The 57,007-nt window shown below is 63.0% G+C and carries 53 protein-coding genes (2 of these 53 only partly in view); 31 read left to right on the forward strand and 22 right to left on the reverse strand.

The genetic code is table 11. The features are described 5' to 3' along the window. The 9 genes in view from KQI12_RS09060 to KQI12_RS09100 are tightly spaced (at most 54 nt apart) and all read right to left on the reverse strand, a layout consistent with a single transcriptional unit that may run on beyond the window. Positions 1–254 carry the 5' portion of a V-type ATP synthase subunit D gene (locus KQI12_RS09060; RefSeq protein ID WP_216572658.1) on the reverse strand. Its footprint begins 373 nt before the window's first position, so only the first 254 of its 627 coding nucleotides appear in the window; it begins with the start codon at positions 252–254; its stop codon lies off the left edge, out of view. A gap of 29 nt (positions 255–283) precedes the next feature. Further along, positions 284–1,687 carry a V-type ATP synthase subunit B gene (locus KQI12_RS09065; protein ID WP_216572663.1) on the reverse strand — a complete coding sequence of 468 codons (1,404 nt, stop codon included), beginning with the start codon at positions 1,685–1,687 and terminating at the stop codon, positions 284–286. A gap of 47 nt (positions 1,688–1,734) precedes the next feature. Beyond that, positions 1,735–3,495: a V-type ATP synthase subunit A gene (locus KQI12_RS09070; protein WP_216572664.1), complete on the reverse strand. Its 1,761-nt coding sequence runs from the start codon at positions 3,493–3,495 to the stop codon at positions 1,735–1,737. Continuing rightward, on the reverse strand, positions 3,492–4,133 hold the full coding sequence (locus KQI12_RS09075) for a V-type ATP synthase subunit E (RefSeq protein ID WP_216572665.1): 642 nt from the start codon (positions 4,131–4,133) through the stop codon (positions 3,492–3,494). The genes KQI12_RS09070 and KQI12_RS09075 overlap by 4 nt, the downstream gene beginning before the upstream one ends. Positions 4,134–4,168: 35 nt before the next feature. Next, entirely contained in the window at positions 4,169–4,477 is a 309-nt protein-coding gene (locus KQI12_RS09080; RefSeq protein ID WP_216572666.1) for a V-type ATP synthase subunit F, read from the reverse strand. 17 nt (positions 4,478–4,494) lie between these two features. Then, the gene (locus KQI12_RS09085) at positions 4,495–4,926 is read right to left on the reverse strand and encodes an ATP synthase subunit C (protein ID WP_216572667.1); all 432 of its coding nucleotides are present in this window, start codon (positions 4,924–4,926) and stop codon (positions 4,495–4,497) included. 19 nt (positions 4,927–4,945) lie between these two features. Continuing rightward, on the reverse strand, positions 4,946–6,862 hold the full coding sequence (locus KQI12_RS09090) for a V-type ATP synthase subunit I (protein WP_253290949.1): 1,917 nt from the start codon (positions 6,860–6,862) through the stop codon (positions 4,946–4,948). Positions 6,863–6,916: 54 nt separating this feature from the next. Beyond that, on the reverse strand, positions 6,917–7,957 hold the full coding sequence (locus KQI12_RS09095; protein ID WP_216572671.1) for a V-type ATPase subunit: 1,041 nt from the start codon (positions 7,955–7,957) through the stop codon (positions 6,917–6,919). Continuing rightward, a complete protein-coding gene (locus KQI12_RS09100; protein ID WP_216572673.1) occupies positions 7,954–8,277 on the reverse strand; it encodes a hypothetical protein in 324 nt (107 codons plus the stop codon). The genes KQI12_RS09095 and KQI12_RS09100 overlap by 4 nt, the downstream gene beginning before the upstream one ends. Positions 8,278–8,590: 313 nt before the next feature. On the opposite strand from KQI12_RS09100, the gene KQI12_RS09105 reads away from it, so the two are divergent. The 4 genes from KQI12_RS09105 to ispE are packed head-to-tail and all read left to right on the forward strand — an operon-like array spanning position 8,591 to position 12,437. Then, positions 8,591–9,070, forward strand: coding sequence for an Lrp/AsnC family transcriptional regulator (locus KQI12_RS09105; protein ID WP_216572675.1), 480 nt, complete (start codon positions 8,591–8,593; stop codon positions 9,068–9,070). Then, entirely contained in the window at positions 9,067–10,257 is a 1,191-nt protein-coding gene (locus tag KQI12_RS09110) for an aminotransferase class I/II-fold pyridoxal phosphate-dependent enzyme (protein ID WP_216572677.1), read from the forward strand. The genes KQI12_RS09105 and KQI12_RS09110 overlap by 4 nt, the downstream gene beginning before the upstream one ends. A 27-nt stretch (positions 10,258–10,284) precedes the next feature. Then, positions 10,285–11,559 carry a DUF1015 domain-containing protein gene (locus KQI12_RS09115; RefSeq protein ID WP_216572679.1) on the forward strand — a complete coding sequence of 425 codons (1,275 nt, stop codon included), beginning with the start codon at positions 10,285–10,287 and terminating at the stop codon, positions 11,557–11,559. A gap of 14 nt (positions 11,560–11,573) precedes the next feature. Further along, a complete protein-coding gene (gene ispE, locus KQI12_RS09120) occupies positions 11,574–12,437 on the forward strand; it encodes a 4-(cytidine 5'-diphospho)-2-C-methyl-D-erythritol kinase (protein WP_216572686.1) in 864 nt (287 codons plus the stop codon). Between the two features lie 57 nt (positions 12,438–12,494). Here the strand turns inward: ispE and KQI12_RS09125 are convergent, their stop codons facing one another. After that, entirely contained in the window at positions 12,495–13,928 is a 1,434-nt protein-coding gene (locus KQI12_RS09125) for a D-alanyl-D-alanine carboxypeptidase family protein (RefSeq protein WP_216572687.1), read from the reverse strand. Between the two features lie 132 nt (positions 13,929–14,060). Between KQI12_RS09125 and KQI12_RS09130 the strand changes: the two genes are divergently transcribed. From KQI12_RS09130 to KQI12_RS09150, 5 genes are all read left to right on the forward strand, one after another. Continuing rightward, the gene (locus KQI12_RS09130) at positions 14,061–14,486 is read left to right on the forward strand and encodes a helix-hairpin-helix domain-containing protein (protein ID WP_216572690.1); all 426 of its coding nucleotides are present in this window, start codon (positions 14,061–14,063) and stop codon (positions 14,484–14,486) included. Next, positions 14,483–15,166 (forward strand): response regulator transcription factor, encoded by a 684-nt coding sequence (locus KQI12_RS09135; protein ID WP_216572692.1) that lies wholly within the window; start codon positions 14,483–14,485, stop codon positions 15,164–15,166. Before KQI12_RS09130 ends, KQI12_RS09135 begins: the two co-directional genes overlap by 4 nt. 40 nt (positions 15,167–15,206) lie before the next feature. Next, positions 15,207–16,649: a HAMP domain-containing sensor histidine kinase gene (locus KQI12_RS12805; RefSeq protein ID WP_216572694.1), complete on the forward strand. Its 1,443-nt coding sequence runs from the start codon at positions 15,207–15,209 to the stop codon at positions 16,647–16,649. Beyond that, positions 16,646–17,566, forward strand: a complete 921-nt coding sequence (locus KQI12_RS09145; protein ID WP_216572700.1) for a GerMN domain-containing protein — start codon at positions 16,646–16,648, stop codon at positions 17,564–17,566. The genes KQI12_RS12805 and KQI12_RS09145 overlap by 4 nt, the downstream gene beginning before the upstream one ends. A gap of 85 nt (positions 17,567–17,651) precedes the next feature. Then, entirely contained in the window at positions 17,652–18,935 is a 1,284-nt protein-coding gene (locus KQI12_RS09150; protein WP_216572702.1) for an O-acetylhomoserine aminocarboxypropyltransferase/cysteine synthase family protein, read from the forward strand. An 83-nt stretch (positions 18,936–19,018) separates the two neighbouring features. Here KQI12_RS09150 and KQI12_RS09155 read toward each other — a convergent pair whose 3' ends face one another. The 4 genes from KQI12_RS09155 to KQI12_RS09170 all read right to left on the reverse strand — a co-directional run bounded on the left by KQI12_RS09155 (position 19,019) and on the right by KQI12_RS09170 (position 24,104). Continuing rightward, on the reverse strand, positions 19,019–20,620 hold the full coding sequence (locus KQI12_RS09155) for a CTP synthase (protein ID WP_216572704.1): 1,602 nt from the start codon (positions 20,618–20,620) through the stop codon (positions 19,019–19,021). Between the two features lie 138 nt (positions 20,621–20,758). Further along, entirely contained in the window at positions 20,759–21,481 is a 723-nt protein-coding gene (locus tag KQI12_RS09160; RefSeq protein WP_216572707.1) for a glutamate synthase, read from the reverse strand. A gap of 14 nt (positions 21,482–21,495) precedes the next feature. Then, positions 21,496–23,001, reverse strand: coding sequence for a glutamate synthase-related protein (locus KQI12_RS09165; RefSeq protein ID WP_216572709.1), 1,506 nt, complete (start codon positions 22,999–23,001; stop codon positions 21,496–21,498). Then, the gene (locus tag KQI12_RS09170; protein ID WP_216572711.1) at positions 22,998–24,104 is read right to left on the reverse strand and encodes a glutamine amidotransferase family protein; all 1,107 of its coding nucleotides are present in this window, start codon (positions 24,102–24,104) and stop codon (positions 22,998–23,000) included. Before KQI12_RS09170 ends, KQI12_RS09165 begins: the two co-directional genes overlap by 4 nt. A 398-nt stretch (positions 24,105–24,502) precedes the next feature. Between KQI12_RS09170 and KQI12_RS09175 the strand changes: the two genes are divergently transcribed. The 4 genes from KQI12_RS09175 to KQI12_RS09190 all read left to right on the forward strand — a co-directional run bounded on the left by KQI12_RS09175 (position 24,503) and on the right by KQI12_RS09190 (position 34,204). Continuing rightward, complete coding sequence (locus KQI12_RS09175; RefSeq protein WP_216572712.1) at positions 24,503–26,578, forward strand: glutamine synthetase III; 2,076 nt, start codon at positions 24,503–24,505, stop codon at positions 26,576–26,578. Between the two features lie 43 nt (positions 26,579–26,621). Next, a complete protein-coding gene (gene purF, locus KQI12_RS09180) occupies positions 26,622–27,989 on the forward strand; it encodes an amidophosphoribosyltransferase (RefSeq protein WP_216572714.1) in 1,368 nt (455 codons plus the stop codon). A gap of 407 nt (positions 27,990–28,396) precedes the next feature. Beyond that, positions 28,397–29,983, forward strand: coding sequence for an asparagine synthase B (gene asnB / locus KQI12_RS09185; protein ID WP_216572717.1), 1,587 nt, complete (start codon positions 28,397–28,399; stop codon positions 29,981–29,983). Positions 29,984–30,430: 447 nt separating this feature from the next. Then, the gene (locus tag KQI12_RS09190; protein WP_216572718.1) at positions 30,431–34,204 is read left to right on the forward strand and encodes an S-layer homology domain-containing protein; all 3,774 of its coding nucleotides are present in this window, start codon (positions 30,431–30,433) and stop codon (positions 34,202–34,204) included. A gap of 71 nt (positions 34,205–34,275) precedes the next feature. On the opposite strand, the gene KQI12_RS09195 is transcribed toward KQI12_RS09190, so the two are convergent. From KQI12_RS09195 to KQI12_RS09220, 6 genes are read right to left on the reverse strand one after another with little or no spacing between them, the layout of a single operon-like run. Further along, positions 34,276–34,980: a GntR family transcriptional regulator gene (locus tag KQI12_RS09195; protein ID WP_216572719.1), complete on the reverse strand. Its 705-nt coding sequence runs from the start codon at positions 34,978–34,980 to the stop codon at positions 34,276–34,278. A 40-nt stretch (positions 34,981–35,020) separates the two neighbouring features. Then, the gene (locus KQI12_RS09200; RefSeq protein ID WP_216572722.1) at positions 35,021–36,172 is read right to left on the reverse strand and encodes an FAD-binding oxidoreductase; all 1,152 of its coding nucleotides are present in this window, start codon (positions 36,170–36,172) and stop codon (positions 35,021–35,023) included. Continuing rightward, entirely contained in the window at positions 36,165–36,440 is a 276-nt protein-coding gene (locus KQI12_RS09205) for a (2Fe-2S)-binding protein (RefSeq protein WP_216572724.1), read from the reverse strand. Before KQI12_RS09205 ends, KQI12_RS09200 begins: the two co-directional genes overlap by 8 nt. A gap of 1 nt (position 36,441) precedes the next feature. Then, a complete protein-coding gene (locus KQI12_RS09210; protein WP_216572726.1) occupies positions 36,442–36,885 on the reverse strand; it encodes a 4Fe-4S dicluster domain-containing protein in 444 nt (147 codons plus the stop codon). Further along, entirely contained in the window at positions 36,872–37,978 is a 1,107-nt protein-coding gene (locus KQI12_RS09215) for an FAD-dependent oxidoreductase (protein ID WP_216572729.1), read from the reverse strand. Before KQI12_RS09215 ends, KQI12_RS09210 begins: the two co-directional genes overlap by 14 nt. Further along, positions 37,975–38,292 (reverse strand): (2Fe-2S)-binding protein, encoded by a 318-nt coding sequence (locus KQI12_RS09220; RefSeq protein ID WP_216572730.1) that lies wholly within the window; start codon positions 38,290–38,292, stop codon positions 37,975–37,977. The genes KQI12_RS09215 and KQI12_RS09220 overlap by 4 nt, the downstream gene beginning before the upstream one ends. A 235-nt stretch (positions 38,293–38,527) precedes the next feature. Here KQI12_RS09220 and KQI12_RS09225 point away from each other — a divergent pair, with 235 nt between their 5' ends. The 14 genes from KQI12_RS09225 (at position 38,528) to KQI12_RS09290 (ending at position 53,212) form a co-directional block, all read left to right on the forward strand. Continuing rightward, the gene (locus tag KQI12_RS09225) at positions 38,528–38,896 is read left to right on the forward strand and encodes a RidA family protein (protein WP_216572732.1); all 369 of its coding nucleotides are present in this window, start codon (positions 38,528–38,530) and stop codon (positions 38,894–38,896) included. Positions 38,897–39,066: 170 nt separating this feature from the next. Then, positions 39,067–40,080: a LacI family DNA-binding transcriptional regulator gene (locus KQI12_RS09230; protein WP_216572734.1), complete on the forward strand. Its 1,014-nt coding sequence runs from the start codon at positions 39,067–39,069 to the stop codon at positions 40,078–40,080. A 255-nt stretch (positions 40,081–40,335) separates the two neighbouring features. After that, positions 40,336–41,151 (forward strand): class I fructose-bisphosphate aldolase, encoded by an 816-nt coding sequence (locus KQI12_RS09235; protein ID WP_216572736.1) that lies wholly within the window; start codon positions 40,336–40,338, stop codon positions 41,149–41,151. Positions 41,152–41,191: 40 nt separating this feature from the next. Further along, positions 41,192–42,670 carry an FGGY-family carbohydrate kinase gene (locus KQI12_RS09240; protein WP_216572738.1) on the forward strand — a complete coding sequence of 493 codons (1,479 nt, stop codon included), beginning with the start codon at positions 41,192–41,194 and terminating at the stop codon, positions 42,668–42,670. Beyond that, complete coding sequence (locus KQI12_RS09245; RefSeq protein WP_216572740.1) at positions 42,667–43,323, forward strand: flavodoxin family protein; 657 nt, start codon at positions 42,667–42,669, stop codon at positions 43,321–43,323. The genes KQI12_RS09240 and KQI12_RS09245 overlap by 4 nt, the downstream gene beginning before the upstream one ends. 27 nt (positions 43,324–43,350) lie before the next feature. Beyond that, positions 43,351–44,376: a zinc-binding dehydrogenase gene (locus KQI12_RS09250; protein WP_216572741.1), complete on the forward strand. Its 1,026-nt coding sequence runs from the start codon at positions 43,351–43,353 to the stop codon at positions 44,374–44,376. Between the two features lie 62 nt (positions 44,377–44,438). Next, a complete protein-coding gene (locus tag KQI12_RS09255; protein WP_216572742.1) occupies positions 44,439–45,389 on the forward strand; it encodes a zinc-binding dehydrogenase in 951 nt (316 codons plus the stop codon). A gap of 3 nt (positions 45,390–45,392) precedes the next feature. Then, complete coding sequence (locus KQI12_RS09260) at positions 45,393–46,424, forward strand: zinc-binding dehydrogenase (protein ID WP_216572744.1); 1,032 nt, start codon at positions 45,393–45,395, stop codon at positions 46,422–46,424. A 97-nt stretch (positions 46,425–46,521) separates the two neighbouring features. After that, complete coding sequence (locus KQI12_RS09265) at positions 46,522–47,496, forward strand: methenyltetrahydromethanopterin cyclohydrolase (protein ID WP_216572746.1); 975 nt, start codon at positions 46,522–46,524, stop codon at positions 47,494–47,496. A gap of 2 nt (positions 47,497–47,498) precedes the next feature. Continuing rightward, a complete protein-coding gene (locus KQI12_RS09270) occupies positions 47,499–48,188 on the forward strand; it encodes a methenyltetrahydromethanopterin cyclohydrolase (protein ID WP_216572747.1) in 690 nt (229 codons plus the stop codon). 227 nt (positions 48,189–48,415) lie between these two features. Continuing rightward, positions 48,416–49,450, forward strand: coding sequence for a BMP family protein (locus tag KQI12_RS09275; RefSeq protein WP_216572748.1), 1,035 nt, complete (start codon positions 48,416–48,418; stop codon positions 49,448–49,450). A gap of 153 nt (positions 49,451–49,603) precedes the next feature. Then, positions 49,604–50,692 (forward strand): ABC transporter permease, encoded by a 1,089-nt coding sequence (locus tag KQI12_RS09280; protein WP_216572752.1) that lies wholly within the window; start codon positions 49,604–49,606, stop codon positions 50,690–50,692. Next, positions 50,692–51,678, forward strand: a complete 987-nt coding sequence (locus KQI12_RS09285) for an ABC transporter permease (RefSeq protein ID WP_216572753.1) — start codon at positions 50,692–50,694, stop codon at positions 51,676–51,678. Before KQI12_RS09280 ends, KQI12_RS09285 begins: the two co-directional genes overlap by 1 nt. Before the next feature lies 1 nt (position 51,679). After that, positions 51,680–53,212 carry an ABC transporter ATP-binding protein gene (locus tag KQI12_RS09290; RefSeq protein ID WP_216572755.1) on the forward strand — a complete coding sequence of 511 codons (1,533 nt, stop codon included), beginning with the start codon at positions 51,680–51,682 and terminating at the stop codon, positions 53,210–53,212. A gap of 107 nt (positions 53,213–53,319) precedes the next feature. On the opposite strand, the gene KQI12_RS09295 is transcribed toward KQI12_RS09290, so the two are convergent. Continuing rightward, complete coding sequence (locus KQI12_RS09295) at positions 53,320–54,240, reverse strand: sugar phosphate nucleotidyltransferase (protein WP_216572757.1); 921 nt, start codon at positions 54,238–54,240, stop codon at positions 53,320–53,322. A gap of 151 nt (positions 54,241–54,391) precedes the next feature. Here KQI12_RS09295 and KQI12_RS09300 point away from each other — a divergent pair, with 151 nt between their 5' ends. The 4 genes from KQI12_RS09300 (at position 54,392) to KQI12_RS09315 (ending at position 56,876) form a co-directional block, all read left to right on the forward strand. Beyond that, positions 54,392–54,922 carry an RNA polymerase sigma factor gene (locus tag KQI12_RS09300; RefSeq protein ID WP_216572759.1) on the forward strand — a complete coding sequence of 177 codons (531 nt, stop codon included), beginning with the start codon at positions 54,392–54,394 and terminating at the stop codon, positions 54,920–54,922. Between the two features lie 3 nt (positions 54,923–54,925). Continuing rightward, positions 54,926–55,612, forward strand: a complete 687-nt coding sequence (locus KQI12_RS12650) for a DUF4367 domain-containing protein (RefSeq protein ID WP_216572762.1) — start codon at positions 54,926–54,928, stop codon at positions 55,610–55,612. 209 nt (positions 55,613–55,821) lie between these two features. Further along, on the forward strand, positions 55,822–56,313 hold the full coding sequence (locus KQI12_RS09310) for a PF20097 family protein (protein ID WP_216572763.1): 492 nt from the start codon (positions 55,822–55,824) through the stop codon (positions 56,311–56,313). Positions 56,314–56,327: 14 nt separating this feature from the next. After that, positions 56,328–56,876: a hypothetical protein gene (locus KQI12_RS09315; protein ID WP_216572764.1), complete on the forward strand. Its 549-nt coding sequence runs from the start codon at positions 56,328–56,330 to the stop codon at positions 56,874–56,876. 101 nt (positions 56,877–56,977) lie between these two features. Here the strand turns inward: KQI12_RS09315 and KQI12_RS09320 are convergent, their stop codons facing one another. Beyond that, positions 56,978–57,007 carry the 3' end of an HpcH/HpaI aldolase/citrate lyase family protein gene (locus KQI12_RS09320; RefSeq protein WP_216572766.1) on the reverse strand. Its footprint extends 738 nt past the window's final position, so only the last 30 of its 768 coding nucleotides appear in the window; its start codon lies off the right edge, out of view — the gene reads right to left on this strand; it ends in the stop codon at positions 56,978–56,980.

The raw sequence follows: 57,007 nt of genomic DNA on the forward strand, positions 1-57,007 counted from the left end.
TCATCCACATCCACGGCCTCGGCCACCTGACCGCAGATGCCCAGCCGGATGTTGGCGTGCTGGAGGGCGGCATAGGCCTCGGTGAACACCCGGTCGATCTGGGACTGGACCTCCTTGGCGGTGTCCATCAGAGACATCATCTCCCGGATCAGGATGTTCCGCTTGCGGTCCATCAGGTCGTAGCCGGTGACGGCCAGGGCCCGGGAACGCTTCGCGGCCATCAGGTTGCCCTTGGTGGGCAGGATCGCGGCCATGGGACGTCACTTCCTTTCTTGGGGGTCCATCACGGGGCTATGCCGGGGAGAGACTTCCACGCGCCCTCCACATAGTGGGCGTCGATCACGGCGTCATCGATTCGGTCCAGCTCGCTCTTAGGCAGGAGGGTGAGGAGCTTCCAGCCCAGATCCAGAGTCTCGTCCATGCTCCGGCGCTGGAAGGCGTCCTGACGGATGAACTGCTGCTCGAAGGCTTTGCCGAAGGCCAGATACTGCCGGTCGGTGTCGGAGAGCTCGTCCTCACCGATGACAGAGGCCAGGCTCCGGGCGTCCTGCACTTTGGAGTAGGAGGCGAAGAGCTGGTTGGACAAAGCCGGGTGGTCCGCCCTGGTGAAGCCCTCGCCGATGCCGTCCTTCATCAGACGGGACAGGGAGGGGAGGATCGCGATGGGGGGATAGAGGCCCTTCTGGTCCATGTCCCGGTCCAGCACGATCTGTCCCTCGGTGATGTAGCCGGTCAGGTCGGGGATCGGGTGGGTGATGTCATCGTTGGGCATGGTGAGGATCGGCACCTGGGTCACAGAGCCGGGGCGGCCCCGGATCATGCCCGCCCGCTCATAGAGGGAGGCCAGATCGGAGTACAGATAGGCGGGGAAGCCCTTCCGGGAGGGGATCTCGCCCTTGGAGGAGGAGAACTCCCGGACCGCCTCACAGTAGGAGGTCATGTCCGTGAGGATGACCAGCACATGATAGCCTTTGTCGAAGGCCAGATACTCCGCCGCCGTCAGGGCACAGCGGGGGGTCAGGATCCGCTCGATGATCGGGTCGGAGGCCAGGTTCCGGAACATGACCACCCGCTGGAGCACACCGGCCTCCTCGAAGCTCCGCCGGAAAAAGTCGGCGGTGTCGTTCTTGACGCCCATGGCGGCGAATACGATGGCGAAATTGCCCTCGCTCCCGCCCAGCTTGGCCTGACGGACGATCTGAGCGGCCAGCTCGTTGTGCTTCATGCCCGAGCCGGAGAAGATAGGGAGCTTCTGGCCACGGATCAGGGTCATGCTGCAGTCGATGGCGGAGATGCCGGTCTCGATGTAGTCCCGGGGATAGTGGCGGGACACCGGATCGATCGCGGAGCCGTCCACGTTCCGGCGCTCCTCGGGGCAGAGCTCGCCCAGACCGTCGATGGGCCGGCCGGTGCCGTCGAACACCCGGCCCAGCATCTCGGTGGACAGAGACAAGCGAACGGGCTCGCCGGTGAAGTGGGTGCGGGCGTTTTGCAGGGAGATGCCCTGGGTGCCCTCGAACACCTGGAGGACCACCCGGTCCCCCTCGATGAGGATGACCCGGCCCAGACGGCGCTGGCCGTTGGAGAGGGTGATCTCGGCGGTCTCGTCATAGGCAGCGCCCTCCACGCCTTCCAGCGCGATCAGGGAGCCGGAGAGCTCCGAAAGGCCGATATGTTCCAGTCTCATGTTCCATCAGCTCCTTATGTTTGCGGCGGAAGGGGGGAAAAGGCGGGTCAGCGGTTGGCCTCGTCTACCTGACGCAGGGCTTCCGCCACGTCCTGCTCATAGCCCTGGAAGCGGTCCAGACTGTCGTTGGGCACCTCGTACTTGATCTTGCACAGCCGGTCGAAGATGCCGGTGGCCCGGAGCTGGGACAGGGGGATCGAGCGGGCCAGCAGGGCTTTGGATCCATCGTAGAGGGCCAGGATGACCTCCATCATCCGGAACTGCTTCTCCAGCGGCACATAGGTGTCGATGGCGTTGTAGGCGTTCTGCTGGAGGAAGCCCACCCGGATCAGCCGGGCGGTCTCCAGCGTCAGCTTCTGGTCCTCCGGGAGCACGTCCGCGCCGATCAGCTTCACGATCTCCAGAAGCTGGGACTCCTCCTGGAGGAGGGTGAAGATCCGCTGGCGGTCCTCCATGAACTTGGGGCTCACGTGCGCGTCGTACCAGGGCTTCAGGTCGGCGATGTACTCCGAGTAGGAGGTGAGCCAGTTGATGGACGGAAAGTGCCGCCCATAGGCCAGGGCCCGGTCCAGGCCCCAGAAGGTGCGGACATAGCGCTTGGTGTTCTGAGTGACCGGCTCGGAAAAGTCGCCGCCCTGGGGGGAGACGGCGCCGATCACAGTGACGCTGCCCTCTCTGCCCTCCAGGGTGCGGACATAGCCCGCCCGCTCGTAGAACTCCGCCAGCCGGGAGGCCAGATAGGCGGGGAAGCCCTCCTCGGCGGGCATCTCCTCCAGACGGCCGGAGATCTCCCGCAGGGCCTCCGCCCAGCGGGAGGTGGAGTCGGCCATCAGGGCCACGTGATAGCCCATGTCCCGGTAGTACTCGGCGATGGTCATGCCGGTGTACACAGATGCCTCCCGGGCGGCCACCGGCATATTGGAGGTATTGGCGATCAGGATGGTGCGGCACATGAGGGGTTGCTGGCTCTTGGGGTCCAGCAGCTCGGAGAACTCCTCCAGGGCCTGGGTCATCTCATTGCCCCGCTCGCCGCAGCCCAGATAGACGATGATGTCGGCGTCGGACCACTTGGCCAGCTGGTGCTGGGTCATGGTCTTGCCCGCGCCGAAGGGGCCGGGGATGGCGGCGGCACCGCCCTTGCCGATGGGGAAGAGGGTGTCGATGATCCGCTGTCCGGTGATCAGGGGCCGGTGGATCGGCAGACGCTCCGCTATAGGGCGGGGGGTGCGGATCGGCCAGCGCTGGGACAGCTTCAAAGGATAGGTCCGGCCCCGCTCGTCCGTGAGCTCCATCAGCACGTCCTCCACGGTGCAGGCCCCGTCGGGGCGGACCCTGGAGACGGTGCCGGAGAGACCGGCGGGCACCAGACAGCGGTGGAGGATCAGAGGCGTCTCCTGACATTGGGCATAGCAGTCTCCGGGCTGGAGGATATCGCCCTCATGGACCAGGATCTGGGTGTCCCAGAGGCGCTTCGGGTCCAGCGTGGGGATGGCTAGGCCGCGGCCGATGAAGGGGCCGCTCTCCGCCTCGACCACCTTCAAAGGACGGGCGATGCCGTCGAAGATGTCGTCCAGCAGGCCGGGGCCCAGCGTGATGGACATGGGGGCGCCCTGTCCCACCACCTTCTCTCCGGCGGTGAGGCCGGAGGTGTCCTCATAGACCTGGACGGTGGCGGTGTCGCCCTCCACGCCCACCACCTCGCCGATGAGGGCCAGTTCGCCCACATTGACCATGTCCATCATGGCCAGCTCCGGGGCGTCCTTCACTGTGACCACCGGGCCGTTGATGCCGTAGATATGACCGCTCATGCCTGCGCGCCTCCTTCCACAGTGTCCGCGTCAGGGCCGTCCGCCAGAGACAGGCCCACCAGACTGGCGAAGTGCCCCCGGAGCTCCTCGGCGGCGGTATCGTAGGAGGCGTCCAGACGGCGGCGGAGGGACTGGGATCCCAGGATCAGTCCGCCCAGCCGGAGCTCGCCCTCCCGGACCTGGAGGCTCCGGCTGGGGAGCGCCTCCCGGAGCCGGTCCGCCAGAGGAAGGTCCTCCGGCCGCAGATAGAGGATCAGATCCTCCGCGCCGGGGAGCTGGTCGGCGGCCTCGGTCAGAAGGGCGGCCAGCTGGCGGGGATACTCCGGGGACGCGGTGAAGGCCGCCACCCGTTCCCGCACCAGGGCGAACACCTCGCCGGCGATCGCCTCCCGGCGGCGGTAGAGGGCCTGCTTGTTTTCCAGCAGGCGGCGGGAGACCTTCCGGCCCTGCTCCGTGCGGATCCGGGCGACCTCCCGATGGATGTATCCATAGGCCTCCAGCAGGACCTGGTCCTCAGCGGCGGACAGGGCCGCGTCGTGCTTGGCCTTCAGGGCCTCCATGGTCTGCTCTGTCTCGGCCGAGGCCTGAGAGAGCAGGAGGGAGGTGAAACGGTCCAGTTTTTTGGAAAGTTCAGGCATGGCAGTATCCTCCGTGGATCGGGATGACGGCGGGGTCACAGCTTCACGCCGATGGCCTCCCGGATATAGCGGGTGATGGAATCATGGGAGCGGCCGGTGCTGTGGCGGTCAGGGATCTCTACCACCAGCGGCCGGTGTCCCGACAGCTTCATGGGACCGATCAGGTCAGCGCATCGGGCGGCCAGTCCCTCGCTGATCAGGAGGATGCCGGTGTCCGGGTCCTCCGCGGCGGCCTGGATGGCCCGTCGGGCGGGGCCGTCCTCCCGGACCACCACACCTTCGATCCCGGCCAGCCGGAGGCCCACCAGTGTATCGGTGCTGTCGGTGATGACGAAATATCGCATAGGGACGCTCCTGCGGCTCAGGAGAACAGGAGCAGGAGGGCCACGATCAGGCCGTACAGGGCCACGCCCTCCGCCAGACCTACGAAGATCAGCGCCTTGCCGAAGGCCTTGTCGTTCTCCGAGATGGCGCCCAGCGCGGCAGAGGCGGAGGCGGCTACGGCGATGCCGCCGCCGATGCCGGACAGGCCCACGGCCAGCGCCGCGCCGATGTACTTCAGGCCCTCAGCGATGCCAGCCGCCGCGGCTTCCGCGGTCTCGGCGGGGACAGCGGCGGCGGAGGCGCTGCCCCCGATGCCCAGGGCGGCGGCCAGAGCCAGACAGAGGAAGAAGGAGGCGATGTTGGTCCCCAGGGCCCGCTTGGCCCGGCGGCCGGTGTACCGGCGGATGCCGGCCAGGAACAGGGGGGAGAACATCGCCAGACTGGCGAACAGGACGATCAGATACTTCATGGAAGGATACCTCCGATTCTCAGTTTCCGCTGTGCGCGTCGTAGTGGATCGTTTTGGGCTGGAAGGGCACGCCGCCGTCGGCATAGAAGCGGCCGAAGAGCTCGTAGAACTCCAGACGGAGCACCTGGATGCCCACCAGGAGCCCCTCGAAGCCCATGACGAAGAGATTGCCCAGGATGATGACGATGGGATCTGATCCCGACCCGGCCAGCATCCGCACCACCATCATCAGGCCCACATGGGTGATGGCATAGGCGCCCACCCGCATGAAGGACAGCGTGTTGGTCAGATAAGAGAGCAGGGTCTCGAAAAGTTCGAAGAAGCCGGTGCCCAGCACCTCAGAGAGCTTGACCTTCTTCCAGCCGGGATCTCCGGCGGCCAGAAGGGACAGGGGCTCCCGCAGAAGGATGCACAGCAGGGGGAACACCAGCACCGGGATCACATAGGCGGGGACGAAGAGGTCGACCTTCAGGACCAGTGTGGACACTGCCGCCGTGATGATCCCACCGTAGAACAGGATCCCGGCCGCGCCGTTGGGGCCGAAGAGGATCTTCTCGAAGTCATGCTGACGGACGCCGTTGATGATGTTCAGCACCATGGCCAGCAGGAGCATGGCCACGCCAAGCGCCACCGACAGGAGCAGGAGGAGCAGGACGTTGCTGGAGCCGGGGAGGAGCGTGCTCTCCTCCATGATCTTGAAGCCGGGCAGGATGTCCTCAAAGCCGAACACGCTTCCGTAGACGCACCCGAACAGAGCGCCGGAGAGGCCGCAGAGGGTGATGATGCCGCCCAGCCACATCTTTTTCCACTTGGTCAGCACCAGACCGATCAGGGCCAGGCCCAGACCCTGACCAAGATCGCCGAACATGATGCCGAAGAAGAGACAGTAGGTCAAAGCCATGAACGAGGAAGGGTCCAGCTCGTGGTAGTCGGGCAGACCGTACATCTCCAGAAAGGGCCGAAACACCCGGCCAAGGAAGGAGTTCTTCAGCTTGGTGGGCGGCTTGACGCCGACGGGCAGGTCCTGGGGGGCGTCGGCCACGAAGGAGCAGTCCGGAAACTGGGCCAGCCGCTGTTCCAGCTCGGGCACAGCGTCCTCCGGCATCCAACCAGTCAGGTAGAAGCTCTCTTTGGAGCAGGCGGCATACCGGCGCAGATCCCGCAGTCCGCTGTGATAACGGAGGGAGGAGCATACCGACTGGAGCTTTGGCTCTTCCTTGACGGCCAGGGCAGCCCGCTCGTCCTCGATGGACTGGAGGGCGTCCTCGGCTTTGGCGGCCAGAGAGGTGAACTCATCGATCGCCTGCCCGGGGGTGCCGTGGACCGTATGGTCCAGCCGGACCGCGGTGAAGTGGAGGGAGTTGAAGAGGGCGTCAGCCTTCTCCAGACCGTTCCGAGTGGTGAAGTAGATGCCGTATGCCCGGCGGGGACCCAGATCTGTGGGGACGAAGAAGAGGTCAGGCGCCTCCTCCAGAGAGGCCCGAAAGCTGTCATAGGTCTCCCGTGGGAGCCAGCCGTAGCGGAACCGGACGTACTCCAGATTCCAGAGCTGGCTCAGTTCGGTGGATAGGCTCCGCAGGTTCTCCAGCTCTCCGGCGATGGTCCGGTCTCCATCCATGAGCGCCTGCTGGCGGTCCCGGCGGGCATCCAGGTCGGATAGGGACTGGGCGAGGCTGTCCAGATAGGCGGTGACGGCCTCCAGATTCGGCTTGCCCTCGAAGGGGGCATAGGCCGGGGACAGGTGCAGGGCGTCCAGCAGATCCTCCGCCCGGCGCAGGAGGGGGGCATAGGGGTCGGACCAGACGAAGGGGCGCAGACGGCCCGCCCGATCCAGGATGGAGAGCGCGTGCTCCGGGTGGAACTCCCGGTCCAGGACACAGGCGGCGGCCAGCGGGTCGAACTGACCGATCGGGCCGGTCAGTGTGACCAGCTTCATAGGGACGACAGACATCCGATCATCTCCTTTCGGGTGGACAGAGCCATCACGAGATCACTCACCGAAGCACTCGGCGAGGGAAATATCATATGGGACGCCATATTTCACGGATTCGATCAGGCTCACCAGCGCGTGGAGCTCCAGCTCCTTCAGGCACAGATAAGCCACTGCGGAACAGACGGATGGAGGGCCGGACATCAGGATCCGCCGCTCCAGCTGGCAGAAGGACCGGCGGCCGGCATCCTCCAGAGCCTCCACATCGGAGACGCCGGCCGCCGCGGGATAGGGGCCGTCCCGGAGGAGGGCCAGAGCGGCGGACAGGTCAGGAGCGGCCCACAGAGCCCGCATCCACTCCGGACGGAGCTTGTACCGCAGCGGGAAGAGCACCGACATCGGGTCGATCTCTCCCGGGAAATAGGCCTTGAGCCGCAGGAGGGCGGTCAGATCGATCCAGTCGATCTGCTCGCCATAGGTGCGCAGGAGAGAGGAACGGACCTGGCCGCGGCTGAGCTTGTCGATGGTCCGGTAGATGTGAGAGAAGCACACCGTCCGCAGGAGGTGCTCCGCCGCAGTGTAGCTGGGAAGGGCGCCGGCCTCCCGGGGCTGGATCTGCCGGAGGGCGTCGGCATAGATGGTGTACGCCGCCGCCGCGGCCAGATCCTCGAAGCGGTCACAGCGGGCCAGCGCCTCGAGGTCCAGACGGCTCCCGGTGATGGAGGGAGGGAGGCCGGCCGGGGCGGACCGCCCGGACTTGAGCCTCCGGAGAGCGGAGAGGATGGCCCTCTGTTCCCGGAGCAGGATGGGGAAGGACAGGAGGGGCTCGTCCGCCCGGGGGACGAAGTGGAGGAGCTTCTGATAGTCGGTCCGGAGCTGGCTCCAGAGGGCCTGCTCCAGCTCCACCCGGCCGATGTAGATGCCGCCGGAGAGCTGAGCGGCGCTGGCCTGCCAGGCGGGATGGCTCTTGAGGTAGTCCAGCAGTTCCGCCTCGCTGTGGAGAGCGGCCATCCGCCGGAAGTCGGAGAGGCGCAGACGCCGGCCGTACATGGCCTTGGCTTTGGCGGACAGTGCGCCGTAGTCCATCAGGGCCCGGATCATGGCGTACCGCCTGTGATCTTGGTGAAGAGGGCCTCGACCCAGGCGTCCCGGTCGGTCTCATAGGCACGCTCCAGAGCGGCCATGGACCGGGAGAGCCGCTGGTCCAGAGCGGCGATGGCCTTCTCGGCCCGCTGGGCTTCCTCGGCCTCCACCAGAGAGATCCGGCGGCGGGCCCGCTCCATGTAGCGGTCGTGGAGCTCCGCGCTCTCCCGGGCCAGGTCGGTCTCCAGAGAGGCCTCCTTCTCCTTCGCCTCTCTAGCCAGAGCGCTGGCCTGATGCTCGGCGGCCACGATACGCTCCACGAGATCGATGTATTCCATCCGGATCCCTCCGTCCTGTGTCAGTATCGTCCGCCGGAGCGGACGGATGCTATCCAATGATAGCACCCGCCGGAGGGGGTTTCTATTGGTATCTTGACGAAAAAGATGGGAATTTTTTCAACAGGATGCCTAAAAACAGACGAGCGTAACGGCACAGATCTGCGGACACGCTGGTCTGATCGGGAAAAGTTTGGCGAATGGCTCTTGCGGTCATATGGTGGAACCGTTATAATGAACGAATAGCCAACAGAAGACCGTCCGCCTGTCTGGGACAGGGGACGTGAGATCCAAGACAAGAATGGAGGAGAACAGCATGAAAAAATTGCTTCAGCTCCTGGAAGAGGACTGCACCCTCACGCACGAGCAGCTCGCCTCGCTGGCCGGCATGACGAACGAGGAAGTGGATAAGGCCATCAAGGAATATGAGGAGGACAAGACGATCCTGGGCTATCAGGCCATCATCGACTGGGACCGGGTGAAGCGGGAGGCCGTGACCGCCCTGATCGAGGTCAAGGTCATGCCCCAGCGCAACGACGGCTTCGACCGGATCGCCGAGCGGATCTATCAGTATGATGAGGTGGAGAGCATGTACCTCATGTCCGGCTCCTTCGACCTGACCGTCATCATCTCCGGCCGCAGTCTCCAGGATGTGGCCCAGTTCGTGGGCCAGCGTCTGGCCACCATCGACGGCGTCACCGGCACCGCCACCCATTTCATCCTGAAGAAATACAAAGAAAAACACCTGATCTTCGAGAAACCCGAGAAGCAGGAGAGGGAGCTGATCTTCTCATGAATTATGATGATATCCTCTGTCAACGGATCCAGGGCGTGAAGCCCTCCGGTATCCGCAAGTTCTTCGACATCCTGGAGGAGATGAAGGACGCCATCTCTCTGGGCATCGGCGAGCCCGATTTCCAGACCCCCTGGCACATTCGTGACGCGGGCATCTACTCTCTGGAGAAGGGCTATACCAAGTATACCGCCAACGCCGGCATGGCCGAGCTCCGCCGGGAGATCGCCGCCTATCTGGAGCGGCGCTTCGACCTGCACTACCGTTTCTCTGACCAGCTCCTGGTCACCGTGGGCGGCAGTGAGGGCATCGACCTGGCCATCCGCTGTCTGACGGACCCCGGCGACGAGATCGTCGTGCCTGTGCCCTCCTTCGTGTGCTACGGCCCTCTAATCGAGATGGCCGGCGGCAAGCCCGTCTATCTGGAGCTGAAGGCAGACAATGAGTTCCGGATCAGCCCGGAGCAGCTCAAGAGCGTCATCACCGACAGGACCAAGGCGGTGGTCCTGCCCTTCCCCTCCAACCCCACTGGCGGCATCATGGAGCGTGCGGACCTGGAGGCCCTAGTGCCGGTCCTGAAGGACACCAACATCATGCTCCTCTCCGATGAGATCTACGCGGAGCTCACCTATGGCCAGCACCATGTGTCCCCGGCCAACATCCCAGAGCTCCACGACCGGACCATCGTGATCAACGGCTTCTCCAAGGCCTACTCCATGACGGGCTGGCGTCTGGGCTATGCCGCGGGTCCCAAGGAGATCATCGCCCAGATGACCAAGCTCCACCAGTTCGGCATCATGTCCGCCCCCACGATGAGCCAGTATGCTGCCATCGAGGCCATGCGAAACGGCGATGAGGACATCGAGAAGATGCGGGACGAGTACGACGGCCGCCGACGCTATCTGGTGGAGGGCCTGCGTCGGATCGGCCTGGAATGCTTCGAGCCCAAGGGCGCCTTCTATGTGTTCCCCTGCATCAGATCCACCGGCCTGTCCTCCGATGAGTTCTGCGAGCGTTTCCTGCTGGAGGAGAAGGTGGCGGTGATCTCCGGCGCGGCCTTCGGACCCGGCGGCGAGGGCTTCGTGCGCTGCTGCTACGCCGCGTCCATGAAGGACCTGGCCGAGGCCCTGACCCGTATGGACAATTTCCTCACCAACCTGCGCAAGAAGCAGGGCAAGGCCGGGGACTGAGCGAACAAGGATCGGGAGGGATGCCCCATGACAGCCGACTTCAGTGGACTCGTATTCACCCCTGCGGATATCCTGCTCCCCCGGGAGTGCGACTATCAGAAGTGGGCCGTGGTGGCCTGCGATCAATATACCTCTCAGCCGGAGTACTGGCAGAGGGTGTCGGACTTCGTGGGGGGCGCGCCCTCCACGCTCCGGCTCATCCTGCCGGAGAGCTGTCTGGACGGCCCCAGCGTGGAGACCGATATCGTGGAGGTCAACAACACCATGACCCACTATCTGCGGGAGGACCGCTTCCGTACGCTGGAGGGGGCCATGGTCTATGTGGAGCGGGGCCTGAGCAATGGCAGGACCCGCCGGGGCCTGATCGGCAAGGTGGACCTGGAGGCCTATGACTATGAGCCAGGATCCTCCGCTCCGGTGCGGGCCACGGAGGGCGTGGTGCTCTCCCGGATCCCGCCCCGGGTGGCGGTGCGGAAGAACGCGCCGCTGGAGCTCCCTCACGCCATGCTCCTGATGGACGACCCGGAGGACCGCCTCATGGGCTTCCTGGCGGGCCGGACCGGGGAGATGGAGCTCCTGTACGATTTCGACCTGATGGAGGGCGGCGGTCGGATTCGGGGCTGGCGTCTGGGAGAGGCGGAGCTGGCGGAGACCGCCCGGCTCCTGCGGGCCATCACCGCTCCGGAGACCTTCCGGGCCCGCTATGGCGGCGAAGACGATATCGCCCTGGCGGTGGGGGACGGCAACCACTCTCTGGCCACGGCCAAGGAGTGCTATGAGCGGCAGAAGCGTCATCTGCCGCCGGAGCAGTGGGACCATATCCTCTCCCGGTACGCGCTGGTGGAGCTGACCAGCCTCCAGGACGAGAGCCTGGAGTTCGAGCCGGTCCACCGGGTGCTCTTCGGCGTGGAGCCCAGCGAGGTGCTGGCCGCGCTGGCGCGCTATTATCCCGGAGCCCACTACGGCGAGGGGGAGGGCCATGTGCTCCGCTATGTCCACGCCGGAGGCGAGGGCTGCGTCACCGTGCCCCATCCCGCCTCTGAACTGGAGGCGGGGACCCTCCAGCCCTTCCTGGACGACTATGTCCAGCACGCAGGCGGTCGGATCGACTATATCCACGGCACCGAGGTGGCCCGGCGTCTGGCCGCCCGTCCGGGGGATCTGGCGTTCCTCATGCCGGCGCTGGACAAGACGAGGCTCCTCCCGGCGGTGCTCCATGACGGAGCTCTGCCCCGCAAGACCTTCTCTATGGGAGAGGCCCAGGACAAGCGCTTCTATCTGGAAGCGCGGAAGATCCGCTGAGAGGAGGCGTCTGGATGACACCGATCGTGACGGAAGCCAGGGCCAAGCTGAACCTGACTTTGGATGTACTGGGCCGGCGGGAGGACGGCTACCATGACCTGTGCATGGTCATGCAGTCCGTGGCCCTGTGCGATACTGTGACCATCGAGCGGGAGGAGGGCGGCAAGGGCATCAAGGTCCGCTCGGATCTGGATTTCCTGCCATCCGGCAGGAACAATCTGGCCGCCGCCGCCGCCATCCGCCTCTGCGACGAGGCGTGGCGGGACAGCGACGGTCTGCGGATCCGGCTGGACAAGGCCATCCCGGTCTGCGCCGGCATGGGCGGCGGGAGCTCGGATGCCGCCGCCGTCCTGCGTGCCCTGAACGAGGCGTGGAAGCTGGGGTATCCCCGGGAGAGGCTGGCCGAGATCGGGGCCGATGTGGGCTCCGATGTGCCCTACTGCGTGCTGGGCGGCACCGCGCTGGCCGAGGGCCGGGGCGAGCGCCTGACCCCTCTGCCTGCTCTGCCCTGGTGCTTCGTGGTGATCTGCAAGCCCCATTTCAGCATCTCCACCCCGGAGCTCTTCGAGCGGATCGACGGGATGAAGATCAGCTGTCACCCCGACACCAAGGGGATGCTCAAGGCCCTGGAGCGGGGGGATGTGCTGGGCGTGGCCCGACGGATGTACAACGTGTTCGAGGACGTCCTGCCCCGGAACCAGGGGAGCACGGTGGCGGAGATCAAAGATATCCTGCTCCAGCACGGGGCGCTGGGCGCCTGCATGAGCGGCACCGGTCCCACTGTGTTCGGCCTCTATGATGACATCGTGAAGGCGTGGAGGGCCTGCCACGCCCTGCGGAAGAGCTATGAGCAGACGTTCCTGACCGTGACCGTATAAAAATATCCACCGTTTCGACCGAAACGGTGGATATTTTTTGCGCCTATCAGGCTGTGGTCAGCGTCTGCGGCGGCCGGAATATCGGGTGCGGCGGGCTCCGCCGGAGCGCCGGCCATAGCGGCCTCCGCCCGCCAGACGGCGGATCAGCAGGACCACCAGAAGGACCGCGAGGGCGGCCAGGACCAGCTTCACCCAAAGCTGGTCGAAGAACTTCTGGATCTGGTCCAGCCGGTAGAGGAGCTCAGAGCGTTCCACACTGTGGGTGGCCAGCAGGTCGGTCTGACCGTAACTCTGCCCGTTGTAGGTGAGGGTGACGGTGCCCAGCTTCTGGCCCTGCTCCACCGGAGCCTCTACAGTCTCAGGCAGGTCGATCTCCCGCTGGAAGGCGCTCACATCGATGTCGGTGGGGAGCGTGGCCTCGATGGACCCGGCGGGCTGGACCGTCACATGATCCATATCAGAGGACAGGGAGACGCCCACCTCGGGGAAGTCCATGCTGCTCCCCTCCAGGATGGTCTGCCGGGAGAAGTTGTTGAAGCCGAATTCCAGCAAACGCTTGCTCTCGGTGAAATAGTTGGTGTCCTTGTTCTCCGTATAATTGGCGGCGCCCATGACCACGGCGATGAGGTTCCGGTCGTTCTTGGAGGCGGCAGAGACCAGACAGTGGCCGGCCTCCGGGGTGGAGCCGGTCTTGATGCCGGTGGCGTACTGATACCAGTAGTCCCGGACCCGCCAGGTGGACACCAGCGCGTTGGTGGAGTGGAGGGTGCGGGCGTCGTTCAGGTTGGTGGCGGGGATCTGGTAGGACACGGAACTGACCAGCTCCCGGAAAGTGGGATCCTTCATGGCCTCATGAGCCATCCGATAGATGTCGTGGGCGGAGGTGTAGTGCTCCGGATCGTGGTAGCCGTGGGGGTTTGCGAAGTGGGTGTCCTCCATGCCCAACTCCTTGGCGCGCTGGTCCATGAGGTCCACGAAGGAGGGCACGTCGCCGGCGATGATCTGGGCCATGGCATTGCAGGCCTCGTTGGCGGAGGGGATCAGAGCGGCAGCCAGCAGGTCGTGGATGGTGAGCTGTTCCCCGGCCTTGATCCCGGCGGTGGAACCGCCCTCGCCGATGCCGTAGTCGACCTGGTCGCCTACGGTGATGGTCTCGTCCAGCTTGTGCTCCCCTTTGGCGATGGACTCCAGCATCAGCAGAGAGGTCATCACCTTGGTGATGGAGGCGGGGTAGACCTTGGCGTGGGAGTCCTGGTCATAGAGGATCTCGCCAGTGTCGTCATCCACAAGGATAGCGGAAGTGGCCTCGATGTGCATGGAGGCCAGGAGCGCGCTCTGCTGCTGCGTCTGGGGCGCGGCCGCAGGCTCCTCCACGGCGGGGGAGGCGGAGGGAGCGGCGCTCTCCCCGGTGGCGGCAGCGGAGAAGGGAAGGACGGTGGAGGCCAGCAGGGAAGCGGTCAGCAGGAAGGAAGGGATATGTCGTTTTTTCATTAGGAAACTCCCCATATTTGTGATATACTGTCTCTGTATCGCGGTCCGGCCCAGCCGGACGACCGATGTAAATGCCATTATAGCAAAGAAACGCGCCCCATGCAACCGCAATGGAAAGGAGCAGATCGGAACATGAAGATCTCCCGCTTCGAGCTGGCGGCCCTGGTCCTGACGGCCGCCTTCCTGGCCTTCTCTGTGGGCTGGCTGGCACGGGGCCGGCAGGACGACGGCCCGGTCCGCATCCAGGTGGAGCGGGCGGCGGAACAGGAGCTCCTGCTCCCGGAGCCTTCTTCGTCCCCGCCGGCAGAGACGCCGTGCCCTGCGGAGAGCGGCGCGCCCGCCGGAACGGACCGCACCGACATCAACACCGCAGACGCGGAGGAGCTCCAGAGGCTGCCTGGGATCGGGGCGGCCAGAGCCGAGGCCATCGTGGAGGACCGGGAGAAGAACGGGCCTTTCCGCATCCCGGAGGATCTGACGCGGGTGCCCGGCATCGGGGAGGGCATCCTGGAGCAGTGCATCAGCCATATCACAGTAGGAGAAGAGGACACACCATGAAGATATTAGTGGTAGACGACGAGAAGGTGCTGGTCAAGGGCATCAAGTTCAACCTCCAGAGCGAGGGTTATCAGGTGGAGACTGCCTATGACGGCGAGGCCGCCGTGGAGCTGGCCCGGAGCGGAGCCTTCGATCTGATCATCCTGGACCTGATGATGCCCAAGATCGACGGGCTCCAGGCCTGTATGCGGATCCGGGAGTTCTCCAATGTGCCCATCATCATGCTCACGGCCCGCAGTGAGGATGCGGACAAGATCGTGGGCTTCGAGTGCGGGGCGGACGACTATATCACCAAGCCCTTCAATATCCTGGAGCTGAAGGCCCGGGTCCGGGCCCTCCTGCGCCGGGCCGGCATGGCGGCCCGGAAAGAGGAGAACGGCCGGCTCACCGTGGGGCACATCACCCTGGATCCCAACGAGCGCTCCGTGTGGAAGGGCGAGGAGCCGGTGGACCTGACCGCCAAGGAGTTCGACCTGATGGAGCTGCTCATGCGCAACCCGGGCCGGGTGTACAGCCGGGAGAACCTGCTCAACGTGGTCTGGGGCTATGAGTACGCCGGGGACTACCGGACGGTGGACGTCCATGTCCGCCGCCTGCGGGAGAAGCTGGAGCTGGACCCGGCCCATCCGGTGTACATCCTCACCAAGTGGGGCGTGGGCTACTATCTGAAGAACGCCTGACCGGGATCCGGGCGGGCAGGACAGGAAAGGGGGGAGCCGGGTGTCCGGAGCCTCTGAGACGGAGAAGTGGGTGCCCTTCTGGCGCTCCCTCCAGAGCCGGTTCATCCTGAGCTTCGGGGCGCTGATCGCGGCCCTGCTGCTCTTTTTGAACATCTATCCGATCGTCACCTCCGAGGATCTGGTGTTCCAGTCCAAGCAGGACGCCCTCTGGCGGCAGGCGGACATCATCACCTCCACGCTGGCCGGGGGCGAGGGCCTCACCGCCGAGGGGGTGGAGGCCAATCTGACCAAACTGGGCGTCACCAGTCTGGACCGGGTCCTGGTCACTGACCCCAGCGGGAAGGTCCTCTACGACACCAGTGAGGTGGACAACGCCAGGGACCGTTATGCCCTCCTGTGGGAGGTGGTCAGCGCCCTGAAGGGAAACGACGTGTTCCGCTCCGAGTATCGGGACGGGGCCTTCCGCTCTAGGGCCGCCGCGCCGATCCTCTACCGGGGGATGACGCAGGGGGCGGTATACCTCTATGAATACGACCGCCAGCAGGCGGAGATGCTCCGGGACCTCCAGAGCAACCTGCGCAACATCTCCATCGTGGTGTGCGTGGCGGCCTTGGCGTTCAGCGTGCTGATCTCCAAGGCCGTCACCCGGCGGATCGCCGTCCTGCTCCGGGGCATCCGCTCCGTGCGGGAGGGCGAGTACAGCCACCGGGTCACCATGGCCGGCGGGGACGAGCTGGCCCTGCTGGCGGGGGAGTTCAATGAGCTCACCGACCGGCTCCAGACCACGGAGGAGGTCCGGCGGCGCTTCGTCTCCGACGCCTCCCATGAGCTCAAGACCCCGCTGGCGTCGATCCGGCTCCTGACCGACTCCATCCTCCAGAACGGGGACATGGACCCGGACACGGCCCGGGAGTTCGTCTCCGACATCGGGGACGAGGCCGAGCGCCTGACCCGGATCACCGAAAAGCTCCTGACCCTCACCCGCATGGACACCGCCCCGCCTCGGAACGTGGCCCCGGTGGATGTGGCCCGGGTCATCCGCAAGGTGGAGCATATGCTGGCACCGCTGGCGGCGGCGGTGGACGTGACGGTGGAGCTGGAGCTGGGGACGGACTGTGTGGTCCGCTCCACGGAGGACGACCTGTATCAGATCGCGTTCAACCTGATGGAGAACGCGGTGAAGTATGACCTGCCCGGCGGCCGGGTGCGGGTGGAGCTCTCCACCGAGGGGGACCAGGTGGTCCTGCGGGTGGAGGACACCGGCGTCGGCATCCCGGAGGAGGATCTGCCCAAGATCTTCGACCGGTTCTACCGGGTGGACAAGGCCCGCTCCCGAGAGGCCGGCGGCACCGGACTGGGTCTGTCGATCGTGCGGGACGCGGTGTGCCAGAACGGCGGCACCGTGGAGGCCCGCCGCCGGGAGCCGGAGGGGACCTGCTTCGAGGTCCGCTTCCCCCGGTGCGGGAAGGAGGAGACGCCATGAGGAGACGACGCGCAGGGCCCCTCCTGCTGGCGCTGCTGTCCCTGGCCGGGACCGCCGGGTGCGTGATGAAGAACACCATGGACCAGCAGAGGCGGGCAGAGAGCTATGAGGTCTATTTCGCGGCGCGGGACGATGAGACCGGCACCGCCGTGGCCGGGGAGCTGTGGGTCCCGGAGGCGGGCAGCGAACCGGTCCAGGGCCTGCTGGACCAGCTCCTGGCGGGGCCCGCGGAGCCGGGACTGGTGTCCCCCTTCCCGGAGGACCTGTCCCTGCGAAGCTGGAAGCTGGAGGAGGGGTGCCTCTCTCTGGACTTCTCCGAGGCCTATGAGGCCCTGTCCGGCATCGACCTGACGATCGCCAACTCCTGTCTGGCCCTGACGCTGTGCCAGGCGGAGGGGGTGGATGCGGTGTCCATCACCGTGGCGGGAGAGGCGCTCCCCCAGGCCGCCGAGCAGCTCCGGGCGGAGGACGTGGTGCTCACCGGCTCCGAGGGGGAGCCGGTGGCCGTCACCGCCACGCTCTGGTTCCCGCGGGCTGCCGGGAAGGGGCTTGGAGTGGAGTACCGCCGCCTGCTCCTGTCGGAGGAGGACACCCTGAGCCGGGCCGTCATGGAGGCCCTGCTGTCCGGTCCCCAGTACGATAGCCTCCAGGCAGTCCTGCCGGCGGACACCCAGCTCCTGGACGTGGTGGTGGAGGACCGCGTGTGCTATGTGAGCCTGCCCACCGACGCCCTGACCGCGCTGGAGGGGGACCGGAGCCGGCTCCGTCTGGTGGTCTACGCCATCGTGAACACCCTGGCCGGGAGCATCGACACCGTGGACGCGGTCCAGCTCCGGGCGGACGGCCAGCCCATCGACCTGCCCGACGGACTGGGCCAGCCTCTGGCCCCGGACCTGACGCTGGAGCAGGAGGACTAGACCCGCTTTGTACGGCTGGGCCCCTTCCCGGGACCGGGCCTGCAAATAGATCAGAATGAAAGATAAGATAAGGGAGAGAACTGATATGAACGACCAGAGCTTCGATACTCAGTGCATCCACGGGGGCTACCGCCCCGGCAATGGCGAGCCCCGGAACATCCCCATCATCCAGTCCACCACCTTCCGCTATGAGAGCAGCGAGGCCATGGGCCGCCTCTTCGACCTGGAGGAGAGCGGGTACTTCTATACCCGGCTCCAGAATCCCACCAACGACAGTGTGGCCGCCAAGATCTGCGGTCTGGAGGGCGGGACCGCCGCCATGCTGACCTCCTCCGGTCAGGCGGCCTCCTTCTACTCCATCTTCAACATCTGCTCCTGCGGGGACCATGTGGTCTCCTCCTCTACGATCTACGGCGGCACCTATAACCTCTTCGCCGTGACCATGAAGCGGATGGGCATCGAGTTCACCTTCGTGGACCCGGACTGCACACCGGAGGAGCTGGACGCCGCCTTCCGGCCCAACACCAAGGCGGTGTTCGGCGAGACCATCGCCAACCCGGCGCTGGCGGTGCTGGATTTCGACAAGTTCTCCAAGGCGGCCCACGCCCACGGCGTGCCCCTGATCGTGGACAACACCTTCGCCACTCCTGTGAACTGCCGCCCCTTCGAGCACGGCGCGGACATCGTGATCCACTCCACCACCAAGTATATGGACGGCCACGCCAACGCTGTGGGCGGCGCGATCGTGGACTCCGGCAAGTTCGACTGGACCCAGTATCCTGACAAGTTCCCCGGCCTCTGCACCCCGGACGAGAGCTACCATGGCGTGACCTACACGGAGCGCTTCGGCCTGGGCGGTGCCTATATCACCAAGGCCACGGCCCAGCTCATGCGGGACTTCGGCTCCATCCCCGCCCCCATGAATTCCTACCTGCTGAACGTGGGGCTGGAGACTCTGCATCTGCGGATGCCTCGTCACTGTGCCAACGCTCTGGCGGCGGCCAAGTTCCTCCAGAGCCATGAGAAGGTGGCCTGGGTCAGCTATCCTGGCCTCCCCGGCGACAAGTACTACGAGCGGGCCAGGAAGTATATGCCCAACGGCACCTGCGGTGTGGTCTCCTTCGGTGTGAAGGGCGGCCGCAAGGCGGCGGAGGCCTTCATGGGCGGTCTGGAACTGGCCTCCATCGCCACCCATGTGGCGGATGCCAAGACCTGCGTGCTCCATCCCGCCTCCTCCACCCACCGCCAGATGAACGACGAGGAGCTCCGGGCCGCCGGCGTAGCCCCCGACCTGGTCCGCCTCTCCGTGGGCATCGAGGACATCGGCGACATCCTGGCCGACCTGGAGAAGGCCCTCCAGCGGGTGTGATGACGAGAGGAAGATCATGAACACGTGAAAAAGGAGCGGCTCCCGATCGGCGGGAGCCGCTCCTTTTGCGGAATGGATCGTTTTTATCCGCGCGATCCCAGTGCGGCGGCGATGAAGGCCCGGAACAGAGGATGGGGGCGGTTGGGACGGCTCTTGAATTCCGGGTGGTACTGGACGCCCACATAGAAGGGACGGTCGGTCAGCTCCACCGTCTCCACCAGCCGCCCGTCGGGGGACAGGCCGGAGAGGGTCAGGCCGGCGGCGGTCAGGGCCTCCCGGTACTCGTTGTTGAACTCATAGCGGTGGCGGTGACGTTCGGAGATCTGGCTCTGGCCGTAGCACCGCTCCAGTGTGGTGCCGGGCTGGACGGCGCAGGGATAAGCCCCCAGCCGAAGGGTGCCGCCCTTGTCGATCTCATCGCTCTGGCCGGGCATGAAGTCGATGACCTTGTGCTTGCAGATCTCATTGAACTCACCGGAATCGGCGTCGGCGATGCCGGCCACATGGCGGGCGAACTCGATGACGGCGATCTGCATCCCCAGACAGATGCCGAAGTAGGGCACCTGGTGCTCCCGGGCGTACTTGGCCGCCAGGATCATGCCGTCGATGCCCCGCTGGCCGAAGCCGCCGGGGACGATGATGCCGTCCAGGCCGCCCAGAAGCGCGTCGGCGGAGTCGGCGGTGATGCCCTCGGAGTCGATCCACTGGATCTCCACCTGGGCCCCCTGGGCGAAGCCCGCATGACGCAGAGCCTCGGCTACAGAGAGATAGGCATCGTGGAGCTGGACGTACTTGCCCACCAGGCCGATGGTCACAGAACGCTGGGCGTTCTTGATCTGGTCCACCATGGCGGCCCACTCGGTCAGATCGGGCTTGGGGGCGTCCAGGCCCAGCTCCCGGCACACCAGGTCGGAGAAGTGGGACTCCTCCAGCATCAGGGGGGCCTCATACAGACAGGGGAGCGTGATGTTCTCGATGACGCAGTCGGGCTTCACGTTGCAGAACAGCGCGATCTTCTGGAAGATGGAGGGCTCCAGCGGCTCATCGCACCGAAGGACCACGAAGTTGGGATTGATGCCCATGCCCTGGAGTTCCTTGACGGAGTGCTGGGTGGGCTTGGACTTGTGTTCATCGGAGCCCCGCAGGAAGGGGACCAGAGTCACATGGATGAAGAGGCTGTTCTCCCGGCCCACCTCCAGCGAGATCTGGCGGACGGCCTCGATGAAGGGCTGAGACTCGATGTCGCCGATGGTGCCGCCGATCTCGGTGATCACCACGTCGGCATCGGTCTGCTTGCCCACCCGGTAGACGAAATCCTTGATCTCATTGGTGATGTGGGGGATCACCTGGACGGTGGAGCCCAGATACTCGCCCCGGCGCTCCTTGTTCAGCACGTTCCAGTAGACCTTTCCGGTGGTCAGATTGGAGTACTTGTTCAGATCCTCGTCGATGAAGCGCTCATAATGGCCCAGGTCCAGATCGGTCTCGGCGCCGTCCTCCGTGACGTAGACCTCTCCGTGCTGGTAGGGACTCATGGTACCGGGGTCCACATTGATATAGGGATCCAGCTTCTGTGCCGCCACCTTCAGGCCGCGGGCCTTCAGCAGACGCCCCAGGGAGGCGGCGGTGATCCCCTTGCCCAAGCCGGACACCACGCCGCCGGTCACGAAAATATACTTTGCCATAAGAACCTCCTCTGCATCCACGTCTCCGGGGATATCCCGGAGCGCTTGTCCAATGCTTCCATATCTGAAACACATGTCGGATCGGATCGACATGCAAACCATCCGGTGGGGAAGCTCCCACGCCGGATGGTGCTGAGGTCAGACGATATTCGTCACATAGAGCTGGCGGTAAGGATTGGCGCTGTCGGGGGTGAGGACATGGAAGGGAGCGTCCTCTACCTTCGCCTGATCCAAGCCGAATCGGTCGCAGAACTGGGCCAGGATGGGGGAGAGCTCCGCCCGGTCGGCCGCGTCGGCCTCCCGGACCAGGAGCCGGTCGGGCAGGGCGGGGAGACGATCTCCCCGGAGGAAGATCTTGCCGCCGTACATGCCCATGCCGCAGAAGTTGCCCACGGGGGTGCCGGTGCCATCCAGATCCAGGACCACGATGGTGCCACCGGCCTGGTATTCGCCCAGGAAGGAGCCGGCTGTGCCGCCCACCACCAGCAGGGGCGCCTTGTCCAGATAGGACTTCATATGGATGCCCGCCCGGTAGCCCACATTGCCTTCGATGAAGATCGAACCGCCCCGCATGGCATAGCCGCAGGCATCGCCGCAGCTGCCGTGGATGACGATGGTGCCCTCGTTCATCGTGTCGCCAACGGCCTCCTGACAGTTGCCGTAGACCTCCACCGTGGAGCCGTTGAGGTATTGCCCCAGGCCGTTGCCGGGGGTGCCACGGAGGATGAAATGCCGTCCGGAGGAGCCGCAGGCCAGATACCGCTGGCCGAAGAGGGCGTCCACCTCGATATCCCTATCCGCGCTGGCCCGGATGTATTCGTTGAGCTGTGGGCTGAGCAGGTTTTTCGCTTGGATGACCATGTGCTTCCTCTCCTTTACTCGCCGGCGTGGCGCACGCCCAGGATGTCCAGCTCCTTCTGGGTGAGTCCGACGCCCCGGAGCATGAGACGGTTGCCCCGCAGGGCCTCGATGGAGTTGATGCCCATGCCGCCCATCATCTCCTTGAGTTCGTGGTCCCAGGCGGTGAGCAGATGGACCAGACGGCGGCGGGCCTCCTGAGGATCCAGACGGGCCACCAGATCCTCCCGCTGGGTGGCGATGCCCCAGCTGCACAGGCCGCTCTGGCAGGTGCGGCACAGGTGGCAGCCCATGGCCAGCAGGGCGGCGGTGCCGATGTACACCGCGTCCGCGCCCAGAGCGATGGCCTTCACCAGATCGGCGGAGGAACGGATGGAGCCGCCGGCGATGATGGACACCTGGTCCCGGATGCCCTCGTCCCGGAGCCGCTGGTCCACGGCGGCCAGAGCCAGCTCGATGGGGATGCCCACGTTGTCCCGGATCCGGGTGGGGGCGGCGCCAGTGCCGCCCCGCATGCCGTCGATGGCGATGATGTCCGCGCCGGAGCGGGCGATGCCGGAAGCGATGGCCGCGATGTTGTGGACGGCGGCCACCTTCACGATCACCGGCTTCTGATAGTTGGTGGCCACCTTCAGAGAGTCCACCAGCTGGCGCAGATCCTCGATGGAGTAGATGTCGTGATGGGGGGCGGGGGAGATCGCGTCGGCCCCCTCCGGGATCATGCGGGTGCGGGAGATGTCTCCGTTGACCTTCTTGCCGGGGAGATGGCCGCCGATGCCGGGCTTGGCGCCCTGGCCCATCTTGATCTCGATGGCGGCACCGGCGTTCAGGTAGTCCGTATGGACGCCGAAGCGGCCGGAGGCCACCTGCACGATGGTGTTGGGGCCATAGGCATAGAAGTCCTCATGGAGACCGCCCTCGCCAGTGTTGTAGCAGGTGCCGAGATCCCGGGCGGCCTGGGCCAGCGCCGCGTGGGCATTGTAGGAGATGGAGCCGTAGCTCATGGCCGAGAAGAGGATGGGGAGCTTCAGCTCCAGCTGGGGCGGCAGGTCGCAGATCAGCTTCCCCTCCGCGTCCCGGCGGACGTCCGTGGGCTTCTTGCCCAGGAACACCCGGGTCTCCATGGGTTCCCGCAGAGGATCGATGGGCGGGTTGGTCACCTGAGAGGCGTTGATCAGCAGCTTGTCCCAATAGATGGGGTAGTCCTTGGAAGAGCCCATAGAGGACAGGAGCACGCCGCCGGAGGCCGCCTGCCGGTAGATCTCGGTGATGGTCCGGGCGGGCCAGTTGCCGTTGTTCCGGAACGCATTGTCCGTGGGGACGATCTTCAGGGCATGCGTGGGGCAGAAGCACACACAGCGCTGACAGTCCACGCATTTGGACTCGTCCGCCCGGAGGGCTCCGGTCTTTTTGTCCCGGAAGTGGACGCCGGTGGCGCACTGGCCGATGCAGATGCCGCAGTCCACACAGCGCTGGGCGTTCCGCACCACCTCATAGGGGGGATAAATGTAGTCCAGGCTCACGCCGGAGCACCTCCTTTCACATCCTTGTCCAGCGTCACGATCATGGGTTCGCCGCCCTTGGGGGACCAGACCCGGTCCAGCTCCGGCTGGATCACCCGGATCGCGGCCTCCTCAGAGGCGATGTATACCATGTCGTCCCGCTCACCCACTACCATGGAGCGGAGCTTGAGACGGTCGTTGAGGGCCATGAGGCCGCCCTCGAAGCCTACCAGGATGGAGAAAGGCCCCGTCACCAGGAAGCTGGAGAAGGCGCTACGGAGATAGGTCATCCGGGCCTTCTCCTCTGCCGGGAGCCGTTCGATGGTGTCCCAGAAGGGGGCGGCCATCACATGGGCGGCCTCCTCCATGGTCATGCCCTTCCGGCGGACCAGATAGTCCAGGATATAGGTGATGACCTCGGTGTCGGTCTGGAGGGTACAGCGGTAGCCGTGCATCTCGATGGCCCGGCGGTTGGCATCATAGCTGGAGATCTCACCGTTGTGGACCACGGAGCAGTCCAGCAGGGCGAAGGGATGGGCGCCGCCCCACCAGCCGGGCGTATTGGTGGGATAGCGGCCATGGGCGGTCCAGCAGTAGCCCTCGTAGTCCTCCAGACGGTAGAAGCGGCCCACGTCCTCGGGATAGCCCACCGCCTTGAACACGCCCATGTTCTTCCCGGAGGAGAAGATGTAGGCGCCGTCGATGGAGCTGTTCACCCGGATGACCCGGCGGGCCACGAACTCCCGCTCGTCCAGCTGGCTGTCAGAGAGCCGATGGGGCAGGGGGGCCACGAAGTAGCGCCAGATCAGCGGCTCATCGGTGATGGCGGCCATCTTCCGAGTGGGGATCTTGGACAGGTTGATGATGTCGAAATAGCGCTCCAGATACCGTTCGCACTCCTCGCGGGCGGTCTGGGAGTCATAAAAGATGTGGAGCGCATAGTGGTCCTTATGATCCGGATAGATGCCGTAGCCGGCAAAACCGCCGCCCAGACCGTTGGAACGGTCGTGCATCACGGCGATGGAGCGGACGATCCGGTCGCCGGAGACGGGCGTCCCCTTTTTGGAGAACAGACCGGAGATCGCGCAGCCGGATGGGATCCGAACGTTTCCCTCTCGCACCATGAAATTTCTCCTCCCTCGAATTGCAAAAAAGGCGTCCACAGTCTTACCGCCGGCCCAGACAGGGGAGACCGGCGGATGTTCCGTGAACGCCTTTGTTCATAGACGGTATCATAGCACGCTCTGGGCGCTTCGACAAGATATTTTTTTGATTTTTCTGGACTGAAATGGCAAGTTTTGAATGATGACTTGCAAAACGACGAAAAAACGGCTCCATTTTAGACAGCCTTCACAAGACGCGGAAGTTCAGCGAAAGAAGGGGTTGACAAGGGCGGATGGCGATCCTATAATGACCGCATCGACAGCAAGGGCGCTGTGGCTGAAAAGGCCGCAGTGCCCATTTTTCATTTCATCTCCGTCTATCCGGCGGGGAGCTGGAGAAAGCGAAGGAGTGTATCGACATGAGCAAGGTCCCTGAGCTGTTTGGCAGCATGGTCTTCAACGACGCCGTCATGAAGGAGCGTCTCCCCAAAGACGTGTACCGTTCCCTCCGCCGTACCATCCGGGAGGGCACCGCTCTGGCCCCTGAGGTGGCCGATGTGGTGGCCTCCGCCATGAAGGATTGGGCGGTGGCCAAGGGCGTCACCCATTTCACCCACTGGTTCCAGCCGATGACCGGCATCACCGCTGAGAAGCACGATTCCTTCATCTCCCCCTGTGAGGACGGCGGTGTGATCATGGAGTTCTCCGGCAAGGAGCTGATCAAGGGCGAGCCTGACGCCTCTTCCTTCCCCTCCGGCGGTCTGCGGGCAACCTTCGAGGCCCGGGGCTATACCGCCTGGGATCCCACCTCCTATGCCTTCATCAAGGATGATACCCTGTGCATCCCCACTGCCTTCTGTTCCTATCACGGCGAGATCCTGGACAAAAAGACCCCGCTCCTCCGCTCCATGGACGCGGTGAGCCGGGAGGCCATCCGGGTGCTGAAGCTCTTCGGCAAAGACGTGTGCCGCGTCACCGCCACGGTGGGTCCTGAGCAGGAATACTTCCTGATCGACAAGAAGGACTACGCCAAGCGCCCGGACCTGATCCTCACCGGCCGGACCCTGTTCGGCGCCTCCTCTCCCAAGGGACAGGAGCTGGAGGACCACTATTTCGGCTCCATCCGTCCCCGCGTGAAGGCCTATATGGCCGACCTGGACGAGGAGCTGTGGAAGCTGGGCATCTACTCCAAGACCGAGCACAACGAGGTGGCCCCCTGCCAGCATGAGATGGCCCCCATCTTCACCACCGCCAACCTGGCCACCGATCAGAACCAGCTCACCATGGAGGTCATGAAGAAGGTGGCCGACAGGCACGGCTTCGTGTGCCTGCTCCACGAGAAGCCCTTCGAGGGGGTCAACGGCTCCGGCAAGCACAACAACTGGGCCCTGTCCACCGACACCGGCGAGAACCTGCTGGATCCCGGCCGCACGCCCGCCGACAACGCCCAGTTCCTGCTGTTCCTCACCGCCGTGATCAAGGCGGTGGACGAGTATCAGGACCTGCTGCGGATCTCCGTGGCCAGCGCCGGCAACGACCACCGCCTGGGCGCCAACGAGGCCCCTCCCGCCATCGTCTCCGTCTACGTGGGCGATGAGCTGGAGGAAGTGGTGGACACGCTGGTCTCCGGCACCGCCCACGATGGAGAGAAGCGCCGGGCCATGGACATCGGTGTCACCGCCCTCCCGCCCATCCCGCTGGACAACTCCGACCGCAACCGGACCTCTCCCTTCGCCTTCACCGGCAACAAGTTCGAGTTCCGGATGCCCGGTTCCTCCTTCAACATCGCCTGCACCAACATCATGCTCAACGCCGCGGTGGCGCAGGCTCTGGGCAAGTTCGCCGATGAGCTGGAGGGCGCGGAGGACTTCGACAAGGCCCTCTCTGTCCTGGTCCGCCGGGAGCTGGCCGCCCACCGCCGCATCCTCTTCAACGGCAACGGGTACAGCGATGAGTGGGTGGCGGAGGCCAAGCGCCGGGGCCTGCTGGACCTGCGCACGACCCCCGAGGCTCTGGCCCACTTCGACGATCCCAAGAACGTGGAGCTCTTCACTTCTCTGGGCATCTATACGCTGGAGGAGCTCCACTCCCGCCAGGAGATCGGGCAGGAGGAGTACAGCAAGGTCATCCAGATCGAGGCCAAGACTTCCATGGACCTGCTGAAGAAGCGCATCATCCCCGCCTGCATCGCCTACTCCAAGTCGCTGGCCGAGGGCGTGGCCGCAAAGAAGTCCATCGGCGTGGACGCCGATGTGGAGGCCTCTATGGTCAAGCTGATCACCGACAAGACCGCCTCCCTGCTGTCCCGGACCTGCACGCTGGCCGCCGCCGTGGAGGGCGTGCCCTCCGGCGCCGCCAAGGCCGCGAGCTACTGTGCCGAGACCGTGTTCCCCGCCATGCAGCACGCCCGGGAGCTGGCCGATGAGCTGGAGATGCTGGTGGGCCGGGAGTACTGGCCCTTCCCGACCTATGGCGACCTGCTGTTCTATGTGTGATCCCGCCCCAGCACTAGATCGACCAGAAAGCGAGGGATATCCAATGGCTATCCATGAGGAGTGCGGCGTGTTCGGGATCTCCGATCCCAGAGGGGACTGCGCCCGCACCGCTTATTACGGGCTCTACTCACTCCAGCACCGGGGGCAGGAGGCCTGTGGCATCGCCACCATCAACGACCGGGAGCTCTCCTATCACAAGGACGTGGGCCTGGTGGGGGAGGTGTTCACACCGGAGCTCCTCCACCAGCTGGACGGCACCATGGCCGTGGGCCATGTGCGCTACGCCACCACCGGCGGCACCCGCCGGGAGAACGCCCAGCCCCTGACCCTCAAATATGTGAAGGGCACTCTGGCTCTGGCCCATAACGGCAATCTGGTGGGCACTCAGGAGCTCCGCACCGGGTTCGAATATCGGGGCGCGATCTTCCAGACCACCACCGACTCCGAGCTGATCGCCTACGCGATCGCGCAGGAGCGGCTCCGGTGCGGGTCCGCCGAGGAGGCCGTGGTCCGGGCCATGAAGCTCCTGCGGGGGGCCTATTCCCTGATCGTCATGTCCCCCCAGAAGCTGATCGCCGCCCGGGACCCCTGGGGCTTCCGGCCCCTGTGCATGGGCCGCCGGGGCGACGCCGTGATCTTCGCCTCCGAGAGCTGTGCCCTCCACGCCGTGGGAGCGCAGTACGAGCGGGAGCTGGAGCCCGGCGAGGTGGTCGTGGCCGAGGGGACGCAGGTCCGCTCCATCAAAGAGAACTGCGCCGGGGCCTCCAGCCACATGTGCATCTTTGAGTATATCTACTTCGCCCGGCCCGACTCGGACATCTGCGGACAGTCGGTCCACGAGGCCCGGCGGCTGGCGGGGAAGTATCTGGCCCGGGAGAGCGCCGTGGACGCCGATGTGGTCATCGGCGTGCCCGACTCCGGCCTGGACGCCGCCATGGGCTACGCGGAGGAGTCCGGTCTGCCCTATGTGATCGGGCTGGTCAAGAACCGCTACATCGGCCGGACCTTCATCACCCCCGGCCAGGAGAGCCGGGAGCAGGCCGTGCGGATCAAGCTGGGGCCCCTCCGCAGCTCCATCGAGGGCAAGCGGGTGGTGGTCATCGACGACTCCATCGTCCGGGGGACCACCTCCCGGCAGATCGTCTCCCTCCTGCGGGAGGCCGGGGCCACGGAGGTCCATATGCGGTCCTCCGCGCCGCCCTTCATCGCCCCGTGCTACTTCGGCACGGACATCCCGGACCGGGAACAGCTCATCGCCTGCCAGTACACGGTGGACGAGATCCGGGACATGATCGGTGCGGACAGTCTGGCTTTCCTGAGCTTGGACGCCCTGCACCGGATCGCCCCGGACGCCAAGTGCGGCTTCTGCGACGGCTGTTTTACGGGGAAATACCCCATCGCCCTGGACTGAGCCGGGGCGGGACGACATCGACATCTGCATATCTCGACGCGATGACGGAGACGAGTACCGCGGTACAGCCGGCCACAGCGAGCGGGGGACGATGAGAGCCCCGCGCCTCGGCCCCGCGGGAAGAACCCTCCTGAGCAGGGACCTGAACCCCGCCCGTCCGGGCGGTCAAGTAGGGCGACCGGGTGCGACCGTTATATCGCCCAGGCTTGGACCGGAGTTTTTCCTCTTTCCTTCTCTCATGTTCCCCAAAGCTTCGTTCTCCTTCTCCTCCGGGAAGAGCCTGAAAAGGGGCCGCTTCGGCGGCAATTTAGGTGGCACCGCGGAGCGCAGCATCCGTCCTAACGACCGGGAGATCCGTCCCGGCCGGGACAGATGCTGCGCTATATTTTTTCGGAGGTGCCATTTTTATGTGCTCGATCATCGGTTTCACCCAAAAGACTTACACGAAAGACCAGTTCCTGCCCTACTTCCAGCGGACCACCTCCCGGGGGCCGGACATGATGCGGGTGGAGGAGACCCCCTCCGGCTGGCTGGGCTTCCAGCGGCTGGCCATCATGGGCCTGGACGAGTCCGGGATGCAGCCCTTCCATCTGGACGGGGACGCCGTGGTCTGCAACGGCGAGCTCTACGGCTGGCGGGACCAGAAGGCCGCTCTGGAGGCCACCGGCAAGTACCAGTTCCACAGCCAGAGCGACTGCGAGATCCTCCTGCCCATGTACCATGAATATGGGCTGGAGATGTTCGCCAAGCTGGACGCGGAGTTCGCCCTGGTCATCTATGACGCGAAGAAGGACGCCTATATCGCCGCCCGGGACCCCATCGGCATCCGGCCCCTCTTCTACGGGACCGACGCGGAGGGCGGCATGGTGTTCGCCAGCGAGGCGAAAAACCTGATCGGCCTGTGCGATGAGGTCTGCCCCTTCCCTCCGGGCCACTACTGGGCCGACGGTCAGTTCGTCCGCTACGCCGACCTGACCACCGTGGCCGCCTATCGTCAGGACGATCTGGACACCATCTGCCGGAACATCCACGACAAGCTCGTCGCCGGCGTGGACAAGCGGCTGGACGCGGACGCCCCGGTGGGCTTCCTCCTGTCCGGTGGACTGGACTCCAGCCTGGTGTGCGGCATCGCCCGCAAGCTGCTGGACAAGCCCCTGCGCACCTTCGCCATCGGCATGGACACCGACGCCATCGACCTGAAATACGCCCGGGAGGCCGCCGACTATCTGGGCGCCGACCATACCGAGGTCATCATCAGCCGGGACGATGTGATCCGGGCCCTGCCGGAGGTGGTGGCCGCCCTGGGCACCTATGACATCACCACCATCCGGGCCAGCATGGGGATGTACCTGTGCTGCAAGGCCATCCGGGAGCGCTCCGACATCCGGGTCCTCCTGACCGGCGAGATCTCCGACGAGCTGTTCGGCTACAAGTACACCGACTTCGCCCCCTCCCCCGAGGCGTTCCAGCAGGAGGCCAAGAAGCGGGTGGACGAGCTGTATATGTACGACGTGCTCCGGGCCGACCGGTGCATCAGCTCCTGGTCCATGGAGGCCCGGGTGCCCTTCGGCGATCTGGACTTCGTGAAGTACGTCATGTCCATCGACCCCGCCAAAAAGGTCAACACCTACCACAAGGGCAAGTACCTGCTCCGGAAGGCCTTCGAGGCCGACAAGCTCCTGCCCGAGTCCATCCTCTGGCGGGAGAAGGCCGCCTTCTCCGACGCGGTGGGCCACTCCATGGTGGATGACCTGAAGGGATACGCCGAGACCTGCTATACCGATGAGGAGTTCCGCCTCCGGGCCGCCCGCTATGAGTTCGCCGCCCCCTTCACCAAGGAGAGCCTGCTCTACCGGGAGCTCTTCGAGCGGTACTACCCCGGTCAGGCCCGTATGGTCAAGGCCTTCTGGATGCCCAACCGGGCGTGGGAGGGCTGTGACGTCTCCGACCCATCCGCCCGGGTGCTGAGCAACTACGGCGCCAGCGGGAAGTGAGGTGCTGGGCCGGGGGAGGGCGCGGAGGCCCTCCCCCTACGGCCGGTCTTGCGGTCGAACGCTGCCGGATCTTATCGTTTTCGCGACACATCCTGTCCATGTGTCGCGAAAACGGCTTTTTTTTTTTTTTTTTTTGCGTTGAAAATACTGAAAAATGGTTGCAAGCCCCGATCGGTAACGTTATAATAGTTTCGTAGATTTGTCCGGAAGGGAGCAGACGGGGAGGGACCTCGACGGGGGGCGTGAGCTTCGCGCGGAGGACGCCCCGGAACGATGGATGGGACGACAAAAAGACGCTGAGCCGGCGGGGCGCTTCCCGTGCCGCCGGGCGTCTTTTGCGCTATCCGGGCCCTTCGGGACCGTGAGAAAGGGGCGTAGATTAAGGACGGAACCACAAGTTTGTCCCTGTGATACCCAAGCGAACGACAGAAAGGAGAAATGAAGATCATGAAAAAACGGATCTGGGCCAGTGTGCTGACCCTGACCATGCTGCTGGGCCTGCTGCCCACCGCCGCGCTGGCGGAGGAGTATGTCCCGGATGATGCGGTGATCCCGTATTCTGAGGGCGGCGAAGCTGGTAGCGGCTCTGGCACGGAAGAGTCTGAGACCGGTCTGCCCAAGGCGGTGGATGGCGTCATCAAGCTGGAGAGTGGCGACTATACGCTCTCTGAGAATGTGACGGCCTCCATCGTGGTCCCGAGCAGCGTGACCGCTACGCTGGATCTGAATGGCAAGACGCTGACGAATGCAAACGGTAAGCATACGATCGAGAATAAGGGTACCCTGACTGTTACTGATAGCAGTAACGGGAAGGGAAACGTTACGAACAATGCGGCTGGCCATGCTGCGCTGGCCAATCATCCTGATGCCGAGGCTACTTTGAAGGGCGGCAACTACAGCAATGCTCAGTGGTATACCATCAAGAACCTTGGAACGCTGACGATCAAGGATGGGACTTCTTTCACTACGACGGATAGTGGTTCCAGTATGATCGATACCGGCTGGTATGGGAACAAGGGGAATGACTTGGGTCTCGACTATCCAACGAGTGCAACAGTTTCTCTTACCATTGATGGTGGTACATTCAGCGGCGGTATGAATACCGTTAAGAATGATGACTTTGGCGAGACTACCATCAATGGCGGTAAATTTTCCAATACGGTTGGCCCAGTGATCCTGAACTGGCATAAGATGACCATCAATGACGGTGAATTTAAGATCTCTGATGAGATCGCGAAACCTCTGGTCGCCAATGGATACCTGGATGAGACTGCCGATGCTGGACAGTTTACCATCAAAGGTGGAACGTTCACTGGGAAAAATTCCTTGTTTGGATACGGTGAAGGTAGCAAGAATGGCGGTACGCTCACCGTTGAAGCTGGTACCTTTACCGGTGGTATTCCGGGTACAGGCCTTCCCTACACCCTGACGGTCTCCGGCGGCACTTTCTCCAGCGATGTGTCTCGATATGTTGCTGAGGGATATGCCTGGAACGCCGACACCGGCATGGTCGGGAAATTCGAAGCCGTGGCCCAGATCGGCGAGGATTTGTATCCCTCCCTGTCTGCGGCTGTGACAGCCGCAAAGGAGAACGATACCATCGTTCTCCTGAAAGATATTACTGTAAGAAAAGGTATCAGCGTCGGATCCGAAAAGAAGATCACGCTGGATCTGGGTGGTCATACGCTGACCAGGTCTGGCGGCTTGGTACTGGATATTTATGGGGATGTGACCATCAAGAATGGCATAGTCAAAATGACGGGCGTGCAAGGTACGGCAGCAATTTGGCTCAACGGTATTGCCAAACTGACCGTTGAGAAGAACGCGACCATCTCTGTATCTGAGACTTCTGCTGACAACTGCTATGCTATCGCCCTGTATGAAGACTGTACAGCGGCTGAACTGACTGTGCGGGGCAAGCTTGAGGGCGGTAGCGGCGTTACTGTGAATGGCCTTGTCACGGACGAGAATGTTCAGAACAAGCTGATCGTCGATGGTGCGACCATCGATGCAGTCAATCATGGTATCTATCAGGCTGGCAATGCTACGACGACATTTTCGGTCAATAACAGCACGATCAGCGGTTCGACTGGCATCGAAGTGCGTGCTGGCAATATTGAAGTGAATAATAGTACGATCACAGGCAACGGTGCGTTTTCCTGTGTAAAAAATGGGGGTGGTACAACTACGACAGGCGTTGGCATTGCAATCGCCCAGCACACCACCGAACTGCCGATCGATGTGAAAATTGTTGGCGGCACCATTTCCGGTACTTATTCTGTCTATGAGGCAAATCCTCAGGAGAATGATGAAGAGTCCATCAAAAAGGTGAAGCTCTCCATCACCGGCGGCAATTTCAACGGTCCCGTTTACAGCAAGGATATCATCGGCTTCATCTCCGGCGGCAACTTCACCACGGATCCCACCGCCTACTGCGCCGAAGGTAAGGTCGGCGTTCTGACGGATCGGAAGGACTATCCCTTCACCGTTGGCAAGGCGGCGGAGACCGACGTCAAGCCCGCCACCGGCGATCCCGTCGTGGATGTCAAAGAGATCGAAGACAAACATCAGAACGACGCAAAGGCCGTGGCCGAGAGCGTGAAGGACACCACCGGTGTTCTGCCCGCCGCCGCCAATGGTGTGGTCAACAATGTGACGCAGAAGGAGAAGGACGCTGCTACGGAGGAAATCAAAAAGGATACCTCTATCGTTCCTCCTCCGCCTTCGACTCAGCCGAAGATCAACATCTACGCCCAGACCTATCTGGATGTGAAGCCCAAGACCTATAAGACGGAGGATCCCAGTGCCACCGATGCGCCAGTGACCGAGATCTCCATGGACATCACCCCCATGTACCGCGTGGTCGCCTCCACGGCAGAGCGGGCGGAGGACATCAAGGTCAAGGTAAAGGGCGAGACCACCGGCAGCGATTCGGCGAATGCCATCGTCTACGGCGATCCTCAGAAGCTCGAGATCAAGACCCCCATGACGATCAGCATCGAGCTGCCCAAGCTCTTCAAGGTGAACGAGAGCAAGGTCTATGTCCAGCACAAGGGCTATGAGTACACCGCCGAGGTCACCAACGGTGGCTCGACCGGCAAGACCGCGACCTTCACGAACCCCCACGGGTTCAGCCTCTTTACGGTGACCACCGTGCCCGCCGCGGTGGCCAAGATCGGTGACACCAGCTACACCACCCTTCAGGCCGCTGTGGATGCCGTGAGCGACAAGGGCACCATCGTGCTCCAGAAGGACAACAGCGAGACCATCACCGTCAGCCGTGCCGTGACCTTCACGCTCGAGAAGGACAGCAAGACCTTCAACGGCAAGATCGAGGCCGGTTCCGGCTACACGCTGAGCGAGAAGGATGGCGTGTACACCATCACGAAGCAGTCCTCCAGCTCCGGCGGTTCCTCCTCCGGCGGCAGCTCCGGCTCCTCCGGCTATGCTGTCTCCGTCCCCGGCAAGGTGGACCACGGCACCGTGACCGTCAGCCCGAAGAACGCCAGCAAGGGCACCACCGTGACCGTCACGGTGAAGCCCGACACCGGCTATCAGCTCAAGGACCTGACCGTCACCGATAAGAACGGCAACAAGCTCGCCCTGACCGACAAGGGGAACGGCAAGTACACCTTCACCATGCCCAGCGGCAAGGTGAGCGTGTCCGCCTCCTTCGAGGCCATCCCCACTCCCGTGGCCCCCAAGACCACCTATGTGGACGTGCCCGACGGGATGTGGTACACCGAGGCCGTGGCGTATGTGACCGACAAGGGCATCATGTCCGGCATCGGTGATCAGAAGTTCGGTCCCGACGTGAAGCTGACCCGCGCCATGCTCATGACCATGCTGGCCCGTCTGGACGGCGTGGACACCACCGGCGGCTCCACCTGGTACGAGAAGGGCCGCGCGTGGGCCATGGAGAAGGGCGTGTCCGACGGCACGGATCCCGAGGGCACCATCACCCGCGAGCAGCTGGTCTCCATGCTCTACCGCTACGCCCAGTATAAGGGCTATGACGTGAGCGTGGGCGAGGACACCAACATCCTCAGCTATGCGGACGCCCAGAGCATCAGCGAGTGGGCCATGTCCGCCATGCAGTGGGCCTGCGGCGCCGGGGTCATCCACGGCACCAGCGACGTGACCCTCTCCCCGTTGTCCAGCGCCACCCGCGCGGAAGTGGCTGCCATGTTCCTGAACTACATGGAGCACGTGGCGAAGTGAATCTCTCCCTCAGGGGAACAGACCGCCCCCGGCCGCAAGGCCGGGGGCGGTCTTTGTGTGTACGGGCTGGCCTACGGTCTCAGTACCATCGTAAGGTCCGCCTCGGGGCGGAAAAAGATGTCGCAGAAGGCCACGGGGAAGTCGGAGAGGTCGTAGAAGATCTCCTGCCACTCCATGAGGGCCTGACCGGCGGGAAGGTCCAGCGCGGCGTTGGCGTCCGGGTCGGCGCCGCACCCCAGATGGGCGGCGTAATAGGCGAAATCCCGGGCGCAATAGGCGGACACCCACTGGTAGAGGGATCGATTCGGGGCGGCGGGCTGGGGCTCCCGTTGGAAGAGCTCCACCGGCAGGCCGATCCGGCAGAACACCATGGGGGCCTCCCCCACGGTGTAGAGCCAGTCCTGCTCATAGACCTCCCCGCAGGGGACGGGGAAGCGGTCCGCCATAGCGGCCCGGCAGGGGCCCCGTCCGGCCCGGAGGGACCGGCAGGCCACGGGGCCGTCGCCGGTGTCCAGAAGCTGGAGGAGGTCGGCGGTCAGGTCCAGCCGCCGCCGGAGCTGGGCCACGGAGGGGTGGCCGAAATTGCCCTTCCCGTGGCGGCGGGTGACGTAGCCCTCTTTCATGAGAGCCTGAGTGGCCTCCCGGACCGTGGCGCGGCTGACGCCCAGACGGCGGGTCAGGTCCTCCTCCGGCTCCAGCCGGTTGGCCCCGGGGGCCATGTGGAGGATCTGATCCCGAAGGTAGTCATAGGTATGGTTCCAAAGCCGTTCCGGCATGGGGATCGCCTTCTTTCAGGAGGATGGGGGCCGCCGGTCCTCACATCCGCCCCACCTGCCCCACGAAGGAGGACAGGTCCCAGGGGGCGGTGTCGCGGGTGACGAGCTGGGCCACGGTCTCGCCCACCACGGCGGAGACCACGGCGGCGCTCTTGAACCCGGCGGCCAGGATCAGGCCGGGGACGGGGGCCTTGCCGAACACCGGCTCGTTGGAGGGGGTGTAGGGGGAGGCGGTGACCCAGCTCCGCAGGATGTCGATCGGCTCCAGAGCGGGGAAAAACTCCAGGACCTTCCGCTTGATGTTGCGGCAGTGCTCGATGGAGGTCCGGTCCTGGCAGTCGTCGGCCACGGCGGTGTGGGGCTTGGTGGTCTCGGCCAGCAGGATGTTGCCGTAGTGGCTCTGGCCGATGCACAGGGAGGTGACGGCCTTCTCCGGGTCGTGGGCCTCGGCGAAGAAGGCGGCGGAGGAGTAGTAGGTGTTCAGGAAGGGCGCGATCGCCTCGGTGGCGAAGGCCTCGGCCTTCACGGAGTAGACGGGCACGTCCAGTCCGGCGGTGGCGCAGAGGGCACGGGTGCCGGACCCGGCGGCCACGACCACATGCTCCGCCCGGATCTCTGATCCGTCGGAGAGGACCACGCCCACGCAGGCGCCGCCTTCCAGCAGGAGGGAGGCCACGGACACGTCCTCCCGGACGGTGAGGCCATGCTCCCGGCCCCGGCGGATCAGAGCGTACTGGTAGAAGAAAGGATAGACCCGGCCCTGGAGGAACCAGGTGGCGGCCACGACCGCACCGGGGGCCAGGTTGGGCTCAGCGTCCCGGAGGGCCTGCCCCTCCAGCCAGCGGATGTCCAGACCGGCCTCTTTCTTCTCCGCGTAGAGCTTGCGGAGCTCCGGCAGATGCTCCTCCCGCTCGGCGGCGATCAGGGAGGAGTAGGGCTGATAGCCGATGTCGGCGTCCAGCTCCTGCTCCATGGTCTGCATCCGCCGGAAACCGGCGAGGGTCAGGTCATAGCTCAGGCCCATGGAGGCGTCCTGCACCTGCACGTTGCCGAAGTTGGCCCCGGAGGCCCCCCGGGCGATGCCCTTCTCGTCCAGCAGGAGGGTCTTGACGCCGGCCTTCGCCAAAAAGTATCCGCAGGCACAGCCAAAATAGCCGCCGCCCACCACGATCGCGCCGTACCGCTCAGTCATGGCCGTCACCTCCCAGCGCGTCGATGCCGCAGGGCACCGTGGGGAAGCGGGGCTTGTCGGCCTCCAGAGTCTCGGGGGTCTGGACGCCCTCGCTCAGCAGGATCTGCTGGATGAGGCGGGCGCAGGTGCGGCCCTGACAGGCGCCCATGCCCGCCCGGGTGGCCCGCTTGACGGAGCTGACCGTGTGACAGCCCTGAGCGATGGCCCGGAGCACGTCGGCACGGGTGACTTCCTCACAGCGGCAGATCAGGATGTCCCGGTCGTCCATGTCAGCCCACCTCCCGTGTCAGCCGCTTCAGGAAGCGGACCTGTTCCCGGTACTCGGCCGGGAAGCGGAGGGTCACGAGGGCGGTCCGGTCGAAGGCGGGGCGCTGTTCCACCGCGTCCACCACAGCGGCGCAGACGGGCTGACCGAAGGCGTCCACGGCGGAGACCTCCTGCCCCACCACGGGCAGGGGGAGATATTCGTAGGGGAAGGTGACGGTGGCCTGCCCGTCCCCGGCGTCGGGGACCTGGAAGAAGATGGCCTGCCCCGGGCAGGCGGCCACGCAGAGCTTACAGCCTACGCACTTCTCAGGGTGGAAGGTGGGGCAGTCCGTCAGATGCTCCATGGTGATCGCGCCGGTCTTGCAGGCGGTGGTGCAGGGGTCGCAGGGGATCTGCTGGCGGCACTCCAGCAGGATGGTCCAGGGATGGGTCTTATTCGCCGACATGATGACTGCCTCCTTCTCCTTTGGCGATGATCCGTTCCTTGCAGGCCAGACGCCGGGCGGCGTGGGCCCCGCTCCGCAGGGCGCGGAGGCTCTCCTGGAGGGTCTCCATCCGCTCCGCCCCGTCCGGCCGGGAGAAGCCAAGAGACTGTGCGGCGTGGAGTCCGGCCAGACGGCCCTCCTCCAGCGCGGTGCTGGCCTCCTCGACGCCGGCCAGGTCGCCGCAGACGTACACCTCCGGGCAGGAGCTGCGCATACAGGCGTCGTGGATCGGGAGGATCCCGCCCAGCGCGCCCTCATAGGTGGTCTCACAGTGGAACATCCCGGAGATCTCGGCCCGGGGCGTCAGGCCCACGGCCAGCAGGATGGTATCCACGGCCAGCGTCTCCTCCGTACCGGGAATGGGGCGGAAATGGTCATCCACCTGGGCGATGACGGCCTCCTCCACCCGGTCCCGGCCCCGGGCTTCGACGACGGTGTGGGAGGTGCGGACCGGCACTCCGGCCCGCCGGATCTTCCCGGCGTGGACCTGATAGCCGGTGATCTGGGGGGCGGCCTCCACCAGAGCGGCGATCTCCGCGCCGGCCTGCATGAGCTGATAGGAGACGATGAGCCCCACGTTGCCGGAGCCCACGGTGAGGATGCGCCGGCCCACCAGAGTCCCGTGGACGTTGCTGAAGGTCTGGGCGGCTCCGGCGGTCATGACGCCGGGGAGGGTCCAGCCGGGGAAGGCCAGGGCGTTCTCCTTGGCGCCGGTGGCCAGTACGGTCCGGCGGGCGGAGACGGGCTCCACGACTCCGTTCCGGAGGACGGCGGCGGAGCCGTCGTCCAGAAGGCCCAGCACCCGGCTGTCCAGCCAGGTCTCCACACCGGCCTCCTCCGCTTCCCGGAGGAGCTGATCGGCGATCTGGAAGCCACGGGCCCCGGCGTGGTGGGCCTTGGAGCCGAAGAACTTATGGATCTGCTTGTAGAGCTGTCCGCCGGCCTTGCGGTTCTCATCGGCCAGCAGGACCCGGGCGCCCGAGCGGGCGGCCTCGATAGCGGCGCCCAGCCCGGCCGGGCCGGCGCCTGTCACCAGGATGTCGGTCTCTTTCACAGCACGCCCACCTTTCCCAGACCCTTCTGGGTCTCGATGGCCATGCCCTCTTCCAGAGGAGTGACGCAGGCGCGGACGTTGGGGCGGCCGTCTACGATGACCATACAGTCCGAGCACTGGCCGATGCCGCAGAAGAGGCTCCGGGGCTGGCCGTTTTTGGGCGTATGACGGAACACGGAGATACCGTTGTCCAGCAGGGCGGCGGCGATGGGCTGACCGGCCAGCCCGGTCAGCGGCCGGCCATCGAAGGTGAAAGCGACAGGCGGCCGGTCGGGATAGGCGACGATGGGATGGGCTTCGATATGGCGGCACATCAGTTGCAGACCTCCTTCAGGATATGCTTTGGCTAAGTTGTACGTACAACTATATGAGACGATGATACACCTTCCACGGCTGTTTTGCAAGAGCGAAAAAGAATTTTTATTTGGGGGGGACATTCCTCTTGTGCCCTCTGACATCCGGTGGTAAACTATAAAGTAGAGCGGCCGCGGCCAGGGGGGTCCCCTGTCTGCCGCGCTGGACATCATCTACTTAAGGAGGAACTTTCCTATGAAGATCATCGCTACTGACCGCGCTCCCGGTGCTATCGGCCCCTACTCCCAGGGCTATGAGACCAACGGTCTCGTCATCACCTCCGGCCAGATCCCCGTGGATCCAGCCACCGGCACCGTGCCCGAGGGCATCGCCGGCCAGGCCGAGCAGAGCTGCAAGAACGTGGGCGCCATCCTGGAGGCCGCCGGCGTTGGCTTCGACAAGGTCATCAAGACCACCTGCTTCCTGGCTGACATGGGCGACTTCGGCACCTTCAACGAGGTCTATGCCAAGTACTTCAGCTCCAAGCCCGCCCGCAGCTGCGTGGCCGTGAAGGACCTGCCCAAGGGCGTCCTGTGCGAGATCGAGGCGATCGCGGAGAAGTAAGGGCTTCCGATAAACGATGATATCCCCAGACTGAAAAGCGGCGCCCGCTCTAGCGGGCGCCGCTTTTTGCCGGAGGACCTCTTTACAAGCGGGGCGGCGATCGTGCTATAATAGCCGTGATGCCGTGATAGAGATGGGACGGTGACGCCGTCTGGAAAGGAGGGGCTGTTTTGAATATCAAAGAGATCGCCAAACTGACGGGGGTGTCCGTCGCTACGGTCTCCCGCTGCATCAATCAGCCGGAGAAAGTATCGCCGGAGACCCGAGCGCGGATCTTGGAGGTCATACGAAAGACCGATTATGTGCCGAACCCCTCCGCGCAGAGTTTATCTACCGGGCAGACCCGTACGATCGCCTGCGTAGTGCCCACTCTGCGCAATGAGTTTTTCAACCAACTGGTGGAGGGCAGTCAGAAAGTCCTGGCGCAGGCGAATTATAGGGTCCTGGTGTATTCTCAGAGCCTTCTGCCGCGGCAGAGCTGTCCAGATGACCGGAGCGTAGACGGGATGATCCTCTATGTCTCGGATTTTTCCAGCGGAAAAGAGGTCCGGGAATATCTTCGGGGGATCAAGGTCCCCTATGTACTGATCGGCGATGCGGGAGAGATGGAGCTGGAACAGCCGGTGACCTCGGTCTATATGGAGGATTATGAGGGGATCCTGATGGCACTGCGGTATCTGTACACAGAAGGGAACCGGGTGTTCGGGATCCTGATGGCGGCTGTAGAGACCTTTGCCAGCCGGCGGAGAGCCCAGGCAGTGCATGATTTTTTTGTGAGCCATCCGGACTGTATCTGCCGGACTGGGGAGATCGATTATGCGGATCAGCTCCGCCAGTCTGTTGACAGGACCCGCCGCTTTCTGGAGGAGGGGCCGCGTCCCACAGCGATCGTCACCTTCAATGATATGATGGCCGTGGGAGCGCTGAGGTGTCTCCACAGCGGCGGCATCCGGGTGCCGGAGGAGATGGAGCTGATCGGGTTCGATGATATCCCGCTGGCCAGCTATTTCACTCCAGCCCTCTCGACCATCGCTGTGCCGAACCGCCGTCTCGGAGAAAAGGCGGCGGAGCTCCTCCTGCGGCGGCTCTCTACAGGAGCTGATGCGGCACGGTGTGTGCTCTATCCGGTCGAACTGCGGTTGAGGGAGAGCACGAGGAATCTGATCCATCTGGGTGATGTATGATCCTATCTCGGGCGGTATAGAAATAAAATTTGTTGATCTTGATGGCCAAATAGTGCGGATCTGCTCCCAAAAGCGGAGACTCATGTTACGAGTCTCCGCTTTTTCGCATCCATAGGGCCGGAGGATGATCAGAAAGTTCTATCGGCTCTGCGCAGAAAAGACTTGCAATTTCAGTGAGAACAGGATAGTATATATCTAACGGATGTAACCGTTTACAGAAACCGATTACAAAACAAGACTGGAAGGAGCGTCTATATGGGCACCATCAAGAGACTCAACCATATTTTCCGGGAGGACGGCAACGCGATCATCACCGCGATCGACCACGGCGTCAATTCTGGCCCCATGAAGGGCATCGAGCATATGGAGCAGACCCTGAAGACCGTCATCGATGCGGGGACGGACGCTCTGATCCTGAACATCGGCATCGCCAAGAAGTATGAGCGTCTGCTGGGCCGGACCGGCCTCATCGTCCGTGCGGATTTCCCCTGTACCGACTACGCCAGAGGTTCCCATGACAGCATCCTGTGTGTGGCCGTGGAAGAGGCGGTGAAGGTGGGCGCGGATGCCGTCCTGTTCAACGGAGGCCCTGACATCTCCGGTGAGGATATCGGTCTGGAGCGCTGCATGATCTCCATCATGAGCACTCTGCGCCGCGAGTGTGAGCGCTATGGGATGCCTCTGGTGGCCGAGATGGTCCCCGGCGGCTTCAATCCCCCGCCCGAGTACATCAACATCGACAGCCTGAAGCTGGCGGCCCGCGTGGCGGCCGAAGCGGGCGCCGATATGCTGAAGATGCCCTATCGTCCCGGTACCGACGGACATGGCTATGAAGAAGTGGTCCAGGGCTGTGAGGGTCTGCCCATCGTGGTCCTCGGCGGTGCCAAGACCAACTCTCAGGAGCAGTTCTTCGCCAATATCGACGACGCCATGAAGTGCGGCGCCCACGGTGTGGCCATCGGCCGCAACATCTGGGGCCATGAGCATCCCGACCGCGTCATCAAGCTCCTCAAGGGCCTAATCCATGAGGGAGAGGACCTCAAGACGGCGATGGGGCATCTGGAGGGCTGATCGGACTGCCTTTTAGGATGGAATGAAAGGAGGGGGGAGCATGACACAGTCTTATCTGCTGGGCGTCGATATCGGTACCAGCAGCGTGAAGACGGTGCTGGTGGACCGGGACGGACGCCGTCTGGCCCAGCACACCAGAGCTCATACGATCTTGGAACCGCAGCCGGGATTCGTGGAACAGGACGCGGATGAGGCTTGGTGGGCCGGGGCCAGAGAGGGCATCAGAGCCTGTCTGGAGCAGTCCGGCGTCCATCCGGGCGCGATCGCGGGGATCTGCGCCAGCGGGATGGTCCCCAACCTCTGTCCGCTGGACCGCGACGGAAGACCGGTACGGCCGGCGATCCTTTACAGAGATAACCGGGCCATCCGGGAAGCGGACTGGCTCCGGCAGGAATTGGGGTGGGAGAGCACGCTCCAGGATGTGACGCCGAAGCTCCTGTGGCTGAAGAGCCATGAGCCGGAGCAGTACGCGCGGATCGAGGTCGTGCTCAACGCCCATTCGTATATCGCCTATCGGCTGACCGGGGTCTACAGTGCCGATCATGACATCGCGGCCATCTTCGGAAATGTTTATGACGCAGAACATCATGTCTGGCAGCCGGAGCGGATGCGGGAGGCGGGGCTGGACCCCAAAGTCCTCCCGCCCCTATACTGGCCGATGGACACGGTGGGACACGTCACGGCAGAGGCTGCCGCGGAGACGGGACTGGCGGCCGGGACGCCAGTGCTGGCCGGCACGGGCGATTCCTATACCATACTGGTGGGGACGGGGACCGTCGAGGCTGGGGAGGGGCTCATCTATCTGGGCACCGCAGGCACGTTCCTCGGCCTGGAGCGGGACCTGGACCAGCAGATCGGCACCAGCCCCTTCATCACCGGCGGTGCCCGGTTCCTCGGGAACGTCCTCACTGGCGGGGAGATCACGCGCTGGTTCCGGGATACGGTGCTGATGCGGAGCATAAGCTATGAGGAACTGGAACGGGCGGCGGCGGCCGTCCCACCGGGAGCGGATGGACTTTACGCGCTGCCCCATCTCTTGGGAGAGCGCACGCCCGTATTGGATCCGCTGGCGAAAGGCGTACTGTTCGGCTTGACCAACACGCACACAGCCGGACATATGTACCGCGCTCTGCTGGAGGGCGTGGCCTATGCTCTGCGGGACTCCTATGAACACAGCGCGCTCCCGCTCAGCCGGGTGGCGATCGGCGGCGGCGGGAGCAACTGCCTCTTGTGGCGGCAGATCATAGCCGACGTGCTGGGACAGGAGCTGATCCATCTCCCGCAAGGCGACAATGCGATCGGGACTTCCTATCTGGCAGGGATGGGGCTGGGGATGTTCGACAGCTTCCGGACCGTGCGGGATGTTTGGCTCCGGGAGAAAGAGATCACCCAGCCGGATCCGGCGGAGACAGAACGGTATAGCGAAAGATTCGCCTTTTATCAAGAACTGACCGGGATGGTCAGGCCGGCGTTCCAGAGGCTGGCAGACCAGAGCCATCCGGAGGAGGAACGCCCATGAAGATCGCGGCATTCGTCAGCAGCTCCAGCCATCATGGCAACACAGCTACTGCCGTCCAGAAATTTCTGGATGGTGCGAAGGACGCCGGTGCTGAGGTGGAGATCTGCTATTTGCACGACTATGATATGAAGCCTTGTCGTGGCTGTCGGGCCTGTGAAAAGACCGGGAAATGCGTCATCCAGGGAGACGATGTGCCCAAGCTCCATGAGGTCATCCGCTCAGCGGATGCCTATGTGCTGGCGACGCCTACCTATTATGGAGACATCAGCAGTGCGTTCAAGGTGTTCGTAGACCGCTGCTATCCTTTCGTGGATATTTGGAAGGATGAGGAGACCCAGCAGATGCGCTTCGGCAGCCGGAACAAGGTCCGTCGCCCCGGCGTCCTCATCGCGGTCAGCGGAAGCCATGGCGATATGGTCTTCGACAGCCACATGAAAGTAGGATACTTCTGCCTCAACGACTTGAACAGCTATCCGTGGCGGGAGTTCTGCATCCCGTTCACCACATGGACCCCGGTGAAGGATATGCCGGAGACGGTGGCGGCCCTCTATCAGGGCGGGCAGGATCTGGTCCGGCATCTGGAGAGCGGTGAGGGCGAGGATCTGGCCAAGACGGGCGCCTACTTCGCGCGCTATCGGGAACTGAAATACTGAACGATCGATCAAGGAGGTCGAGCTGATATGAAACGAGCTGTCATCACTGCGAAAGAGACCGTAGAACTTCAGGAGACACCTGTCCCAGAGATCCGGGAGGATCAGGTCCTGGTGAAGATCCAGGCGTGCGGTCTCTGCACCTTTGAACAGCGCTATTTCACCGGCGGCAAGGAACAGTATCCCTTCCACGGCGGCCACGAGGTGTGTGGCATCGTGGAGAAGGTGGGCAGCCGGGTCGCCTCGGGCGTGAAGCCGGGGGACAAAGTGGTCGTGGCCGCCATCACCCGCTGCGGAGAGTGTTATTACTGTCAGCGCGGCATGGACAATATGTGCGTGAACGGCGGTGACGATCCCAAGCCCAACACCCTGTGGGGACCCGGTGGCCTGAGCGAGTACATGGTGGCCGAGGGCTATCAGGTCTATAAGGTCAGCGATGATATCGACTTCTCTGTGGGCACGCTGGCGGAGCCTCTGGCCTGTGTCCTGCGCAGTGTACAGAAAGCCCATGTGTCCTACGGTGATACCGTGGTCATCACTGGCGCCGGCATCATGGGCCTGCTCCATGTGAAGGTGGCCAAGCTCAGCGGCCTGAAGGTGGTCATCACTGAGGTCGATGAGAAGCGGAAGGAGACGGCGCTGCGTTTGGGCGCGGACCGCGTCGTCGACCCCACGAAGGAAGATCTGCTGGAAGTAGTGCGCGGGATGACCGACGGCCGCGGCGTCGAGGCGGTGTTCTATACGGCGGGCGGCGCCAAAGCGGCGGAGCAGGGCATCAACGCGCTGGCCAAGGGCGGCACGATCGTATTCTATGGCGCGATCTATCCGAAGGGGACCATGAGCATCGACCCCAACAAGATCCACTATGATGAGATCAACTTCACTGGTCTGGTCTCCACCACCAAGGAGAGCTTCCGGGAGTCTGCCCGGATGCTGTCTGAGGGCCTGATCGATGTGCGGGAGTTCATCAGCGAAGAGGTGCCCTTCGAGAAGATCGACTATGCCTTCCGGCGGGCCATTTCTCCGGATACCTATCGTGTGATCGTCCGTATGTGAACGGAAGGAGCAGAGAGATGAAAGCGCTTCTGAGGCATAGTGATACGCCTAGAGATTTCGGGATGGGAGAAGTACCGGAACTGATGACCCCGCCTGGGATGGTCAAGATCCGGGTAGCTTATGCCGGCATCTGTGGGAGCGACCTCCATATTTATTTGGGAGAGGAGCCTGGACTCCCACAGGGGATCCACGGCCATGAGTTCTCCGGGACCATCGCGGAGTTGGGCGAGGGCGTGACCGGCTTCACGCTGGGTCAGCGGGTGACGGCGGAGCATACCGCCTCCACCTGCGGCCGGTGTGTCTACTGCAAGACGGGCCGCTATCAGCTCTGCGCCGAGAGACATTCCATCGGCTTCGATACACCGGGCGCTTTCACGGAATATGTCCTGGTGGATCCCCAGTATATCCATCCCCTGCCGGAGCATGTGAGCCTCCGGGCAGGTGCTCTCACGGAACCACTGGCCTGTATCGTCCATGCGGTCAGTCTGGTGGAGACTGAGCCGGGGATGCCGGTATTGGTCGTGGGTCCGGGGCCTATGGGCCTGCTGACTGCCCTGACCCTGCGGGCCTATGGCTGTCATCCGGAGCTGATCGGGACGGCGGCGGACAAAGAGCGGCTGGATCGTGCGGCGGCAGCCGGGATCGCAGTCGTGACGGAGCCGCGCCCTGATGGTTATCCTCTGACGGTGGACTGCTCCGGCGCGGGCGGCGGCATCCGTACAGCGCTGACAGCGCTGGTAAAGGGGGGGACTCTGCTCCAGGTCGGCATCGCCGCGAAGGAGGTGACGCTCCCCTATGATCAGATGGTCTATCGAGAGCTGAAGATCCAGGGAACGTTCTGTCATACTTGGAAGGATTGGCGTCAGGCGCTCCGGCTGCAGGAGTCGGGGGTGCTGGATCTGTCTCCAGTGATCACCGGAGAGGTGGCATTGGAAGACTGGAAGGGTGCTTTCGAGGACCTTTTGGACAAGAAGGGGATGAAAGTCCTCTTCCGGATCGGCGGGGAGGCGTGACCGATGAAGATGCGTCAGATCCAATTCGATGGAGTGGGCCGACTTCGGCAGGTAGAACGGGAGATCCCGCCGCTGAAGGATAGTCAGGTGCTGGTGAAGGTGGAGGCCTGTGGCCTATGCACTTGGGAACGTTATATCTTCCAAGGCACGGAGTCTATGCCGTTCCCGTTCGTGGGCGGCCATGAGATCGCGGCCACGGTAGTAGAGACCGGAAAAGCAGTCCCCAAGGATATCGTGCCTGGGATGCCGGTGTCGGTAGCCAAGTGGGTGCGGTGCAATCAGTGCGAACCTTGCCGCCGGGGCTATGACAATCACTGTCTGGCCAATGACGGCCCTATGGACCGCGACTGGTCTGGACCGGGCGGCTTCGCCGATCATCTGGTCTGTGAGAGCTATGAGGTGTTCCCCTTTTCACCGGATGCGCCGCTCCATTTCGCGGCACTGGCGGAGCCGGTGGCCTGCGTCACCAGAGGGGTAGGACGGTTGCGCATCACGGCCGGAGACACAGTGGTGGTCGTGGGCGCAGGCTTCATGGGACTGCTGTTCCTGAAGCTTTTGAAGTTGAGAGGCTGCAAGGTCATCGTGGTCCAGCGGAGCGAGGCCCGGCGTGCCAGAGCGGCTGCCATGGGGGCGGATATGGTCCTGTCTCCCGAGGGGTGGCCGGAGCGGGTGCTGTCGGAGACCGGCGGCATGGGTGCCGCGGCAGCCATCTATACGGCCGGTGGTCATGAGGCAGTGGACCAGTGTTTAGCGGCGGCCCGTGTGGGGGGCGATGTCCTCCTTTATGCTCCGACCCATGAGGACCACCCCAAGATCGATCTGGACCAGATCCACTTCAAGGAACTGGTGCTGACAGGAGCGATCCGGCATGACAAAGAGAGTTTCCGCCAGGCGGTACGCCTGCTGGGAAGTGGTCAGGTCGATTTCAGTGACCTGAGCTTGAGCTTTGGATCGATGGAACGGCTGGGGGAAGAGATGGAGCGGGCCGACCAAGATCGGGACATCCATCGGATCCTCCTGCGCTGGGAGAAATAACAGCGGATACAGTAAGATGAGAGCGAATGGGCGCGGATACCGAACAGAGCGGATCCGCGCCCATTTTTAAAACAAAAAAGGATAAGGGGGGAGCGATTTGCGCGATTCCTTGAACGAGCGGGCGGCGGACATCGTAGAGCGATGCATCCTGCCGGAGCTGGATGCGCTGGGGGGCAAGGTACATATCCTGGCCAACGGGGCGACGGTCATCGACCTGGGCGTCTATGCGAAAGGTGGTTGGATGGCGGCCAAATATTTCACAGAGGCCAATTTGGGCGGCTTGGGGGAACTGACGTATACGACGATGCGGATAGGTACCTGCCGCCTGCCCGTAGCGACTGTGTTCGTGGACCATGCGGCGATAGCAGAGCTTGCGGCCCACGACGCGTTCTTGTATATCGAATATAAGGGTGTACGGCGGTCTGTATCTGGTCCGATCCGGTCGGTGACTGGCACAGACCAGTTCGCCCAGGCAGTGGATTATCGAGACCCTCACCCACGGAAGATAGTGGCGAACATCCAGATCGATGGACTGCCGGATGAGGGGATGACTGACCTGATCGCGGCTTCGGTGGAACGGGAGGCTAAGGATCTCTATCTGTTGGCGGCCCGGACCGGGACTTTGACTGGAGCGGCACAGGTCTGTGCCAGAAACGTAGAGCAGAGCCTGCCCAGTCTGCTGGATCAGGGATTTCCGATCGGTTCTATCGTACAGGCCAGCGGATGTGCGCCGATCCCGGCGGTAGTAGATGATGAGGATCTGGCCTATGGCCGGGTGAACGATGGTCTCCTGTACGGACAGGAGACCAACCTCTACGTAGACTGCGCGGAGGAGGAGATCCTGCGTCTGGAAAAGATCCTGCCGTTCGACAAGAACAAGGATGTTTGGGGGACACCGTTCGAGGAGCTGTTCGCACGGTGCGGCTATCTATGGCGGAACGTGCCGCGGGAGTGGGACGCTCCCTGCCGGGTGAATTTCTTCGATATCCGAACCGGAGGGCAGTTCTCCTATGGCGCGATCCATGAAGGCGTGCTGGAGCGGGACTTTTTAGGGACGAACGGAGGACGATGAGTATGGAATGGACTGCGAGGGCGGAACAGAGCTTTCAGACGTTGAAACAGGAGGCGGAAGCGGCAAACTGCTTCGTGGAAACGCGAAGCGGCGGTACCTTGATCGACGCCGGCTGGAAGGCCCCTGGCGGCTGGATGGCGGCCAAATACGTGCTGGAAGGACTGATCGGCGGCCGGGGACAGGTGAGCTATACGCACCGGAAGATGCCGGATGGCAGTCAGATCCCCGCACTGGAGCTTTTTATCGATGACCCATTGGGGATGATGAGATCATTCGTTCCGGACGCTTCTGGGATATATGGGGTCCGGAAGGATGGGCGCTGGATGTTGGGAGTGGCAGAGCATGCTCCCGCACCGGAAGAACAGAACGGTAATGTGGTGACAGCGGCATCAGACAGTTTGTTCGCGGGAGTTTTGCGTGCGGCCCGTCTTTTGGCGCGGGGCGTGATGATGCTCCAGAAAGAGGGCATCACAGATATCCAGTGGGGATGGAGCAGCTGCCCGATCGCGGCAATGACGGCTGATCTGGAAGAGACTGAGCGGCGCCGGCGTGAAATGGAACGCAGCGCGGCCGCGGGAGCCCTATGGGTCCGCGGAGACGCAGACGCGATCCGCCGCGCGTTGGAACGGACAGACTATCCTGGACTCCGTATACACGAACTTGTAACCGCTTTTACTTATGGAAAAGGATAAAATCGAGCCGAACATGAAAGTTTGAAATGGAATAGTCAAATTGAATATAAGGCTTTTTGAAAATGATCTGTAAAATTAGTAGAAAGCACAAAGACGAGGCAAAAAATCGATAAGAGGCCTTGAAAACAAAGATGAGATATGCTAAAATTATAGATAGAAGAGATGTAACCGATTACAAATAGGAACAGGGATCTGATCCATAACAAACACAAGGAGGGAACTTAACGATGAAAAAGAAACTGATGGCGCTTTTGCTGGCGGGTACGATGCTCCTTGGCTTGGCGGCTTGCTCCAGAAATACGGGTGGTTCTCAGGGTGCCGCTGGGCCGGCGCAAAGCAGCGCGCCGGCGGCCAGCGAGGCTCCCGCGGAGAAGGATGCCTCCGATGTGAAGATCGCTCTGGTCTGCAACGGCGCGGTCAACGACGGCGGCTGGAACGCCTCCGCGTTTGAGGGCCTGAACCGTATCCACGATGAGCTGGGTGTGGAGACTGCCTACAGTGAGAAGGTCGCTATCGCCGAAGTGCCCAATGTCCTGCGTACTTATGCCCGGCAGGGCTTCAACCTGATCTTCGGTCACGGCGCTGAGTTTGGCGAGCCGATGTCCACCGTGGCGCCTGAGTTCCCTGACGTGCAGTTCGTGGCGGTCAACGCCAACGTGTCCGGCGACAATCTCTCCGGTACGGTCTACAAGTTCGGCGAGCTGGGCTACTTCAGCGGCATGGCCGCTGCCATGGTCTCCGAGACTGGCAAGATCGGCATCATCCCCCCGGATGACGCTCCCAACAATAAGGCCGATATGGACACCTTTGAGCTGGGTGCCAAGGCTGTGGATCCTGATATCCAGGTCATGTCCGCCTTTACCGGTTCTTGGGACGACCTGCCCAAGGCCAAGGAGTGCGCGGACTCTCTGATCTCTCAGGGCTGCGATGTTCTGCTTCCTCTGGGCGATGCTTACTCTGTGGGCGTGTTCCAGGCCTGTGAAGAGAAGGGCATCCATTCTGAAGGCTGGGTCTCTGACCAGCATGGGCTCTCTGATACGGTCATCTGTTCCGGTATCCAGTCCAACCCCGATGTCTATGTGGCGACGGCCAAGAGCTTCCTGGATGGCACCTTCACGCCTGGCGTGGGCGTCTATGGCTTTGAAAACGGCGCACAGAGCATGAGTGAGTTCTACGGCCTGAACGACGATCAGAAGGCCCAGATGGAGGCCGCGATCCAGGATTATCTGGACGGTAAGCTGGATATCCCCACTCTGTACTGATACGGATCGGGTCCTATCTCAGCGGGACCTTGATGATGACGGATCCCTGACATCTATGATGGCGCGGCGGCGTGGCCGCCGCGCCATCATCATATTCTGAAGGTCCTGAGCTCACTTACAGACCATCTGTACCCCGAAAGGAGGAACCCTGTTATGAACAAACGCGTCCGCTCAGTGCTGAACAGCCTGATATCAGTCGTTCTGGCACTGGTGTTGGCCTTCGTGGTCATCGGTATCCTGTTGATGTGGCGGGGCTATGACCCCGCTGCTACCTTCCTTGCTCTATTCAAAGGTGCTTTCGTGGGCAAGTCGAATTTGAGCGCCAGCCTTGTGCTGGCCATCCCCCTCATATTGGGCGGACTGGGCATCGCGCTTTCCTTCCGATGCGGCATCTTCAACATCGGCGGTGAAGGCCAGCTCTATCTGGGTGCGTTCGCGGCCACTTGGCTCGGCGTGAACCTGCAGGGACTGCCGTTCTTCCTCCATATCCCCATCTGCCTGCTGGGCAGTATGCTTTTCGGCGGCATGTGGGCGCTGATCCCTGGCTGGCTGAAGATCAAAAAGGGCTATAATGAGACGATCACCTCGGTCCTGCTGAACTATGTGGGACTCTACTTCGTCAACTACACGCTGGCCAGCTTTTTCAAAGGTGAGGGCACACTGAACAACCAGTCTCCCAAGATCCAGGAGTCTGCCATGCTGAGCCGTCTCATCCCGGGAACAGAGCTGAGTACCAGCCTCTATTTGACGATCGCGATCGTCATCCTCTTTTGGTTCATCTTTTATAAGACGGATATCGGCTTCAAGCTGAGGGCGGTAGGCGCCAACGGTGAGGCGGCCCGTACCTCCGGCGTGAATACCGGAAAGTATCTGCTGATCGCGATCATCACCAGTGGAGCGCTGTCCGGCTTGGCGGGCTCTGTACAGATCCTCGGCTATCAGCATCTTCTGGTACAGAATTTCTCTCCGAATACCGGCTATGATATCATTTCGGTGGCTCTGATGGGCAGTCTGCACCCTGTGGGCGTGGCGCTGGCTGGTTTCCTGCTGGGCGCTCTGCGCAGCGGAGCCAGTGTGATGCAGATCATGATGGGCGTCCCCGTCACGATCCTGTATATCATCCAGGGCATCGTCATCTTGAGCGTGCTTGGCTTCAGCTATGCGAAGATCGACTTTATCGGCCTGGTGAGCGGTCTCTTCTCTGACAGCAAGCGAGGCATGGAAAAGGAGGCGGCAAAGTGATGGAAGTCTTGAAGATCTTTTTGACCCCTGACTTTTGGTCCTCTGCGATCCGGCTGATGACACCGTTGATGCTGGCGGCGTTGGGCGGCATCATCTGTGAACGTGCCGGCATCCTGAACATGGCTCTGGAGGGCCAGATCCTCATGGGCGCGTTCTTTGCCTATCTGGGCTCCTATCTGACTCAGAACGTCTGGTTGGGCTTGGTGATCGCAATGATAGGCAGTATGTCCTTGGCGGTGATCCACGCGTTCATGAGCATCAATGTGAAGGTCAACCAAGTGGTAGTTGCCCTGGGCCTCAACACGTTGGCGATCGGCATCACCAGCACGATCTTCCGCTTCATGTTCGGAACGGATTCTCAAATGGCAAACTGTCCGGGCTTCAAGGCCATCCATATCCCTGGCCTGAGCGACATCCCCTTCATCGGGCCGGTCTTGTTCGGCCAGTATCCCCTGACCTATATCGCGCTCCTGGCACTGTTCGGGATCTCCTGGTTCCTGTTCCACACCAGCCGCGGCTTGGAGCTGCGTGCGGCGGGTGAGAATCCTCAGGCACTGGATGTGGCCGGCGTGGATGTGATCCGGATCCGCTGGCTCGCGGTGCTGGTGACCGGCGCGTTTTGCGGCCTGGCTGGAGCCTGCCTGACTCTGAACGGCCTGAACACCTTCTATGACAATATCTCTTCCGGCCGGGGCTATATCGCCTATGCCGCCATCGTTTTCGGCAAATGGAACCCTATGGGCACTACACTGGCCACGTTGCTCTTTGGCGCGGGCGACGCGCTCCAGCTTCGTATGCAGGCGATGAATTTCAACATCCCCTACTATTTCTACCTGATGATGCCTTACCTCATCACGTTCCTGGCGTTGGTGTTCTTCATGGGGCCGTCCAAGGGCCCCGCGGCCAGCAATGTGCCGTTCGTGAAGGATAAGGCCCGCAGCAGCAAGCGCAGACCCAAGCAGACCAGCGGGATCGGAGGGAAATGATATGACACCGGTATTGAGCGTACGCAATATCACCAAGCGCTTTGGCACGAACACAGCGAACGACCATGTCACCTTCGACCTTTACCCAGGCGAGGTACATTCCCTGCTGGGTGAGAACGGTGCGGGCAAGTCCACGCTGATGAACGTGATCTACGGTGTGTATGGTGCCGATGAGGGCGAGATCTTCGTGAACGGGAAGCGGGCGGAGATCGCCTCCCCCAAGGAGGCCATCGGTCTGGGCATCGGCATGGTGCATCAGCACTTTATGCTGATCCCGGCCTTCACGGTGGCGGAGAACATCGTGCTTGGGATGAAGAAAGAGCTCCGTCTGGACATGAAGCAGGTCGAGGCCCAGATCTTGGAGGCCAGCCAGAAATACGATCTGCATGTGGACCCTCACGCGCTGGTCTCTACCCTGTCCGTTGGCGAACAGCAGAGAGTCGAGATCCTGAAGGTGCTGTTCCGGGGCGCGAAGATCCTGATCTTGGACGAGCCGACGGCGGTGCTGACTCCGCAGGAGACCGAGGAACTGTTCAAGATCCTCCGGAACCTGAAGAAGGATGGCGTCAGCGTCATCTTTATCAGCCATAAGCTCAATGAGGTGTTGAGCATCAGCGATCGGGTCAGTATCCTGCGCCGCGGTAAGATCACGAACTGCTTTGATGACCTGTCCCAGTGTGATCCGCAGGTATTGGCCTCCGCCATGGTCGGTTATCAAGTGCGTCTGGGCGTAGACAAAGCCGAGCAGGAGCCGGGAGAGACGGTCTTGGAGGTCCGGGACCTCAGAGTAGACGACGAGCGGAAGCGGCCGATCATCAAGGATTTCAACCTGTCGGTACGGGCGGGCGAGATCGTAGGTCTTGCCGGCGTGGACGGCAACGGACAGTCGGAGCTCATCAAGGGCATCGCCGGTCTCATGCCGCTCTCCGGCGGCAAGGTCGTACTGTGTGGACAGGAGATGAATGGAAAACCGCCCCGCGCCTTCATCGATGCCGGACTGGGCCATATCCCGGAGGACCGTCACCGTCAGGGCTTGGTCCTGTCGATGTCCGTGCTGGAGAACCTCTTCCTGGAGACGATCCAGGATAAGCCTTACAGCAAAGCCCACGTGCTCCAGAAAAAGGCCATCACAGAAAAGGCGAAAGAACTCGTGGAATTCAATGATATCCGTACGGCATCATTGGATCTGGAGGCTGGCGCGCTGTCCGGCGGCAACCAGCAGAAGATCATCGTGGGCCGCATCCTGGACCAGGAACCGAAGCTGCTGATTGCCGCCCATCCCACCCGCGGACTGGATATCGGAGCGACTGAGTTCGTCCACCGGTGTATCCTGAAGGCGCGAGAGCGCGGCTGCGCGGTGCTCCTGGTCTCCACAGAGCTGGATGAGATCTTGGCTCTGAGTGACCGGGTGGCTGTCATCTATGAGGGCGAATGCATGGGAGTAGTGCCTCAGGCACAGGCGACCAAGAATGCGATCGGCCTCCTGATGGCTGGTGTGAAGAACAAGGAAGCGTCAGGGACTGCGGCATCCTGACAGCTCCGTATCGACATCGAAAAAGCATCTCTGGGGCACCGGATCGGTGCCCCAGAGATGCTTTTTGAACATTTATAAGAAAGATATCCCGGAGCGCGCTCTGGCCCTTACCCCCACAGCTCCTCGGGATAGAGCCCCTTGGCGGTCATGTCGGCGATGGCCTTGACCACGGAAGGCTTGTCCTCCTGATAAGTGACGCCATACCAGCGGTCATGACTGCGCAGGACTTTGGCCCGGGCCTTGCCTTCGCCGATGAGCTGACTGACCACACTGGGCAGGAAATACTCGCCCTTGATGGGGACTGTCACGAGAGCCTCGTCCAGGAAGGCGGGAAACCGGGCGGCCGCCTCGTCCAGGAAGCTCCGGCTGAAGCCCCACAGGTTCATCGATACGATGGTATCGCCGGGGAGCGCGCTCCAGGTCTGACCGCCGTCAGCGGTGGAGCGGGCGTCGTCCCCGTCTTTCTCGATATGGGTGTGCTCCGTGACGGTCTGGAGATAGTGCTCCCCATCCTCCACACAGACGCCCCGGGACACATAGCCGTGCTCCGTGACCGTGTTCCGCAGGAGATAGCCCACCATGGCATATTCGTAGTAAGCATCATCGGGATGGTGGAGCAGATAGTCATAGATTTCCCGGAAGGCCTCCGGACCGTAGTAGTCGTCCGAATTGATCACGGCGAAGGGACCATCCACCACATGGCGGGCGGCCAGCACCGCGTGGCAGGTGCCCCAGGGCTTCACCCGGCCTTCGGGCACAGCATAGCCCTCCGGCAGATCGTCCAGCTCCTGATAGGCGTACTGGACCGTCATGACCTTGGAGAGCCGGTCGCCGATGGCGGCCCGGAAGGTCTCCTCCAGCTCCCGCTTGATGACGAACACCACAGTGTCGAAACCGGCCCGATGGGCGTCGTAGATGGAATAGTCGATGATGAGCTGACCGTGGGCCCCCACCGGGTCCACCTGCTTGAGGCCGCCGTACCGGCTGCCCATGCCGGCGGCCATGACCACGAGGACAGGTCTCTGCATAGAAACACAACTCCTTTTCTTTGTCGTTCCTCCCCATTATAGGATATCTCCGCCGGAGACGCAACTACGGGCTGGGATTTGACTTCCCGGAGGGCGTAGGGTACAATGGGAGGACGGTATGTATGAGCCGAAGGGAGGAAGTCCGCCGCCTATGATCGTCTATCTGGCTATGATCGAAGCGCCGGAGGAGAAACGAAAATTCGAGGCCCTCTATGAGCGCTATCGAGATCTGATGTTCTATACGGCGGACCAGATCCTGGGGGATACGAAGGACTCGGAGGACGTGGTCCATGAGGCGTTCCTGAAGATCATCAATCATTTGGAGAAGATCGGCGATCCGCTGTGTCCCCAAACGCGGGCGCTGATCGTTACCATAACAGAGAACAAAGCGATCGACCTGTACCGCCGACGGAAGCGGCGGAGCATGGTGCCCTTCGATGAGGCCTATCTGGGGGTCCCGGATATCTCTGTCATCGAACAGGTCGAAGATGGAGCGGGCATCGCGGGAGCGATCGCCCGGCTGCCCGGGCACTACCGTGAGGTCCTGCTGTTGAAGTATGCCCATGGCTATTCCACCGAGGAGGTGGCAGAGCTCCTGTCTCTGTCACCGGAGAACGTGAAGAAGCTCATCCAGCGGGCACGGAAAAAACTGGAGGGCTATCTGGAAGAGAGCGAGGTGTGAGCCGTGAAGATCACAGAGGAGATGCTGTACCAGTCCGCTCCGGAGACGGAGGCGCTCTGGCTGGCGGCTCTGCCTACGACGGAGCAGGTCCCGATCCACCACTTTTCTCCCAAATTCCGGCGGAAGATGAGGCGGCTCCTGCGGGACCAGCGGCGGTCGCCAGCGGTCCGTCAGTTGCTGCGGATGGTCCGGCACGCGGCGGTGCTCATCCTTACCGTGTCTGTGGTAGGCTTTTCCTGCCTGATGACGGTGGAGGCCTGTCGGGAGAAGGTCATCACCATCATCAGCGAGGTGTTCACGGACTTGACCCGCTTCCATATCTCCTCCACCCGCAAAGGCGGGTACGGCCTTGGAACGATCACGTTCGGCTATCTGCCCGAGGGCATGGAGGAAATGGAACGCACGACGACAGATATGGAGCGGATCATCTATCTGAGTGGGACGGATGGGATCAGGCTGAAATTCCGCCAACAGATGATCGACGCAGATACCGATATGAAGGTCATCCTAGATACAGAAGATGCTAAGGTCACGGCTACCTCGATCGATGGGGATATGGGAACGCTCGTAGTGAAAGATGACTATACGATTTTGATGTGGGAAGATGATAGATATCTTTTCTTGCTGTCAGGAGCCTTCGATGCGGATGAGATCATCGCAGTCGCAAATGGCGTGACGATACAAGAATAAAAATTTTCAGAAAATAGTGTCCCCAAATCACCTCCTTCTTCGTTACAGTAGTCAGAACGGGAAGACAGATATCTGCCATCCTGCAACATACCACTGATCGGAAGGATGCTCCTTTCCCAAAACGACTGATAACGAACAGTAGAGATCCATCATAGACAGACGCTCCGGACCCAAACACATCTACACCCATCGAAGGGGGGGAAACGCCCATGTCCTGTCCAAACTGTCACCATGAGCTGGAGCCCGGCTTCCTGTACGCCGAGGCGGCGGCCTGGAGCATGCGGCCCCGCCAGTTCCTGTTCCGGCAGAGCGCTGAGGGATACTTCCTGCAGGGGCGGCGGCGGGGCGTCCGGACCATGGAGGCTTTCCGCTGTCCAGTCTGCGGCATGATCGTGATCGGCGGGGACGAGCCCTGCCCGGACTGCGGAGCGGGCCACATCCATGGCTTTTTCCAGAGCGGCGGCGATTTGGCGTGGTGCGGCCGGATCTGGTTCGCCACCGATGGGCTGACGCCCCGGCAGGTCCGGGCGGCCAAAGTGGTCCGGCGGATCTGGCCGTGGATCGTGGGGAGCGCCTATCTGCTGGCGTTCATCCTGGCGTTGAGCCGGGTGAGCTGGCTGATCTGGTTCCTGACGGTGCTGGGGGCGGTCCTGGCCCTCTATGGGATCTATCGCTGGTGTTTGACGTATCCATCCAGATGAAGAGGAGGTACATCATGAAACATGTCGATCGGCTCCTGCCGCTCTTGGGCGCGGCGCTCCTGACGGCCCTGAGCGGCTGTGCCCCGGCGGCGGCTCCAACATCCACGCCGATCCAAACGGCGGTGGAGCCAAGCCCCACGGCCGTCCCGGCGGATGACGCGCTGGAGGCGGCGGTCCATGAGGCGGTGATGGAGCACTATGGGGCGATGTTCCGGGAGGGCGATGACCAGACCTTCGCCACGGAGTACCACGAGGTCCTCCGGACCGTGCCGGAGGAGGGCGGCGAGGAGGTCTATCTGGCCGTCCTCTATGCCCAGTACCAGGAACAGGATGGCGATGTCACCATGACCGGCGGGGCCAGCGGGCCCTGCGCGGTCCGCTTCGATGTAGGGGATGACGGGAGCTATACCATGACGGAGTTCTGGGAGCCAGAGGATGGCGAGGGCTATGCCGCCTCTCTGAAAGAGCGCTTCCCGGAGGACGTGGATCCCACCCTCCCGGCGGATGCCGCGTCCATCTGCGATCAGCAGGCCAGAGACTACTTTGGCCGGAAAAACGGCTGACAGGACCGCCGCGGATCGTCTCGATAAAACAGGACCGCCGCCCACCGGAGAACGGTGGGCGGCGGTCCTTATGCTGTTTCAGGAAAACCTGGGAAGATGACTTACGCCTCGCCCTTGGCGCGCTTCAGCAT

Origin of the sequence: Pseudoflavonifractor sp. MSJ-37 (assembly GCF_018917965.1) — a bacterium.
Lineage (GTDB): Bacteria > Bacillota > Clostridia > Oscillospirales > Oscillospiraceae > Pseudoflavonifractor_A.

What these genes read in the sequence shown, in the direction of transcription:
- KQI12_RS09065 (WP_216572663.1), bottom strand. Translation starts at nt 1,687, where the DNA reads ATGAGACTGGAACATATCGGCCTTTCGGAGCTCTCCGGCTCCCTGATC.
- KQI12_RS09070 (WP_216572664.1), bottom strand. Translation starts at nt 3,495, where the DNA reads ATGAGCGGTCATATCTACGGCATCAACGGCCCGGTGGTCACAGTGAAG.
- KQI12_RS09075 (WP_216572665.1), bottom strand. Translation starts at nt 4,133, where the DNA reads ATGCCTGAACTTTCCAAAAAACTGGACCGTTTCACCTCCCTCCTGCTC.
- KQI12_RS09080 (WP_216572666.1), bottom strand. Translation starts at nt 4,477, where the DNA reads ATGCGATATTTCGTCATCACCGACAGCACCGATACACTGGTGGGCCTC.
- KQI12_RS09085 (WP_216572667.1), bottom strand. Translation starts at nt 4,926, where the DNA reads ATGAAGTATCTGATCGTCCTGTTCGCCAGTCTGGCGATGTTCTCCCCC.
- KQI12_RS09090 (WP_253290949.1), bottom strand. Translation starts at nt 6,862, where the DNA reads ATGAAGCTGGTCACACTGACCGGCCCGATCGGTCAGTTCGACCCGCTG.
- KQI12_RS09095 (WP_216572671.1), bottom strand. Translation starts at nt 7,957, where the DNA reads ATGATCCGGGCCCTGATGGACTACGGCGCACTGTCCGCCAAAGCCAAG.
- KQI12_RS09100 (WP_216572673.1), bottom strand. Translation starts at nt 8,277, where the DNA reads ATGGAATACATCGATCTCGTGGAGCGTATCGTGGCCGCCGAGCATCAG.
- KQI12_RS09105 (WP_216572675.1), top strand. Translation starts at nt 8,591, where the DNA reads ATGAAAAAATTGCTTCAGCTCCTGGAAGAGGACTGCACCCTCACGCAC.
- KQI12_RS09110 (WP_216572677.1), top strand. Translation starts at nt 9,067, where the DNA reads ATGAATTATGATGATATCCTCTGTCAACGGATCCAGGGCGTGAAGCCC.
- KQI12_RS09115 (WP_216572679.1), top strand. Translation starts at nt 10,285, where the DNA reads ATGACAGCCGACTTCAGTGGACTCGTATTCACCCCTGCGGATATCCTG.
- ispE (WP_216572686.1), top strand. Translation starts at nt 11,574, where the DNA reads ATGACACCGATCGTGACGGAAGCCAGGGCCAAGCTGAACCTGACTTTG.
- KQI12_RS09125 (WP_216572687.1), bottom strand. Translation starts at nt 13,928, where the DNA reads ATGAAAAAACGACATATCCCTTCCTTCCTGCTGACCGCTTCCCTGCTG.
- KQI12_RS09130 (WP_216572690.1), top strand. Translation starts at nt 14,061, where the DNA reads ATGAAGATCTCCCGCTTCGAGCTGGCGGCCCTGGTCCTGACGGCCGCC.
- KQI12_RS09135 (WP_216572692.1), top strand. Translation starts at nt 14,483, where the DNA reads ATGAAGATATTAGTGGTAGACGACGAGAAGGTGCTGGTCAAGGGCATC.
- KQI12_RS09145 (WP_216572700.1), top strand. Translation starts at nt 16,646, where the DNA reads ATGAGGAGACGACGCGCAGGGCCCCTCCTGCTGGCGCTGCTGTCCCTG.
- KQI12_RS09150 (WP_216572702.1), top strand. Translation starts at nt 17,652, where the DNA reads ATGAACGACCAGAGCTTCGATACTCAGTGCATCCACGGGGGCTACCGC.
- KQI12_RS09155 (WP_216572704.1), bottom strand. Translation starts at nt 20,620, where the DNA reads ATGGCAAAGTATATTTTCGTGACCGGCGGCGTGGTGTCCGGCTTGGGC.
- KQI12_RS09160 (WP_216572707.1), bottom strand. Translation starts at nt 21,481, where the DNA reads ATGGTCATCCAAGCGAAAAACCTGCTCAGCCCACAGCTCAACGAATAC.
- KQI12_RS09170 (WP_216572711.1), bottom strand. Translation starts at nt 24,104, where the DNA reads ATGGTGCGAGAGGGAAACGTTCGGATCCCATCCGGCTGCGCGATCTCC.
- KQI12_RS09175 (WP_216572712.1), top strand. Translation starts at nt 24,503, where the DNA reads ATGAGCAAGGTCCCTGAGCTGTTTGGCAGCATGGTCTTCAACGACGCC.
- purF (WP_216572714.1), top strand. Translation starts at nt 26,622, where the DNA reads ATGGCTATCCATGAGGAGTGCGGCGTGTTCGGGATCTCCGATCCCAGA.
- asnB (WP_216572717.1), top strand. Translation starts at nt 28,397, where the DNA reads ATGTGCTCGATCATCGGTTTCACCCAAAAGACTTACACGAAAGACCAG.
- KQI12_RS09190 (WP_216572718.1), top strand. Translation starts at nt 30,431, where the DNA reads ATGAAAAAACGGATCTGGGCCAGTGTGCTGACCCTGACCATGCTGCTG.
- KQI12_RS09195 (WP_216572719.1), bottom strand. Translation starts at nt 34,980, where the DNA reads ATGCCGGAACGGCTTTGGAACCATACCTATGACTACCTTCGGGATCAG.
- KQI12_RS09200 (WP_216572722.1), bottom strand. Translation starts at nt 36,172, where the DNA reads ATGACTGAGCGGTACGGCGCGATCGTGGTGGGCGGCGGCTATTTTGGC.
- KQI12_RS09205 (WP_216572724.1), bottom strand. Translation starts at nt 36,440, where the DNA reads ATGGACGACCGGGACATCCTGATCTGCCGCTGTGAGGAAGTCACCCGT.
- KQI12_RS09210 (WP_216572726.1), bottom strand. Translation starts at nt 36,885, where the DNA reads ATGTCGGCGAATAAGACCCATCCCTGGACCATCCTGCTGGAGTGCCGC.
- KQI12_RS09220 (WP_216572730.1), bottom strand. Translation starts at nt 38,292, where the DNA reads ATGTGCCGCCATATCGAAGCCCATCCCATCGTCGCCTATCCCGACCGG.
- KQI12_RS09225 (WP_216572732.1), top strand. Translation starts at nt 38,528, where the DNA reads ATGAAGATCATCGCTACTGACCGCGCTCCCGGTGCTATCGGCCCCTAC.
- KQI12_RS09235 (WP_216572736.1), top strand. Translation starts at nt 40,336, where the DNA reads ATGGGCACCATCAAGAGACTCAACCATATTTTCCGGGAGGACGGCAAC.
- KQI12_RS09240 (WP_216572738.1), top strand. Translation starts at nt 41,192, where the DNA reads ATGACACAGTCTTATCTGCTGGGCGTCGATATCGGTACCAGCAGCGTG.
- KQI12_RS09245 (WP_216572740.1), top strand. Translation starts at nt 42,667, where the DNA reads ATGAAGATCGCGGCATTCGTCAGCAGCTCCAGCCATCATGGCAACACA.
- KQI12_RS09250 (WP_216572741.1), top strand. Translation starts at nt 43,351, where the DNA reads ATGAAACGAGCTGTCATCACTGCGAAAGAGACCGTAGAACTTCAGGAG.
- KQI12_RS09255 (WP_216572742.1), top strand. Translation starts at nt 44,439, where the DNA reads ATGGGAGAAGTACCGGAACTGATGACCCCGCCTGGGATGGTCAAGATC.
- KQI12_RS09260 (WP_216572744.1), top strand. Translation starts at nt 45,393, where the DNA reads ATGAAGATGCGTCAGATCCAATTCGATGGAGTGGGCCGACTTCGGCAG.
- KQI12_RS09270 (WP_216572747.1), top strand. Translation starts at nt 47,499, where the DNA reads ATGGAATGGACTGCGAGGGCGGAACAGAGCTTTCAGACGTTGAAACAG.
- KQI12_RS09275 (WP_216572748.1), top strand. Translation starts at nt 48,416, where the DNA reads ATGAAAAAGAAACTGATGGCGCTTTTGCTGGCGGGTACGATGCTCCTT.
- KQI12_RS09280 (WP_216572752.1), top strand. Translation starts at nt 49,604, where the DNA reads ATGAACAAACGCGTCCGCTCAGTGCTGAACAGCCTGATATCAGTCGTT.
- KQI12_RS09285 (WP_216572753.1), top strand. Translation starts at nt 50,692, where the DNA reads ATGGAAGTCTTGAAGATCTTTTTGACCCCTGACTTTTGGTCCTCTGCG.
- KQI12_RS09290 (WP_216572755.1), top strand. Translation starts at nt 51,680, where the DNA reads ATGACACCGGTATTGAGCGTACGCAATATCACCAAGCGCTTTGGCACG.
- KQI12_RS09295 (WP_216572757.1), bottom strand. Translation starts at nt 54,240, where the DNA reads ATGCAGAGACCTGTCCTCGTGGTCATGGCCGCCGGCATGGGCAGCCGG.
- KQI12_RS09300 (WP_216572759.1), top strand. Translation starts at nt 54,392, where the DNA reads ATGATCGTCTATCTGGCTATGATCGAAGCGCCGGAGGAGAAACGAAAA.
- KQI12_RS09310 (WP_216572763.1), top strand. Translation starts at nt 55,822, where the DNA reads ATGTCCTGTCCAAACTGTCACCATGAGCTGGAGCCCGGCTTCCTGTAC.
- KQI12_RS09315 (WP_216572764.1), top strand. Translation starts at nt 56,328, where the DNA reads ATGAAACATGTCGATCGGCTCCTGCCGCTCTTGGGCGCGGCGCTCCTG.